We start from the raw sequence: 56,390 nt of genomic DNA, 5'->3' as shown, positions 1-56,390 counted from the left end.
GCCTGCTGCAACGGCGGGGGAGTCTGATCGGGGGCACGGCCGTCGTTGTTCATGGTTTAACCCTAGGCGACGGTGAAGCCTAAGGTTGACGCATGCGCATCGTTGTTCTCGTGTCCGGCACCGGATCCAACCTTCAAGCCGTTCTGGACGCCGTGGCGGAGGGGACGCTCGACGTCGATATTGCCGCCGTCGGCGCGGACCGTCCCGGCACCCTGGGGGTGCAGCGTGCCGCCGAAGCCGGGTATCCCACCTTTGTGGTGAACTTCCGCGACTATGCCGTGCGCTCCGAGTGGAACGCGGCCCTGACGGAAAAGGTGGCGTCCTATTCCCCGGACATCGTGCTGTCCTCCGGCTTCATGCGCATTGTGGATGAGCACTTCATCAACACTTTTGAGGGCCGCTACCTCAACACGCACCCGGCACTGCTGCCCTCGTTCCCGGGGGCGCACGGCGTGCGCGACGCGCTGGCCTACGGAGTAAAGGTCACCGGCTGCACCGTGCACATCGCCGACGCCGGAGTGGACACGGGTCCGATTCTCGCCCAGGCCGCCGTAGAAGTGCTGGAGGACGATACCGAGGAAAGCCTGCATGAGCGGATCAAGGTCCAGGAACGCCGGCTGCTGATCGAAACCCTGGACCGGATCAGCACGCGCGGGCTGCCGGCGCTTTAAGTGCTGCTGGGCCCCCTGCTGCCCCGGAGACGGGCAGCAGGCGTCCGCGCCTAATCCAGGGCGGCGCCCCGGGTTTCCGGCGCGAACCGCATCATCCACACGACTGCCAGTACCACCAGGACACCGGCCAGGCCGAAGGACAGCGGCAGGCCCAGATACGGCCAAGCGACGGAAACGAAGATCAGCGGCCCGAATCCGGCGCCAATCCGGCTCACAGTGGAGGCCCAGCCAAACCCGCTGCCGCGCAGCTCCGTGGGGTACAGCTCGGATACGTACGCGTACAGCACCGGGATGGCCACCTGCACCACAAACCCGTAAGCCAGCAGCCAGCCGGTGGCGGCGGCGGGCGCATCCAGGACCAGGGCCACCACCACCAGGATGAGCGCTGAAAGCGGACCGGTGACAGCCAGAATCCATTTCCGTCCCACCCGCTCCACCAGCAGGGCTGCGGCGATCACGCCCAGCAGCCCGACGGCGGCCATCCCCGAAGTGGTCAGGAACGCCGCGTACTCCTTGAAACCGGAGTCCACGAGGATCTTGGGCATCCAGGTCAAAGCCAGGTAGTACACGAGCAGGATGGTGAAGAACAGCGACCAGGCGGACAGGGTGATCTTCCAGCTGTACCGCCAGAGATCGCTCAGCTGGGTGCCGACGGCGCGCAGCGACAGTTTCGACGGCTCCTCGGGATCAGGAAGCCGCCAGCCGGTAACGGCGGAACCCGTACTGCGAATCAGCTCGTTGATGACGGTTTCCGCTTCCGCGGTGCGTCCTTTGCGGACCAGGAACAGCGGGGATTCCGGAACGGAGCGCCGGACCCAGAAGACCAGCAGGGCCGGCAGCACCATGATGAGCATGGTGTAGCGCCAATCGGCCAGCGTGGCCATGATCAGCGCGGACGTGGCTCCGCACAGTGCAGCTCCCACCGGCCACCAGCCGTCCATCGCCGTCAGCACCCGACCGCGCTGTTTGCGCGGCGTGAACTCACCCACCAGTGCGTAATCCACGGGAACGCAGCCGCCCAGGCCAAAGCCTGCCATGAACCGGAAGATGCAGAACCAGACAATGTCCGGGGAGAACGCGCCCAGGACGGTGAAGAGCGAAAAGACGAGCAGGGTGGCGGTGAAGGCCTTCTTGCGTCCAATGGCATCGGCGATGGAACCCCACACAAACGCACCAATGGCCATGCCCAGCAGGTTGGCAGTGCCGATCCAGGCTGCCTGGGCCGGTTCCAGATCCCAGTGGCTGGAGAGCAGGGGAATCAGGACGCCGTTCAGCGTCACATCCCAGGCGTCGAACATGAAGCCCAGGCCGCCGATAATGAAGATCCGTCCCTGGACCTTCCATTTCCACGGCAGATCCTGAACCACCTGGTCACCCGTGGGCAGGGTGTTCGTTGTTGTCATGGCGCGCGCTTTCGGCAGGACGGATTATTGGGGTCGGAGCAACTGTACTCCGCGCAATTGAGTCTGCCGCCGGCTCCACTGTTACCCGTAACCTGCGGCAGGTGATGCCCCCGGCATAAACTAATCCTCGCAGGGCACGCCCGGCGGCCGATGCGCTGCCGGGCGGAGCCGAAATGCCGAACCCCGTCACCTGGAGTGCCTTCGTGAAAACCACCCCCCTAAACCGTGTGCCCATCCGCCGGGCCCTGATCTCGGTCTATGACAAGACCGGCCTGACGGAATTGGCTCAGGGCCTTTCTGCCGCCGGTGTCAGCATCGTGTCCACCGGTTCCACCGCCAAGCAGATTGCCGCCGCCGGCGTTCCCGTCACGGAGGTCTCTGAAGTCACCGGCTTCGCCGAGTGCCTGGACGGGCGGGTCAAGACACTGCATCCCCGCGTCCACGCCGGCATCCTGGCTGACCGCCGCCGCGAGGACCACGTGGCCCAGCTGGAGGAAATGGAAATTGAGCCCTTCGACCTGGTGGTGGTGAACCTCTACCCCTTCGTGGAAACCGTGAAGTCAGGCGCAAGCCGGGACGAAGTGGTGGAACAGATCGACATCGGAGGACCGTCCATGGTCCGTGCCGCCGCGAAGAACCACCCGTCCGTGGCTGTGGTTGTGGACCCGGCCAAATACAGCGAAGTAGTCACGGCAGCTGCCGAAGGCGGCTTCGACCTGGCCCAGCGCCGCCGCCTGGCCGCGGAAGCCTTCGCTTCCACCGCCGCCTATGACACTGCCGTGGCGGCCTGGACCGCCGAACAGTTTGGTGACGGAACCGAAGAAGGCAGCGTTTGGCCTGCCTACACCGGTTTGGCCCTGGAACGGTCCGAGGTGCTGCGCTACGGCGAAAACCCCCACCAGGACGCTGCCCTCTATGCGGACAAGAGCGCCCAGCCGGGCGTAGCGCAGGCAGATCAGCTGCATGGCAAGGCCATGTCCTACAACAACTACGTCGACGCCGATGCCGCCCTGCGCGCCGCGTTCGACTTCAGCGAGCCGGCCGTCGCCGTCGTCAAGCATGCGAACCCGTGCGGTGTTGCCGTGGCCTCGCAGGACGCCGCCGACCCCATTGCCGATGCCCATGCCAAAGCGCATGCCTGCGATCCGGTGTCGGCCTTCGGCGGCGTGATCGCGGCCAACCGCACCGTCACCGCCGGCATGGCCAACACAGTCAAGGACATCTTCACCGAGGTTGTTATCGCCCCGGACTTCGATGCTGAAGCCGTGGAAATTCTCTCCGCCAAAAAGAACATCCGACTGCTGACCCTGCCGGACGGTTACGGGCGCAGCGCTGCCGAGTTCCGCCAGGTCTCCGGCGGCATGCTGATCCAGAAGTCGGACAAAATGCAGGCGGAGGGAGACAACCCGGAGAACTGGACGCTGGTTTCCGGCCCGGCCGCCGATGAGGCAACGCGCGCTGACCTGGCCTTTGCCTGGACGGCCGTGCGTGCGGCCAAGTCCAACGCCATCCTGCTGGCACACAACGGCGCCTCCGTGGGGGTGGGCATGGGCCAGGTCAACCGGGTGGATTCCTGCCGGCTCGCCGTGGAACGGGCCAACACCCTGGGCGGACCCGGGGACGAGCGGGCCCGCGGTTCCGTGGCAGCCTCCGACGCGTTCTTCCCGTTCGCCGACGGCCTGCAGATCCTGATTGACGCCGGTGTCCGTGCCGTCGTCCAGCCGGGCGGATCCATCCGCGACAACGAAGTCATCGAAGCGGCAAATGCCGCCGGCGTCACCATGTACTTCACCGGGTCGCGTCACTTCTTCCACTAACTGCGGGCGCTTTACGGCCGCACTTGGCTGCGGGGCGGTGCAGGTAATGCGCCGTCCCGCAGTTTAGGGCGCAGATAGTGCGCTGTGGCATAGTGGGACTCAAATACAAGCCAAAAAGACGGGCTCCGTCATGCCACAAGACATGTCCGGTGCCCACCAACGCACAAGGAGATCGTGTGGCTGAGAAAATCAAGGTTGTGGGTTCTGTTGTAGAACTCGACGGCGACGAGATGACCCGCATCATCTGGCAGTTCATCAAGGACCGCCTGATCAACCCGTACCTGGACGTAGACCTGAAGTACTACGACCTCTCCATCCAGAACCGCGATGCCACTGATGACCAGGTCACCGTTGACGCTGCCAATGCCATCAAGGAGCACGGTGTGGGCGTCAAGTGCGCCACCATCACCCCGGATGAGGCACGCGTTGAAGAATTCGGCCTGAAGAAGATGTGGGTTTCCCCCAACGGAACCATCCGCAACATCCTCGGCGGCGTTGTCTTCCGCGAACCGATCATCATTTCCAACATCCCGCGCCTGGTCCCGGGCTGGAACAAGCCGATCATCATCGGCCGCCACGCTCACGGCGACCAGTACAAGGCCACCAACTTCAAGGTTCCCGGTGCCGGCACCCTGACGCTGACCTACACGCCTGCCGACGGCGGCGAAGAAATCAAGCAGCAGGTTGTTACGTACAACGAAGATGGCGGCGTCGCCATGGGTATGTACAACTTCAACGATTCCATCAAGGACTTCGCCCGCGCTTCCTTCGCCTACGGCCTGCAGCGCAACTACCCGGTGTACCTTTCCACCAAGAACACCATCCTGAAGGCCTACGACGGCCAGTTCAAGGATCTGTTCCAGGAAGTCTTCGACGCCGAGTTCAAGGACCAGTTCGAAGCAGCCGGCCTCACCTACGAGCACCGCCTGATCGATGACATGGTTGCCTCCGCCATGAAGTGGGAAGGCGGCTACGTCTGGGCCTGCAAGAACTACGACGGCGACGTCCAGTCCGACACCGTTGCACAGGGCTTCGGCTCGCTGGGTCTGATGACCTCAGTGCTGATGACCCCGGACGGCAAGACGGTTGAAGCCGAAGCCGCACACGGCACGGTGACGCGTCACTACCGCCAGCACCAGCAGGGCAAGCCCACCTCCACGAACCCGATCGCTTCGATCTTCGCGTGGACCCGTGGCCTGATGCACCGCGGCAAGCTGGACAACACCCCCGAGGTCATCAATTTCGCCCAGACCCTTGAAGACGTTGTCATCAAGACGGTCGAATCCGGCAAGATGACCAAGGACCTCGCGGCCCTGGTCGGCCCGGACCAGGCATACCTGACCACCGAGGAATTCCTCGCTGAGCTCGATGCCAACCTGAAGACCCGCCTGGGCTAATTCCCGCCCGGCGCTTCAGCGCACAACGACGACGGCGCCCCGCCTTCTCAGGTGGGGCGCCGTCGTCGTTTGTCAGGACGTGCCGGCTAGATACCGGAACCCTGGTCTCCCGAGGAACCGGAGCCGCCGGAGCCCATCGAGTCCGAGCCTGAACCCATGGAGCCGGACGAGCCCAGGGAGCCTGAGCCCATGGAACCGGAGCTGCCCGAGGTTGACGAGGTCACCGACTCGGAGCTGGACTGGCCGCTGATGGTGTTGGCGTCCTTGTAGGACGATGACACCTCAATCTTGCGCGGCTTGGCCCGCTCGCTGACGGGTATGAGCACGCTGAGCACGCCGTTTTCATACTTGGCCGAGATACCGTCAATGTCGATTCCCTGCCCCAGGTTGAGCTGGCGGAGGAAAGTGCCGGACTCGCGTTCCCGGGTTAGCCATGTGACCGTATCAGAGGCCTGGATAGTGCGCTCTGCCCTGATGGTCAGCAGCTGGCCGTCCACATCCACGTCCACCGAGCCCGGGTCGATGCCCGGGAGATCGGCGTTCAGGATGTAGTGGTCGCCCTCGCGGTAGAGATCGATGGGCATCAGTCGCAGACGCTGCCGCGGATCGAGCAGGGCCCCTGCCATCCGGTCAAGCTCGCGGAATGGATCGAACTTCATGGCCATTATCATCAACTCCCTATACGCCCGCCTGTGGGCAGGCGATCATTTTCGGAACTTCAGAAGGGTCAATAACTTGAGTCACCTCGACTCAAGGATGAATTTAGATTAGCACTCGCCCTTTGCGAGTGCCAGAACTCGAAGCGAAAAAAGATCCCGCAAAGCAAAATTGGCGTTCCGCCCGTCGCGGTCCGCTAATCAACCGGCCATTCGTGGACCGGGGCATTGGAATTCATGTTCTGCCAGTATTTCCGGGTCAGCTCGGCCAGTGCGGCCGTGCGCTCCATGCCCGATTTCTCGAGACGGTGCAGGTAGGCGATCTGCCAGGAGGCTCCGTTCTGTTCGGTGCGGGCACGCTCCCGGATGACATCCAGATAACGCTCGATCAACTCCTGATCAACTCCCAGTTCCTTGAGTCCCAGAGCCGCCTGGGGAACGAGGTGCCGGACGATCAGCTCAGCGACCGGTATTTCGCCGATGCCCGGCCAGTACACGGTGGATTCCAGACCGTTGCGGGCGCAGGCCAGGAAGTTGTCTGCTGCGCTCTTGAAGGCCAGCCTGCTCCACAGGGGGCGGTCGGCTGTCCGCAGATGCTGGACCATCCCGTAGAAAAAGGCCGCATTGGCCACGACATCCAGCACCGTGGGCCCGGCCGGCAGGATCCGGTTCTCCAGGCGCAGGTTGGGGGTGTGCTCCCCGGGGTCGTAGATCGGCCGGTTCCACCGGTAGACGGTCCCGTTGTGGAGGCGGAGCTCGGGCAGCAGCGGCGCACCGGCGGCCGTGGATCCGCCGCTGCTGCGGGAGAGCTCCGGCAGCAGTGCAGGGAAATAACGAACGTTCTCCTCAAAAAGATCAAAGATTGACGTGATCCACCGTTCCCCAAACCACACGCGGGGACGGACGCCCTGGTTGCGCATTTCCGGCGGGCGGGTGTCGATGGCCTGCTTGAAGAGTTCAATGCGGGTTTCATGCCACAGGACGTGCTCCATGAAGATGGGTGAGTTCGCTGCCAGCGCCACTTGGGGAGCGGCTATTATTTGGGCTGCGTTCCAGGCGGGGGCAAAATCCTCCGGGCTCACTTCAAGGTGAAGCTGCACCGAGGTGCAGGCCGCTTCGGGGGCGATGTTTTTGGCATAGAAGGACAACGATTCCTCGCCGCGCAGGTCTATGTGGACGTCTTCGCCGCGTGCCTGCAGAACGGAGGTGTTGAGCGCCGCATAGCGCTTGCCGTCGCTTAGCCATTCCTTGTTGTCCAGCAGGCTGGGACGCAGGGTTGGCAGGATTCCGGTCATGAGGATTTCTGTGTCCACCTCTGCCGCCCGGGAATCCGCCCGGTTTAGCTGCATCCGCAGACTGTCCTCGAGATCCCTCAGCCCGGAGCCTCCTACGGACAGTGCCGGATGGTTCATCTCGATATTGAACGCACCAATCTCGGTCTGGAACACGGGATCGGCAATCTGCTCCAAGACGGCGGCATTGCGCAGCGCGGGAGAGAAATCCTGATTGGTTAGATTCAGCTCCAGCTCCAGGCCGATGCTGGAAGTGTCGGCGAACGTTGCGGTTGAAAGATATCCCGCGAACCGGTCGAGGTTTTCAAGGAGGCGCTGACGGTATCGCGTCCGCTGCTCCCTGCTGTACGTTTTGCTGTTGACTTCGGCGCCCATCGTCTGAAGATAACCATGGGTGCCGAAGGATGTATAGCTTGGGTCAAGAGATGAGACGAGTTGGTCCGGCGCGCCAAAGGGCATCTCCCCGGGATCAGGACTGCAGTAAACCCTTGAGGACATTGGAGGTGCGCTGCATTTCGCCGTGCTGTGCGCCCATCACAATGACAGCTCCCGAAAAGACCGGAATGCACCACTGGACCACTTTCAGCTGCCGCTGGGCCGACTGCAGTTCCTTGGATGTGCCGGGGTTTGGCTCGGTGGCACCGGCGGCGCCTTCTTCGGAGTACTTTTCGACCTTCCGCCCCAGCACCCCGGCGTAGAAGGTTGCCAGTGCCCCGATAACAGTCACGGCTGTCTTGCAGACGGTGAGGGTTCCCGCGCCGCCCTGCTTTGCAACGCGGCCCTTGTTCTCTCCGATGATGGCCAGACCGGCCAGGAAGTGGCCGATGATTGCGGCCGACTGCAGCGGAGCCCATTTTTTCCATCCCAGACTGGAAAGCCTGGTGCGCTGCAGGAAACTCCCGGAACGCTGAAACCGAGTGAGGACCCACGATGAGCGAAAACCCCGACGCAATACGCGCAGACATTGAAGAGACCCGCCGCAGGCTCGGAAGCAACGTGGACGCCGTTGCTGACAAAGTGACTCCGTCCCACATTGTTCAGCGCCAGACGGACAAGGTAAGGGACGCGGTGTTCGGCGTGAAGGACAAAGTGATGGGAGCAGCAGATCAGATGACTGACAAGGTCCAGTCCGGAACAGGTACGGCAGCGGACGGCATGGGACGCGCAGGCTCGGCAGCGGGCGACGCCCCGCATAAGCTTGCCGGCAAGGCACAGGGCAACCCGATGGCGGCAGGGCTCATCGCTTTCGGTGCCGGACTGCTGGCAGCGTCCCTCATTCCCGCCAGCGAGAAGGAACGCGTCGCTGCGGACAACCTGAAGACAGCGGCGGAGCCCCTGACCAATCAGGTGGCGGACGCTGCCAAGGACGTTGCCCAGGGTCTCAGGGAGCCCGCCCGGGAAGCCATGGAAAACGTGAAGACAACGGCTGCGGAAGCGGCGCAGAATGTGCAGCAGGAGAGTCAGAGCGCTGCCGGAGATGTAAAGGACAAGGCAGCGGACGCGAAAGACAACGTTCGCGGAGCCTAAACATGCCCGGGGCTATGGGCCTGATCCAGCCAAGACGGAAAAGCGGTCCAGCGAACGCTGGACCGCTTTTCCGTGTCTGGCTACCGGGTCCGTGCGGGAAGGTCGTTGGGATAGCGGACCCCCATCTGTGTCCGCGCTTCGTCAAACAAACGCATGGAGGCCAGGGAATGCTCCCAGCTCATGGTGGGGGATTCCAGCAGTCCGGACTGGATGCAGCGGGTGACTTCGCGCAGTTCATAGGTGTACCCGTTGCCCAGCTGGTGGAATCTTTCCACCCTGCGCTCTCCCAGATGGGGCTGGATGGTCAATTCGACCGGGTTGTGCAGAGGCGTCCCCGTCCGCAGCCAGCCTTTGCTCCCGGCGATTGTGCCGGTCCGGGTGCAGGCCGCCACCAGGGAAGACATCAACTGGGCCGAGGCGCCTGACCGGTAGCTCAGGAGTAGGGCGTTCTGCGTATCAATGCCGTCACCGTTCACGGCGCCCACCGCGGTAACCCCGTCGGGAAAGCCCAATGCCCCCACCGCCAGGGTCAGGGGATACACGCTCAGGTCCAGCAGGGCTCCGCCGCCCGCCGCCGGGTTCCAGAGCCGGCTGGCGGGGTCCGGCGGGGCGGGAAACCCAAGATCCGCCTGCACCCAGTGCACTTCGCCGAGTTCGCCGCCGGCCAGGATCTCCCAGATGCGGTTGATGCACGGCAGGAACCGTGTCCAGACGGCTTCCATCAGGAACAATCCGCGGGAGGAGGCCAGAGTCATGAGCTCTTCGGCTTCGCGCGCATTGATGGTGAGGGTTTTTTCGCAGAGCACATGTTTGCCGCCAAGCAGGGCGGCACGGGATATTTCATAATGCTGAGCGTGCGGAGCCCCAACATAAACGACGTCAACCTCCGGGTCATCGATCAGGCGGAGATACCCCCTGCGCCGTTCGTCGTCATAGTAGGAGCGGGTGAATCCGAAGCGGTCGGCAAACTCCTCGGCTGAATCCGCGCTGCGTGAACTCACGGCCTGCAGCGAGGCATCTTCAAGCCTGGCGATGTCTTCAGTGACTTTCGCAGAGATGTTTCCGGTGGCAACCACGCCCCATCGAAGCGGGCGGCCGGTCTTTGAAACCGGGCTGGGAGCCCCCTGGAAAACACACGGCGGCGTGGGAATGTACGGGGAATCCATGGTCCTCTTTTCCGAAGATCACCCACTGTAATCACAGACCGTGCATCAAGCTAGGGGCAACTGGAGCGCAACCGGCTCCGGACGTGAAAAGAGCGGCCGACAACAACGCCGGCCGCTCCAATACCGGCTTCGGTCAGCCGGAATGCACTGCTTCGCGGTGCGCAGCCGCTGTCTCTATATAGCGGGCCGCGTTGCTGCGGACGCCGTCGTACTCCGCATCAGTCAGCTGCCGGCGGACCTTCGCCGGGACGCCGGCCACCAGGGACCGGGGCGGGATCAGGGTTCCTTCCAGGACCACGGCGCCGGCCGCCACCAGGGACCCGGCACCCACCACGGCACCGTTCATGACCGTAGCGCTCATGCCGATCAGGCAGTCGTCCTCGATGGTGCAGCCGTGAACCACGGCACTGTGGCCAACACTGACACGCTGTCCCACGGTGGTGGGGAAGCCCGGGTCCGCGTGCAGCACCACGTTGTCCTGCAGATTGGTGCCGGCGCCAACCCGGATGGAGTTGGAGTCCCCGCGCACGCTCACGCCGTAAAAAGCGCTGGACTCCGGCTCCATGACAACGTCACCGATGAGCGATGCCGTGGGGGCGAGGAAAACTGTCGGATCTGCCTGCGGGGTCTTGCCCCGGAATGTGATTACGTGTGCCATGGGGCCAGCCTAGCCGTACCCGGGCGGCCGGCCGCGGCGGCGGTGCGCCGGAAAGTCCTCAGTTGAAGACGATCGTGCGCTTTCCGTCCAGCAGAACCCGGTGCTCGGCGTGCCACTGCACGGCCTTGGACAGGGTGCGGCCTTCGACGTCGCTGCCCAGCGCGGCCAGCTGCGCGGCGGAACGCGAGTGGTCCACGCGGATGACTTCCTGCTCGATGATGGGGCCTTCATCCAGGTCTGAGGTGACGTAGTGGGCCGTCGCGCCTATGAGCTTCACACCGCGGGCGTGGGCCTGGTGGTAGGGGCGCGCGCCCTTGAAGGAGGGCAGGAAGGAGTGGTGGATGTTGATGGCGCGCCCGGACAGGTCAGTGCACAGTTCATTACTGAGGATCTGCATATAGCGGGCCAGCACCACCAGCTCAATGTCGAGATCCTTCATCAGGGCCCGAAGCTGGTTCTCCGCGTCTTCTTTGGTGTCCGGGGTTACCGGAATGTGGTGGAAAGGGATGCCGTAGAACGCTGCCAGCCCGGCCAGGTCCCGGTGGTTGGAGACGATGGCCGGAACGTCGATATGCAGCGTGCCGGCGCGCTGCCGGAAAAGGAGATCGTTGAGGCAGTGGCCGGACTTGGACACCATGATGAGGGTGCGCACAGGTGCGCCGGCGGGGTGGAGCTGCCAGTCCATTCCGAAGGCGGCGGCCACCGGGGCGAGAGCCTCGCGGACCTGCGCATGGGTGCCGGGTGCGGTGAAATCCACCCGCATGAAGAAAGAGCCGGTTTCCGGGCTGCCGTACTGCTGGGATTCCGTAATGTTTCCGCCGGCTGCCACCAGGCCGCCGGAGACGGCATGGACGATGCCGGGCTGATCGGGGCAGGACAGAGTAAGGGTAAACGCGGATGCGCCGGGAATCGTGTCAGGGGCGGGGGCGGAGGAATCAGTCACGGAATCAAGGTTACCTGTCCGGGGAACGCTCGCTTAGGCTAAGGAAATGGAAGTAACCTTCATGCCGCTTTCGGATAAGGATGCTGAGGAGCTGGTCAAGTTCCTGACCACCAACAGCTTTCCCTATCACCGCATTACTGCACCGTCCGAGGAGCTGGTCCGGCAGCTGATCCTGGAGGGCAGGTTCGACGCCGACGGCGTGTGCACCTACTGGGTCTTTGGCGACAACCAGCGGCTTGGGCTGGTCATTCTGGAACGTCTGGACAGCCAGTGCCCCACGTTCGATCTTCGGCTGGTGGAAGAAGCCCGGGGGCAGGGCAGCGGTGTTCCCGTGCTGCAGGCCCTGACTGACCTCGTGTTTACGGCAAGGCCACGCTCACACCGGTTCGCGGGGCGGACGAGGGAAGACAACATTGCCATGCGCAAGACCTTTCTCCGGTCCGGATTCCTCAAGGAAGCGCATTACCGGGAGGACTGGCCGCTGGATGACGGGCGGTGGATAGCCTCCGTCACCTACGCGGTGCTGCGCCGTGACTGGGAAGAGGGAACCGCGACGGAGTTCGTCTGGGAGGACGTGGACCAGCCCTGAAGCGCCGCCATTGCCGCCGCCCGCCCGGCTCGGGTGGCTCCGAGCGTTGAGGCAGATTCCCCGTAACCCACCAGGAGCAGCTGCGGCAGTTTCACCACACGCGGTCCGTCCATCCGGATGCCGCCGCCCGGTTCGCGAAGGTGCAGGGACGCCAGATGTCCCAGGGACGCGCGGAACCCGGTGGCCCAGAGGATCACGTCCACAGCCGCAGTGCTGCCGTCCTCGAACACCGCTCCCTCCGGGGTGAGCTTCAGGAGGGGGCCCCGTGAGACCAGGATCCCGTCATCGATCCCCTTCCGGTACTGCTCCGTCAGCGGCAGCCCGGTTGCGGCCACCACGCTGAGCGGGGGCAACCCCGCGCGCGTGCGCTCGCTGACGGACCGCTCAACGTCGCGGCCCCACTCGGCATCGAAGGGACGGTTCGTGAATTCCGGAGGCCGCCGGGTGGACCAGGCCGTGCGGGCCCCGGCGTCATGGAGCTGCAGCAGGAACTGCAGAGCAGAGGTGCCGCCGCCCACCACCAGGACGCGCCGGCCGGCGAAGTCCGCAGCGCTGCGAAAGTCGCGGGTGTGCAGCTGTTCCCCGCGGAAGTCCTGCTGCCCCGGGTAGGCGGGCCAATATGGTTTGTCCCAGGTTCCGGTGGCGTTGATGACATAACGGGCCAGCCACACCCCGCGGTCCGTGGCTACTTTCAGCCGGTTTCCGGCGGTTCGGGAAACCTTGCGGACCCGTACCGGCCGCTGCACGCGGAGGTCAAATTCGTCTTCATACGCGCCGTAATAGCGGCTGACCACGGACGACGCCGGTTCCCGGGGATCGGGGGTGCCCAGGGGGAAGCGCGGCAGGTCATGGATGCCGTGGGCGGAACCCAGTGTGAGCGAATCCCAGCGGTGCCGCCAGGCGCCGCCGGGCCCCTCATTGGCGTCCAGCACCACGAAGCCGGATTCGGGGGCCAGGCCCCGGCGTGCAAGGTAATACGCTGCGCTGAGCCCGGCCTGCCCCGCACCGATCACCGCCACATCGACTTCGCGGTCCGCCGTCATCACACCCGCCTCCTGAAGGAAAATCCTGCTCTTGCTACCTCCAACCGCTTCCGTGCCGGTGCTTATTCCGGAGCCCGGGGCCGCCGCCGGTGAGAGGAAACATTCGGCCGCGCAGGAGCAGGGTCCGTTACGATGGTTAGGTCGCAACTGGCGTCAGGTGGGCTACCACCAGGGAGCGGCACAGCAGCACAGACCACGGATCGCACGCCTGGGCCGAAGGTCAAGCCTTCATCTGTTTGTCATGCCCGAACTGTTTTCGCGAACAAAGGCCGGGGGTGTCCGGCAGGTAGCCTGACCCATAGAACGCCTTCCCCAGGAGATCCATGTGAGACTATCCACCCAGCCCGTCACGGACGCCAAGCTGTCCGACGTCGATCCGGAAATTGCCGCCGTCCTCAACGATGAACTGGCCCGTCAGCGCAACACCCTGGAAATGATCGCCTCGGAGAACTTTGCACCGCGGTCCGTCCTTGAGGCCCAGGGTTCAGTCCTGACCAATAAATATGCCGAGGGATACCCGGGCCGCCGCTATTACGGCGGCTGCGAGCATGTGGACGTGGCGGAAAACCTGGCCATTGAGCGGGCAAAGGATCTGTTCGGCGCCGAGTTCGCCAACGTCCAGCCGCATTCCGGTGCGCAGGCCAACGCTGCGGCACTGGCTGCGCTCCTACAGCCCGGCGACAAGCTCATGGGCCTGAACCTCGCCCACGGCGGGCATCTGACCCACGGCATGAAACTGAACTTCTCCGGCAAGCTCTATGACGTGGCAGCCTACGGAGTGGATGAGCAGACCTACCGCGTGGACATGGATAAGGTCCGGGAGCAGGCCCTCGCCGAACGGCCGCAGGTCATCATCGCGGGCTGGTCCGCGTACCCGCGGCAGCTGGACTTCGAGGCCTTCCGCTCCATTGCCGACGAGGCAGGCGCCTATCTGTGGACGGACATGGCGCACTTCGCCGGCCTGGTGGCAGCTGGCCTGCACCCGAACCCGGTGCCCGCGTCCGACGTCGTAACCTCCACCGTGCACAAGACTCTCGCCGGGCCGCGCTCAGGGATGATTCTGGCCAAGGAACAGTACGGCAAGAAGCTGAACTCCAGTGTGTTCCCGGGCCAGCAGGGCGGACCGCTGATGCACGTCATTGCCGCCAAGGCCGTGGCGTTCCGAATCGCCGGGTCCGAGGAATTCCGCGAACGCCAGGAGCGCGTGCTGGAAGGCGCGCGGATCATTGCCGAACGGCTGAACGCCCCCGACGTCGCGGAGCACGGAGTTTCGGTACTCACCGGCGGCACCGATGTTCATCTGATCCTGGTGGACCTGCGCCACTCCGCGCTGGACGGCAAACAGGCCGAGGATCTGCTGCACTCGGTGGGCATCACGGTGAACCGCAACTCCGTGCCGTTCGATCCCCGTCCGCCCATGGTCACCTCCGGCCTGCGGATCGGTACGCCGGCGCTGGCCACGCGCGGCTTCGGTGCGAAGGAGTTCACTGAGGTGGGGGACATCATCGCCGCTGCGCTGAAACCCGCCCCCGACGTCGAAGCGCTGCGGGCGAGGGTCACTGCGCTTGCAGAGAATTTCCCGCTGTATCCGGGACAGGAAGAGTGGTAGAGAACATGGAGAAAGGCAACAACATGGAAGGTTCCGTTACGGAAACCCCCGAGAATGACAGCGCCAATCTTGGGTGGGAGAAGAAGGAGAAAACTCCTCTCGGCACCCCGGTGGCCGCACGGATCCTCGACGGGCGCAAAGCCGCCCGGGAGATCAAGGACGAACTGGCGCAGCGTGTGCAGGTGCTCAGGGATGAGCACGGGATCACCCCCGGGCTGGGGACGGTGCTGGTGGGCGATGACCCGGCCAGCCACTCCTATGTGGGCGGCAAGCACAAGGACTGCGCCCAGGTGGGCATCAACTCCATCCGCCGCGACCTGCCCGGCGACATCAGCCAGGCGGACCTGGAAGAGGTCATCGACGAGCTGAACGGGGATCCGGGCACCACCGGTTACATTGTTCAGCTGCCGCTGCCGGCGCACATTGACACCAACGCCATCCTGGAACGCATTGCGCCGGAAAAGGACGCCGACGGCCTGCACCCGGTCAACCTCGGCCGGCTGGTCCTGAACGTGAGCGAACCGATGACCTCGCCCCTGCCCTGCACGCCCCACGGGATTGTGCAGCTGCTGGTGCGCAACGGGATTTCCCTCACCGGCAAGAAGGTCCTCGTGGTGGGCCGCGGCGTCACCGTGGGCCGCCCGCTGGGACTGCTGCTCACCCGCCGCCCGATCAACGCCACGGTAACGCTGGCGCATACCGGAACAGTGGATCTGTTCGAGCATCTGCGCGAAGCCGACGTTGTGGTGGCCGCTGCCGGATTCCCTGAGATGATCCGCGCCGAGGATCTCAAGCCCGGCGCGATTGTCCTGGATGTGGGGGTAACCCGCGTCACGGATCCGGAAACCGGCAAGACGACCCTCACCGGCGACGTGGAGAAGTCTGCCGCCGACGTCGCTTCCTGGATTTCCCCCAACCCGGGGGGAGTGGGGCCCATGACCCGGGCCATGCTGCTGGCCAACGTGGTGGAGGCGGCCGAGCGCTCAGCAGGCATCCTGGCCTAGCTGTTCCTCAGGTTGGGGCTGGTGCACTAGGCTGTTCGAGTGCCGCAGATCACACCAGCCCCGACTGTCCCCAAGACCACCTCATCTACGGTCATTTCGGCCCGGAACCTCCGCAAGACCTACGGCGATTTCAACGCCGTGGACGGCATCAGCTTCAACGTTCCGGCAGGGGAGTCCTTCGGGCTTCTCGGCCCCAACGGTGCCGGCAAATCCACCACCATGAAAATGATCGGCGGCGTGTCATCGCGCACCTCCGGGGACCTCGCCGTCATGGGACTGGACCCGGACCGGTACGGTCCCGAGGTGCGCGCCCATCTGGGTGTGGTGCCGCAGCAGGACAACCTCGACGAAGACCTGCGTGTGCGCGAAAACCTCCTGGCCTATGGCCGGTACTTCGGCCTTCCCAAGAGTTATCTGGGTCCCAAGGCCGACGAGCTGCTGGAATTTGCCCAGCTGACGGACAAGGCCAAAGACCGGATCGAATCCCTCTCCGGGGGCATGAAGCGGCGGTTGACCATAGCCCGGTCACTGATCAACGATCCCAAAATTCTCCTGCTGGACGAACCGACCACCGGACTGGACCCGCAGGCCCGGCACATCCTCTGGGACCGGCTGTTCCGCCTCAAGGAAGCCGGGGTTACGCTGATCCTGACCACTCACTACATGGATGAGGCGGAGCAGCTGTGCGACCGCCTGGTGGTGGTGGACAAGGGAAAGATCATGGCCGAAGGCTCTCCCGCTGCCCTGATTCGTGAGCATTCGACGAGGGAAGTCCTGGAACTGCGCTTTGGTTCCGAACGCAACACCACGGTCGCCGGCGAACTGGAAGGAATAGGCAGCCGGATCGAAACCCTTCCGGACCGCGTCCTGATTTACGCCGACGACGGCGAGGCCGCCCTGGAATCGGTCAGCTCCCGCGGGCTGCACCCCATCACGTCACTGGTGCGCCGCTCATCCCTGGAGGACGTGTTCCTCCGGCTGACCGGCAGGAGCCTCATTGACTGAGCGCCAGCTTTCAGGAGCCCCGGCGGGGGACGGGGAGATAAACCGGCATCCCGTGCTGGGGCTGCGCTCGCCGCTGACACCGGAGCAGACCGCGTCCCGGACCCGGCGCTTCGGCGCCGTCTACTACGCCGAGCACTGGATCCGGCGCATGCGCGGCTACGGGTGGACCGTGCTCATGACAGCCGTGGGCACTCCGCTGGTGTACCTCTTCGGTATGGGCGTGGGGCTGGCGTCGCTGGTGGACACGGGCGACGCAGCGTTCGACGCCGGCGACGGGACCACCGTCTCCTACCTCGTCTTCGTGGCCCCGGCCCTGCTGGCCACCGCCGCCATCATGGTGTCGGCGGAGGAAAACACCTATATGGTGATGGGCGGCTTCAAATGGCACCGCACCTACTACGGTCCCAACGCCTCGCCGCTGTCCAGTAACCAGCTGGTGGACGGGCACCTGATCGGGTTCTCGGTCCGGATGCTGATCACCACCGCCCCGTACTTTGTCTTCCTGCTGCTCTTCGGCGCTGTCGAGCAGCCGGGAACAGCCTGGCTCATGATTTTTACCGCGGCTCTTGGCGGCGTGGCCTTCGGCATGCCGCTGATGGCCTACAGCGCCTCGCTGGAGGAAGACAAAGGACAGTTCGCCATGGTGCAGCGCTTCATCGTGATGCCGCTGTTCCTGTTTTCCGGCACGTTTTTCCCGCTGGAGTCCCTGCCCGGAGCCATCCGCTGGATCGGCTGGATTTCCCCGCTGTGGCACTCCACCGAACTCGGCCGCATCCTCAGCTACGGCTACGCCGAGGCACCGGCACTCACAGTGGTCCATGTGGCGTATCTGCTGCTTCTCGGTTTTGCCGGCTGGGTCCTGGCACGCCGGAACTTCACCAGAAGGCTGGGAAAATGACCATGGAAAACACGACGGTGCCGCCGAGCCTGGCACCCGCGCAGCTGGACCCGAAAGGCCGTTTGCTGGGGTCCCTCTATGCCCGGAACATCCGTTCAGTGTTCGCCCGCGGGCTGAAGGCCACGTGGGGCAGCAACTACGCCATCATGATCAGCGGGTTCGTGGAACCGGTACTGTACCTGGTGGCCATGGGCATTGGGCTGGGTTCCCTGATTGGCACCGTTGCCGGCCCGGGCGGCGAACAGATTGGCTATGCCAACTACATTGCCCCGGCGCTGCTGGCCGTGTCCGCGATGAACGGTGCGGTCTATGACTCCACCATGAACGTGTTCTTCAAACTGAACTACGCCAAGCTCTATGAAGGCATGCTCGCCACCTCGCTGGGCCCGCTCGACGTCGCCCTCGGCGAAATTCTGCTTGCCCTGCTGCGCGGCGCCATGTATGCCACCGGCTTCACGGCCGTCATGGCAGCCATGGGGCTGGTGACCTCGCCCTGGGCGCTGCTGATGATTCCGGCCGCCGTGGTGGTGGCCTTTGGGTTCGCCTCCTTCGGCATGGCAATCACCAGCTACATGAAGACCTTTCAGCAGCTGGAATGGGTGAACTTTGTCATGCTGCCCATGTTCCTGTTCTCAGCGACCTTCTATCCGCTGAGTGTCTACCCCCAGGGACTTCAATGGGTCATTCAGGCGATGCCGCTGTGGCACGGCGTGGAAATGATGAGGCAGCTCAGCGTTGGCATGCTCACCTGGGCAACCGCCGGACACCTGCTGTACTTCGCGGTCATGATCGGGTTGGGCCTGGTGCTTACGACGGGCCGTCTGCGGTCCCTGTTCCTGAAGTAGCATCCAGCTCCTGCCACGCCCTGCGGAAGAGCCGCTCCGTGGGCTGGCTGAACAAAACGAACTCCACGGACCGGACGGTCCGGGCCGGATAGTCCCGGACCGTCCGCAGTGCCACCTCGGCCACGGTTGCGGGGTCCCAGCCGTACACGCCGGCGCTGACCGCGGGGAAGGCCACAGTCTCCGCGCCGAGTTCTTCGGCGACGTCCAGGGACCGGCGGAAGCAGGAAGCCAGCAGCGCCGGATCGGTCTCCCCGGCACGGGCATTCGGCCCCACGGTATGGATGACCCAGCGGGACGGCAGGTCAAAGGCGGGCGTGGCCACCGCCTCTCCGGTGGGAAGTCCCTGCGCATAAGCTTCTGTGCGCAGTTCCCGGCACGCCGCCAGCAAACCCGGTCCCGCTGCACGGTGGATCGCGCCGTCCACGCCGCCGCCGCCCAACAGGGAAGAATTTGCTGCGTTCACGATGGCATCCGCTGAACTGGCCGTAATGTCTCCGGTGGAAATAGTGATCTGCATGCGGCCAGTCTGGCACTGCGCCGCGCCCGCCTGCCAGTTCGCGGATGAGCGGTACCCGCCCGCAGCGAAACCCTTCCGCATCGGCCGGGCGGTCAGCATCATGGAACTACACGGCGTAACGGGAGCGATGGGGTGCCGGGATCACCGCCAGCCGAACGTCCCGGCGGGCCCGGGAACAACCCAAGGAGTTCCCATGGCTGATCAGTTCGCAGGAAAAACCGCCCTTGTGACGGGGGCGGGTTCGGGAATCGGAATGGCCGCAGCCCTGGCGCTCGCGGCGGAGGGCGCCAACGTCGTCGTCAATGATCTGGACCTGGAAGCAGCGCAGGCTGTGGTGAACTCTATTCTGGCCGCCGGCGGCACTGCTGTTGGCTCCGTGGGGGACGTTGGAAACGCCGAAGAGGTGAAGGCTGCCGTGGACACCGCCGCGGCCGAATTCGGCGGACTGCACGTGGCCTTCAACAACGCAGGAATAGGCGGTCCTTTGGGGCTGCTGACCGACATCGATTTGGACGGGTACCGCAGGGTCATCGACGCGAACCTCAACTCAGTGTTCTACGGCATGTACTACGAGATCCCCGAGATGCAGAAGGCAGGGGGAGGCGCCATTGTGAACATGTCTTCCATCCTTGGGCTGGTCGGGTCCGCCACCGCCGTCCCGTATGTGACTGCCAAGCACGGTGTTACGGGCATGACCCGGGCCGCAGCCCTGGGATACGCAGGCCAGGGAATCCGGGTCAATTCCGTGCACCCGGGCTACATTGACACTCCGCTCCTGGAAAACCTGCCTGAAGAGGTTTATGCCTCGCTGGTGGGACTGCACCCGGCGGGGCGGCTCGGCACTGCCGAAGAAGTGGCGCAGGTGGTACTTTTCCTGCTTTCCGACAAGGCGGCTTTCGTCACGGGAGCCCAGTACGCGGTGGACGGCGCGTACACCGCCCAATAGCGCCTTCAACCGACGAGGAGGGAACACCATGATCGGCTCGTGGCACGCAACGGTGATTGACTGCCCGGATCCGGATACGCTGGCGTCCTTTTACGAATCCCTGCTGGGCATGATCCGCGTTGAACATGAGGCTGACGGGTCCTGGGTCACCATCGGCGACGCACCGGACCGCCCCGCGCTCGCCTTCCAGCAGGTATCCGGCTATACACCGCCGCAGTGGCCGGGACAGGACATTCCCCAGCAACAGCATCTCGATGTCAGGGTGCGCGACCTGGACCTTGCCGAAGCGCAGGTCCTGTCACTGGGAGCCACCGGCATGGACAGCGGAAGCCCGTCCTTCCGGGTGTTCCTGGACCCGGCCGGACATCCGTTCTGCCTCGTGGCCTGGTAGCGGTTTCGCCGCAGGAGGACGGTTTAACGGCTTCCGTCCCGAGTTTGAGACAATGAGTCCATGCAGTCGCTCCCCAACGGCATGAAGCCGCAGACCTCGTCCAAGCCCCGCCGCGGGGTAAGCCAGAGAATGGCAACCTACGGCATGACCCTGATGCTGTTCGTTTTCCTGGTTGCCGTACTGTTCGCGGCCAATGAGAACGACGTCGTCGGGTGGCTGGTAGCCATCATTTCGTTCGCCTGGCTGTGCCTGTTTGCCTTTGTGGTCTTCAGCGTCCGCGGAGCCGCGCGCAAGGCCGGAGCGAAGCTCGCCGAAGCGCAGGACACCCTCAACCGGGCGGCCGGCGTCACTCCGGGCGTGCAGGTCATTGATGAGGCCACCACCATCCGGGACCAGAAGCTGGACCACAGCTTCAAGATTGTCCAGGTGCAGGCCCGCGTCATCCGGGAAAACCTCGGCAAGGACGAGGACCAGGTAAGCCGCGCGCTCGAGACGATCGAAATCACCTCCCACAACGCCCGTTCCATGATCAAGAAGGACGACGGCGGCCCCGTGGAGGGCACCCTGGTGGATTAGTCCCACCCCTGCCGCCGGGACATGGAAGCCCCGGCGGCGCACCAGCCGAAGAAAGCGGACACCGGACTGTGCGGACGCGATTGCGCCCCGCCCTCCAAAGTGAACCGCACGCTACTGAGGAGTATGGTTATTCGCGTGAGTTTGGGATCAGCAGAAGAAACCACCGGCGCGGCGAAGGCGCTGCGCATTGCGACGGTAAACGTGAACGGCATCCGCGCCGCCTACAAGCGCGGCATGGCCGATTGGCTGGCGGAACGGGATGTGGACATCCTCTGCCTGCAGGAAGTGCGGGCACCCGATGCCGTGGTACGCGGTCTCCTGGGCGACGAATGGCACATCCTGCATGCCGAAGCGGAAGCCAAAGGCCGGGCCGGTGTAGCCATTGCATCCCGGATGGCCCCGGCCGCCACCCGCGAACACATCGGCGACGAGTACTTTGCGACATCAGGGCGCTGGGTGGAAGCCGACTTCAAGGTGAGCGTCGACGGTGCCGAGAAGATGCTGACCGTAGTGAGCGCCTACGTCCATTCCGGTGAAGTGGATACCCCTAAGCAGGTGGACAAATACCGCTTCCTGGATGTCATGACCGAACGACTGCCGGCGCTGAAGCAGCAGAGCGACTTTGTCCTGGTGGTGGGTGACCTCAACGTGGGCCACACGACCCTGGACATCAAGAACTGGAAGGGCAACGTCAAACGGGCAGGATTCCTCCCGGACGAGCGCGCCTACTTTGACCGCTTCTTCAGCGATGAGATCGGTTACACCGACGTGGCCCGCAAACTGGCCGGCGAGGTGCCCGGCCCGTACACCTGGTGGTCCTGGCGCGGACAGGCTTTTGACAATGACAGCGGCTGGCGGATCGATTACCACCTCGCCACCCCCGGCCTGGCCGAACGCGCCGTGACCGCCGTCGTTGACCGGGCCGCCACTTACGACAGCCGCTTCTCAGACCACGCGCCCGTTGTGGTCGACTACCAGTTCTAAGGTTGAAACCATGAGCACCCCCACTCCCTCCGGCCGCCAGCGCATCCTTTCCGGGATGCAGCCCTCGGCTGATTCCCTGCACCTGGGCAACTATCTTGGCGCCCTGGTGAACTGGGTCCGGCTGCAGGAGCAGTACGACGCGTACTTCTTTATCCCCGACCTGCACGCCATCACCGTGCCCCAGGACCCGGCTGACCTGCGCCAGCGCACCCGGGTTACCGCGGCGCAGTACATTGCCGGCGGCGTGGACGTGGACAAGGCAACACTGTTTGTCCAGTCCCAGGTTCCCGAGCATGCACAGCTGGCCTGGGTCCTGAACTGCCTGACCGGGTTCGGTGAAGCCTCGCGCATGACGCAGTTCAAGGACAAGCAGCAGCGGTTCGGTGCCGATGCCGCCTCCGTGGGACTCTTCACCTACCCGATCCTGCAGGTTGCGGACATCCTGCTCTACAACCCGCACGGCGTTCCGGTGGGGGAGGACCAGCGCCAGCATGTGGAACTCAGCCGGGATCTGGCCAAGCGGTTCAACTCACGCTACGGCGAGACGTTCGTCATTCCCGAGGTCTTTGTGCAGAAGGAAGCGGCAAAGATCTACGATCTGCAGAACCCCTCCGCCAAGATGTCCAAGTCCGCTGCCTCGCCCGCCGGACTCATCAACCTGCTGGACCCGGACAAGGTCATCGCCAAGCGCATCAAGTCCGCAGTGACTGACGACGGCACGGAAATCCGCTTCGACCGGGAAGCCAAGCCCGGCGTTTCCAACCTGCTGTCCATCTATTCCCTGATTTCCGGCCGCAGCGTCGACACGCTGGTGAAGGAGTACGAGGGCAAGATGTACGGACACCTGAAGGTGGACCTGGCCGAGGTAGTCACGGAACACATCCGTCCCATCAGGGAGAGGGCACTGTACCTGCTCGAGGATCCGGCCGAACTGGACCGGCTCCTGGCGGTCGGCGCCGCGAAGGCCCGGGAAACCGCGTCAGCTACACTGGCCGATGTGTACAGCAAAGTGGGTTTCCTGCCCTTGGGCTCATCCGCGGTCTAACGCATGAGACTCCGGAATCCGTTGATCCATGAAACCGCCGTCCATGGTGACGGCGGTGTAATGGGCGCGCCTGCATGCACGGGGGTGGGGATTGTCATCGGGGTGCCGGAACCCATGGCGACGGAACTGCGCCGGGCCCGGGCATCATTCGGGGATCCCATGGCCGCCATCATCCCGGCCCACATCACTCTGGTCACCGCAACTGAAACCGATGACTGGAAAACCATGGCAGCGCACGTGCGCGAGGTGGCCAAAGGCCACGCAGCCTTTGACGTGACGCTGCGGGGGACTGCCTCGTTCCGTCCGGTTTCCCCGGTGGTCTACGTGCAGCTGGCACAGGGGTATGAAGAGTGCACCGCCCTGCATCAGGAAATGCAGAGCGGCCCGCTGGCACGGGACCTGCCCTTCCCCTACCACCCCCATGTCACTGTGGCCCACGACGTCAGCGACGCCGGCATGGACCGGGCCATGCACTCGCTGCGGAACTATGAGGCCCGGTTCACCGTCCGCACCGTCGGTCTGTACGAGCACGATGTGAACGGGCTGTGGAAGATGCGTGAAGAGGTTGCGCTCCGGGGTTAGCTCCCGGCGTCGGCGTCCGTTCCCGAGGACAGATACACTGCGGACCAGGCGGCGATGATGTCCGCGGCCCGGCTGGTCTGGGCACGGTTCACCATCAAATGATTGCTGCCTTCCAGTGAAATGAAGTTCCGCGGATGGCGTGCCGTGGAGAAGATGTCACTGGCATTGTCGATGCCCACGGTGTTGTCTGTGGGGGAGTGCATGACGAGCAGCGGGCGGTGCAGATCCCTGATGCACCCGGTCAGGTCATGGGACTCAAGGTCACGCATTAGCTCTTTCCGTATCTCCAACTTGCCTCCGCCCAGGTCCACCTGCGCCGAACCCTCCTTCAGGATGGTGTCGCGCTCATCCTCGAACAAATGAACCACGTGGGACGGCTGGAACGGGGCGGCAATCGTGACCACGGCGTCGACGTCCGGAAGGCTCCCGGCCGCTGCCAGGACCGCTGCACCGCCGAGGGAATGGCCGATCAGCAGGGATACTTTGCGCCCCTGCCCGTTCATGAAGCCAACGGCGCTGCGGACATCCGCCACCTTGGTACTGAACGTTCCGTCCTCCCAGGCTCCGCTGGATCCGCCCAGCCCTGCCGCGTCGTAGCGCAGGACCCCTATCCCGTGTCCGGCCAGGGCTTTGGAAATGCGGGAAGCGGCGGCACTGTTCTTGCCCAGCGTGAAACCGTGGCAGAACACCGCCCATGCCCTGGCTTCGCCGTCGGGCACATCAATGATGCCGGCCAGGGTGGTGTTGTTGACGCCGGGAAAGGACACGGACTCGAAGACGGGCATGAAGACAACCTTTGCAGGAAAAAGGCCGGAGGCGGCGTTCGGCGGCCCTTCTCAGGGCTGCCGAACGCCGCCTCCGGGGACGGAACGGTGCTGCTAGACGGAGCGGCTCAGGATGGCCTGCTTGACCTCGGCAATTGCCTTGGTCACCTGAATGCCGCGGGGGCACGCTTCGGAGCAGTTGAAGGTGGTGCGGCAGCGCCACACGCCTTCCTTGTCATTGAGGATTTCCAGGCGCATGTCTCCGGCGTCGTCACGCGAGTCGAAGATGAAGCGGTGGGCGTTCACAATGGCGGCCGGGCCGAAGTACTGGCCGTCGGTCCAGAACACGGGGCAGGACGATGTGCACGCGGCGCAGAGGATGCACTTGGTGGTGTCGTCAAACCGCTCCCGGTCCTCGGGGGACTGCAGGCGTTCCTTCGTGGGCTCGTGGCCCTTGCTGACCAGGAACGGCATGACTTCGCGGAAGGACTGGAAGAACGGCTCCATGTCCACAATCAGGTCCTTCTCCACGGGGAGGCCCTTGATGGGTTCCACGAGGATGGGCTTGGACGTGTCCAGGTCCTTCAGCAGGGTCTTGCAGGCCAGCCGGTTGCGGCCGTTGATGCGCATGGCATCGGAGCCGCAGACGCCGTGGGCGCAGGAACGGCGGAAGGAGACTGAGCCGTCATGCTCCCATTTGACCTTGTGCAGGGCGTCCAGCACGCGGTCCGTGCCGTACATGGTCAGCTTCCACTCGTCCCAGTATCCTTCGTCAGACACCTCGGGGTTGTAGCGGCGGACCTTGAGCGTGATCTCGAACGAGGGGATTTCCCCGCCCACAGATTCCGGGAGTTCGATCTTGGAGGCTGGCTCCGCGATTTCCGTTGTCATTAGTACTTCCTCACCATCGGCTCGTAGCGCGTGAAGACGACCGGCTTGGTGTCCAGCCGAATGCCGGCGGTGTGCTCGTCATTGGCGGCTTCATCAACCTTGTACGCCATCGAATGCTTCATGAAATTCTCGTCGTCGCGTTCCGGGAAGTCCTCGCGGAAGTGTCCGCCGCGCGACTCTTCGCGGTGCAGGGCCGCAACGGTCATGACCTTGGCCAGTTCCAGCAGGAAGCCCAGTTCCACGGCTTCCAGCAGATCCAGGTTAAAGCGCTTGCCCTTGTCCTGGACGCTGATCTTCTTGTACCGCTCTTCGAGCGAGGCAATGTCGGTCAGCACCTGGTTCAGCGTTTCCGCGGTGCGGAACACCTGCATGTTGGCATCCATGGTGTTCTGCAGGTCCCGGCGGATTTCGGCAACCCGCTCCGTTCCCTCGGAGTTGCGGACCATGTCCAGCAGCTCGATGGTGGCGGCTTCGGGGTTCTCCGGCAGGTCGACGAAGTCAGCCTGCAGGGCGTACTCGGCAGCGTAGATGCCCGCGCGCTTCCCGAAAACGTTGATGTCCAGCAGCGAGTTGGTGCCCAGGCGGTTCGAGCCGTGGACGGAGACGCAGGCAACTTCACCGGCTGCATACAGGCCCGGGACCACGGTGTCGTTGTCCTGCAGGACCTCAGCCTTGATGTTGGTGGGGATGCCGCCCATGGCGTAATGCGCGGTCGGGAAGACCGGCACCGGCTCCGTGTACGGCTCAACACCGAGGTAGGTGCGGGCAAACTCAGTGATGTCCGGGAGCTTGGCATCAATGTGCGCCGGCTCCAGGTGCGTCAGGTCCAGCAGGACGTAGTCCTTGTTCGGGCCGCAGCCGCGGCCTTCACGGACCTCGTTGGCCATGGAGCGGGCCACGATGTCACGGGGAGCAAGGTCCTTGATAGTGGGGGCGTAGCGCTCCATGAAGCGCTCACCCTCCGAGTTGCGCAGGATTGCACCTTCACCGCGGGCTGCTTCGGAAAGCAGGATGCCCAGGCCTGCGAGGCCTGTCGGGTGGAACTGGAAGAACTCCATGTCTTCCAGGGGGATGCCCCGGCGGAACGCGATACCCATGCCGTCACCGGTCAGGGTGTGTGCGTTGGACGTGGTCTTGAAGACCTTGCCGGCGCCGCCGGAGGCGAACACCACGGACTTGGCCTGGAAGACATGCAGCTCGCCGCTGGCCAGGTCGTAGGACACGACGCCGGCAACGCGCTTCTGGCCGAAGCTGTCCTCGACCGTGAGCAGGTCCAGGACGTAGTACTCGTTGTAGAACTCCACATTGTGCTTGACGCAGTTTTGGTACAGCGTCTGGAGGATCATGTGCCCGGTGCGGTCCGCGGCGTAGCAGGCACGGCGGACCGGTGCCTTGCCGTGGTCGCGGGTGTGGCCGCCGAAGCGGCGCTGGTCAATGCGGCCTTCGGGCGTGCGGTTGAACGGCAGACCCATCTTTTCCAGGTCCAGCACGGCGTCGATGGCTTCTTTGGCCATGACCTCCGCAGCGTCCTGGTCCACCAGATAATCGCCGCCCTTGACCGTGTCAAAGGTGTGCCATTCCCAGTTGTCTTCTTCGACATTGGCGAGTGCTGCGCACATGCCGCCCTGTGCCGCACCGGTGTGCGAGCGCGTGGGGTACAGCTTGGTCAGTACCGCCGTACGTGCGCGCTGGCCGGATTCGATGGCGGCACGCATACCGGCGCCGCCGGCGCCGACAATTACGACGTCGTACTTATGGACCTGCATACCAGATGCTCTTTCTGTTGAAACGTGAAAAACAGTGGGGGTGGCCCGCAGACTGCGGACCCTGCGGCTACGCCGTGCAGAAGTCCGCGATCATGTCGGCGGGTGCACCGGCCGGGCAGGGATCGAAGGTGAAGATCACCAGGGTGCCCAGAACGATGATGACCACGGAGGCAATGTAGAGAATGCTCTTCAGGGTCATCCGGGTGGTGTTCTTGTCGGCGTAATCGTTGATGATGACGCGGACGCCGTTGGTGCCGTGCAGCATTGCCAGCCAGAGCATGACCAGGTCCCAGACCTGCCAGAGGGGGCTGGCCCACTTGCCGGCCACAAAGCCGAAGTCAACGGCATGGATGCCGTCGCCAACCATGAGGTTGACGAACAGGTGGGTGAAGATCAGAACGATCAGGATGGCACCCGAGACCCGCATGAACAGCCAGGCGAGCATCTCAAAGTTGCCTTTGCCGCCCGCGGTCCGCGCGTACTTGGGGGAGATGCGGCCGGAGCGCGGAGCCTCGACGGAGACGGCTTCGTTAGTTGATGTACTCATGGCTTAGTGACCCCCGAAAACGATGGGAAGGTGGCGAATGGAGAAACCGATCATGGTAATCACCCAAAGGCCGACGACGCTCCACAGCATCTGACGCTGGTATTTGGGGCCCTTCTTCCAGAAATCGATCAGGATCACGCGCACGCCGTTGAAGGCGTGGAACACGATGGCGCCGACGAGGCCAAGCTCGCCGAGGCCCATGACGGGGTTCTTGTACGCGCCGATCACGACGTTGTATGCCTCAGGTGAAACGCGCACCAGTGAGGTATCCAAAACGTGGACCAACAGGAAGAAGAAGATCACCACGCCGGTAATGCGGTGGGCAACCCACGACCACTGGCCTTCACGGCCGCGGTAGAGAGTGCCTGCTGGTAACTTCGACACTGAATTTTCCTCCCTGCAACGCAGCGGCGCTGGCGTGTCTTCCACGCAGTGATGACGCCGATGCGACAGCAATATAAGCTCAAGCATAATCTAGGTCCCCCGTTGGGCGCTTTCAATTTAGGTGGGCCTATCATGTGACCCTCGTTACAGTCCGTGACGCCGGTCAGACAATGCGGGACTGGCCGGTCAGGCGTTGCTTGGGACCGCTGCGGCCACCGTCGGCTAATCTTGGCTCTGATGAATACAGAACCGACTGATCCTGATCTTTCCGCAGCGGATTTTGACCGCTTTTACGGCGTCATTCCTGCGGGCGGCGTTGGCACCCGCCTTTGGCCGCTGTCCCGTGCCGCAGCGCCCAAGTTCCTTCATGACCTCACCGGATCAGGCTCCACCCTGATCCGGGCCACCTATGACCGGCTGCGGCCGCTCAGCGGTGACCGGGTCATGGTGGTTACCGGTACGCTGCACCGTCAGGCGGTGCGCAAGCAGCTGCCTGAAATCTCCAGCGAGAACCTGGTGCTGGAGCTGGAGCCCAAGGATTCTGCAGCGGCCATCGGTCTTGCGGCGGCAATCCTCTTTAAAAGGGATCCCCACATCATCATGGGTTCCTTTGCGGCGGACCAGGTCATTGCCCCGGTGGACGTCTTCCAGGATGCAGTCCGGGAAGCGATCCACACTGCGGCGCAGGGATACATCGTCACCATCGGCATCCACCCCACCCATGCCGCCACCGGGTTCGGCTACATCCGCGCGGGAGATCCGCTGGAGATTGCCGGTGCCCCGAGTGCGCACTCCGTCGTCGAATTCGTGGAGAAGCCCTCGGAAGAGGTGGCCCGCACGTACCTGAAGAACGGTCATTACAGCTGGAACGCCGGGATGTTCGTGGCGCCGGTGGACCTCATGCTCAAGCATCTGGAAGCCAACGAGCCGGAACTCTATGCCGGGCTGACGGAGATCGCCGATGCGTGGGATACGCCGCAGCGCCGCGAAGTGGTGCGCCGGGTCTGGCCCACCCTGCCCAAGACGGCAATTGACTATGCCGTGGCGGAACCGGCAGCTGCTGCCGGCGACGTCGCCATGATCCCGGGCATTTTCAACTGGGATGATGTGGGAGACTTCGCTGCCATCGGGCGGCTCAACCCCGCCGCCGAGAACAGTGATCTCACGGTGATGGGTGAGGGGGCCCGCGTGTACTCGGAAAACGCCTCCGGAATCGTGGTCTCCGACACCAAGCGCGTGATCGCCCTGATCGGCATTGAGGACGTTGTCATTGTCGACACGCTGGATGCACTGCTGGTCACCACGAAGGAACACGCCCAGGAAGTGAAGAAGGCTGTGGAGCATCTGAAGGCCAGCGGCGACACGGACGTCCTTTAAGGCGTCCTATAACAGGAATCACGGCAGCACGTAACACAGAACATCGTCACACGGTTCCCGCAACAGGAGCCTCAGTGGCTACCCTAGAAAATGTGTCTACCATCCCACTGAACAGTTCATCGGTTCCCTCCATGCGGGGGAGTGTCGCTCCGATCCTGGGTGAGCTGATCTCGTTCCGCAGGGACCTTCATCAGCACCCGGAATTGTCGACCAAGGAATTCCGCACCACGGACCGCATTGTAGAGGCGCTGGAGGGGGCGGGACTGCACCCTGTTCGGCTGGAGGGCACGGGAGCCTACGTTGACATCGGCGAGGGGCCGATGCGAATCGGGTTGCGCGCCGATATTGACGCGCTGCCCGTGCTGGAGGAAACGGGGCTGCCGTACGCTTCCGTCAACACCGGCATCACCCACGCCTGCGGTCATGACATCCACACCACGGTCATGGTGGGTGTGGCGCAGGTTCTGGCCAAGCTCAACCGTGCCGGGGCCCTGGGCGGACGGGTCCGGGTTGTCTTCCAGCCCGCTGAAGAGGTCATGCCCGGCGGGGCGCTGGGCGTGATCAAGCAGGGTGTCCTGGAGGGCATGCCGCGGATCCTTGCCCTGCACTGCGATCCGAGAATCGACGTCGGGCAGGTGGGCACCCGCATCGGAGCCATCACCTCGGCGTCCGACACCATCCGCATTGAACTGACCGGCCGCGGCGGACACACCTCCCGGCCGCACCTGACCGAGGACCTTGTCTTTGCGCTGGCTGAGATCGCCGTCAGCGTTCCGGCCGTCTTGTCCCGGCGGATCGACGTGCGCAGCGGCGTATCGGTCGTGTGGGGCCAGATGCACGCCGGTTCGGCTCCCAACGCGATTCCCGCACACGGTTTCATGGCCGGAACCATGCGCTGCCTGGATGCGGAAGCCTGGTACGCCGCCGGGGAACTGCTCGACGACGTCGTGCGCCAGATCGCCGCGCCCTTCGGCGTGGATGTGACGATGGAACATACCCGGGGAGTGCCGCCCGTTATCAACACTGACGCGGAAACGAGCCTGATCGAGGTTGCAGCGCGGGCGGAACTGGGCGAGGACTCCATTGTTCTGGCTCCCCAGTCAATGGGCGGGGAGGACTTCGCCTGGATGACGCAGGCTGTCCCCGGGGCCCTCATGCGGCTGGGAACGCGCACGCCGGGCGGCGAGACCTATGATCTGCACCGCGGTGACTATGACCCCGACGAGCTGGCGATCAGCACGGGCGTCAGTGTCATGGCTGCGGCGGCGGTACGGGCGGCACGGGGACTGCGGCACTAGCGGCAGAGGGGTTGTACAGTCTTTCCTGCAGGTCGCTGGCCGACATATGAGGTCAACTGCTTGCAAACAGATAACAAGTTGTAAATAATTTCCCCGCCGCCACGTAATCTGCATCACGGGGTGTGCTGCAGGACATAGAATAAGTTTGCTGCGATCCACCGATGCACGGAGCGCCGCACCACGCGCCGGCTGGCCTCCCCACGGGTTGGGCAGGAACAGAGCACTCCTGCGCGTGGCACCCATTTTCTTTTCTGGAGGAACATTGAAGAACTTCCCGCGCAGCTTCAAGCGCAACGCCGGCGTTTCCGCCGCTATGCTCGGCGTTTCGGCGCTCCTGCTCTCCGGCTGCGGTGCCGCCCCTGAAGAGGAAAACGATTCCTCTGACGCAGCGGGCAGCGCGAACAGCGATTTCACCGCCTGCATCGTTTCCGATGAGGGCGGCTTTGATGACCGTTCGTTCAACCAGTCCAGCTACGAGGGCCTGAAGGCTGCAGAGAAGGATCTGGGCGTCACGGTACGCGAAGCCCAGTCCCAGTCCGAAACGGACTTCCTGCCGAACCTGGACTCCATGATCAGCGAAGGCTGCAACCTGACCGTGACGGTCGGCTTCCTGCTGGCAGACGCCACGAAGTCCGTTGCAGAGGCCAATCCGGACCGCAACTTCGCCATCGTCGATGACAACAGCATCGACCTGGACAACGTCAAGCCGATCATCTACGACACGGCAGAAGCTGCCTTCCTGGCCGGCTACGTAGCGGCAGGCACCTCCGAAACCGGCAAGGTGGCCACCTACGGCGGCATCAATATCCCCACCGTGACCATCTTCATGGACGGCTTTGCCGACGGCGTGGAGTACTACAACGAGCAGAACGACGCCGATGTTGCACTGCTGGGCTGGAACAAGGCCGACCAGACCGGATCCTTCGTGGGCAACTTCACCGACACCGTGGCCGGCAAGACCACCACTCAGAGCTTCCTCAACGAAGGCGCCGACATCATCATGCCGGTTGCCGGCCCGGTGGGCGACGGCACCCTGGACGCCATTGTTGAAGCCAATGCAAACGGCGGCAACAACAAGGTCATCTGGGTCGACTCCGACGGTTTCGAGACCAACGACAAGGGCACCGAGTACATCCTGACCTCGGTCATGAAGCTCATGGGCGAAGCCGTTGAAGAGGTTATCTCCACCGACGTCGACGGCAACTTCGACGCCGCACCGTACATCGGCACCCTGGAAAACGGCGGCGTGGCCCTTGCTCCGTACCACGACCAGGAAGATGCAGTCCCCGCGGACGTCAAGTCCGCAGTGGATGAGATCAAGGCCAAGATCATCTCCGGTGAGATCACCGTGGATTCTGCTGCCAGCCCCAAGTAAAAAGGGGTAGGCGGCACCTGAACCGCCGTTCGTCCGGCTGCGCTGCAGCGGGTGGACGGCGGTTCATTCTGTTCCGGGTAATCTCCATAGGGGAAGCCCACATACTCAGACACAAACAGATTGGTTGGGGTTGTGAAACTCGAACTCAAGGGCATCACCAAGCGCTTCGGCACCCTGGTGGCCAACGACCATATAGACCTGGTGATTGAACCGGGTCAGGTCCACAGCCTTCTCGGTGAGAACGGCGCGGGCAAATCCACGCTCATGAATGTCCTCTACGGCCTCTACGAACCCACAGAAGGCCAGATCCTCATCAACGGCAAACCCGTTGTCTTCTCCGGTCCCGGCGACGCCATGGCGGCCGGAATCGGCATGGTCCATCAGCACTTCATGCTGGTACCGGTCTTCACCGTTGCCGAAAACGTGGCGCTGGGACACGAGAGCACCAAGGTTGGCGGCACGCTGAATCTTGACGCCACCCGCACACGCATCCGTCAGATCTCCGACCAGTACGGGTTCGACGTCGATCCCGATGCGGTGGTGGAAGACCTGCCGGTGGGTGTGCAGCAGCGCGTGGAAATCATCAAGGCACTGATCCGCGACGCTGAAGTCCTGATCCTCGACGAGCCCACCGCCGTCCTCACCCCGCGCGAAACCGACGAGCTCCTGGCCATCATGCGCCAGCTCTGCGACGACGGAAAATCGGTGGTCTTCATCTCGCACAAGCTGCGCGAGGTAAAGGCGGTTTCCGACGTCATTACCGTGATCCGGCGCGGCAAAGTGGTGGGCGACGCGCCCCCCAGCGCTTCGACCACCGAGCTGGCCTCGATGATGGTGGGCCGTTCGGTCAGCCTGAACCTCAACAAGGCTCCCGCGGAACCCGGCGCCAATACGTTCTCCATCCGCGACCTGGTGGTGCGCTCCGACACCGGCCAGGCCGTCGTCGACCACGTCAGCCTTGACATTGCGAAGGGCGAAATCCTCGCCGTCGCCGGTGTCCAGGGCAACGGGCAGACCGAACTGACCGAGGCCATCATGGGCCTGCAAAGCCATGTCACGGGCTCCATCATGCTGGACGGCAACGAACTCGTGGGACGCAGGGTTGAGCAGGTCATCGAAGCCGGCGTGGGCTTTGTGCCCGAGGACCGCAGTGTCGACGGCCTCGTTGGGACCTTCACCGTCGCCGAGAACCTGATCCTGAACCGCTACAAGAAGCCACCCTTTGCGCGCGGGCTGTCCATGCGGCCGGCGGTCGTAGCGGCCAACGCCGCCGAAAAGATCGGCGAGTTCGACATCCGGACCCAGTCCGCCGAGGCAGCAGCGGGAACGCTCTCGGGCGGCAACCAGCAGAAGGTGGTCATGGCGCGTGAGCTGTCACGTCCGCTGTCGCTGTTCATTGCCTCCCAGCCGACCCGCGGCGTCGACGTCGGCTCCATCGAGTTCCTGCACAAGCGGATCGTGGCGGAGCGAGACGGCGGAACCCCGGTGCTGATTGTGTCCACCGAACTCGACGAGGTCCTGGAACTGGCCGACCGCATCGCCGTGCTGTACGGCGGCAAAGTCATGGGCATTGTCCCGGGCAACACCTCACGCGACGTCCTGGGCCTCATGATGGCCGGGATGCGCGCTGACGAAGCACTTTCGCACGAACGCGAGACTAAGGGAGGGGCGCAGTGAGCCCGGAGGAAACAAACAGGCAGCCGGGCGAACCCGCCCACCGGAAAGAGGAAGCAGAGGCTGACGATACGCGGCTGCTGGCCGCTGCCGAAACTGCCGGCGGGGCACTGCCGCCGCCGGTCGTTCCGGTCCCGGCAACGGAACTGCATCCGGAAGAACGCCAGGCATCCGTCCTGCACCGCATTGTCACCGGCGACGCCCTGGTTTCAGTCCTTGCCGTCATCATGGCACTGATTGTCGGCGGTCTGCTGATCGCCCTCACCGACGAGGACGTTGCCGAGTCCGCCGGGTACTTCTTCTCGCGTCCCGGGGACCTGCTCGGCGCTGCCTGGTCCGCTGCCTCCGGCGCCTATGCTGCCCTGTTCCAGGGATCGATCTTCAATTTCCAGGCTGATACTTTCTCCCGGATGATCTACCCGCTGACCCAGACGCTGACGGTGGCGACCCCGCTGATCTGCGCCGGTCTCGGCGTGGCCCTGGCCTTCCGGGCCGGGTTGTTCAACATCGGTGCGCAGGGGCAGATCATCATCGGCGCCACGCTGGCCGCATGGGTCGGTTTCAGCTGGCACCTTCCGGTTGGCCTGCACCTGATCGTGGTTATCCTCGCCGGAGCAGTCGGCGGTGCACTGTGGGGCGGCATTGCCGGCCTGCTTAAAGCACGCACCGGCGCGCACGAGGTCATCGTGACCATCATGCTCAACTACATCGCCATCCAGCTGGTGCTCTTCCTGCTGACCACGCCGGGCTTCCAGCGCCCGGGCTCCACCAACCCGATCAGCCCGCAGCTTGACGACACCGCCATGTTCCCGCCCCTGCTGGGCAGCGGCTTCCGGCTGCACTGGGGCTTCATCATGGCCATCGCCGCCACCGTCTTCATCTGGTGGCTCCTGAACCGCTCCACCGTGGGCTTTGAACTGCGCGCGGTCGGCGCCAACCCCGCGGCCGCACGGAATGCAGGCATCAGCACCACCAAGGGCTATGTCATCGTGATGCTCATCGCCGGTGCCCTTGCAGGTCTCGCCGGCGTTGCACAGGTGTCCGGCACCGAGAAGGTGCTGACCTCCGGTGTGGCAGCGAGCTTCGGCTTCGATGCCATCACCGTGGCCCTGCTGGGCCGTTCCTCCCCGTGGGGAACATTCGCTGCGGGCCTGCTGTTCGGCGCTTTCCGCGCCGGCGGCGTCACCATGCAGACCAGCACCGGCACCAACATTGACATTGTGCTGGTGGTCCAGTCGCTGATCGTCCTGTTCATCGCCGCACCGCCGCTGGTCCGTTCCATCTTCCGTATTCCGCCGCCCGGCGCGTTCAAGACGGCCGGCAAGCGCAGCACCAAGAAAGCCAACGCAGCCGGAGGAGCAGCATGAGCACCGCAACCGCACCCGCTTCCACCGGCCGTCCGGCCGCAACCGAGGCCATCCGGAGCTGGAAGACCCCCATCATCCTGGGTATCCTCGCGGTCCTCGGCTTCATCCTCTTCGGGCTCCAGGCGCCGTCCTCCGACGTCACCTTCCGGCTGACCGAGGACAACGCGGCCATCCAGCTGCCCAACATTGTGGTTTCGGCACCGGTCCTGGGCTGGATTGCCTCGGTGGTCCTGCTGGCCTCGGCGGCTTATGCCGCCGTCCTGGTCAGCCGCTACCAGCGTATTCCCGCCTGGCTCATCGCCGTATTTGCGGTCTTCTTTATCGCCGCCTTCCTCACCTGGGCCATCGGCAGCGCCCGCAGTCCCAGCGTTGCCCTGTACGGCCTGCTGGCAGGGTCCTTCACGCTGGCCTTCCCGCTGATCTTTGGCTCGCTCTCCGGCGTGCTCTGCGAACGCTCCGGCGTGGTCAACATTGCCATTGAGGGGCAGCTGCTCTTCGGGGCGTTTGCCGCTGCCGTTGCCGGATCCCTGTCCGGCAACGCATTCGTGGGACTTTTCGCCGCAGCCATAGCCGGTGTACTGGTCTCACTGGTGCTGGCTGTCTTCAGCATCAAGTACATCGTGAACCAGGTGATTGTGGGCGTGGTCCTGAACGTGCTGGTCTCCGGCCTCACCGGCTTCCTGTTCTCCACCGTCCTGGCGACGGACGCGGCCAAGTGGAACTCCCCGCCGCGCCTGCCGTCCATCCGGATCCCGCTGCTGGCGGACATTCCCATCATCGGCCCGATCCTGTTCAACCAGTCCGTGATCGGCTACCTGATGTATATCGCCGTGGCAGCCATCTATTTTGGCCTGTTCCACACCAAGTGGGGCCTGCGCACCCGCGCAGTGGGCGAGCACCCGAAAGCAGCTGACACCCTGGGCGTGAACGTGAACCGGACCCGGTTCCTGAACGTCCTGCTCGCAGGCTCCGTAGCCGGCGTCGGCGGTGCGTTCTTCACCTTGGTGGCGGTGTCCTCCTTCAACCGGGATATGACCTCCGGACAGGGGTACATCGCCCTGGCGGCGCTCATCCTGGGACGGTGGAATCCGATCGGCGCGCTGTTTGCAGCGCTGCTGTTCGGCTTCGCCTCCAACCTGCAGTCGGTCCTGAGCCTGCTCGGCACCCCGGTGCCGAACCAGTTCCTGGCTATGCTGCCGTACGTGGTGACCATTTTCGCCGTCGCCGGCGTGGTGGGGAAATCGCGCGGCCCTGCCGCAAGCGGCATACCGTACATCAAGGGTTAGCGTCGCCAAGGCGCCCTTTCCGGCATTTGCTGCCGGAAAGGGCGCCTTCCGCATCTGAGCGTTTCGTCCGGTCCGAGGGGACAGGACGACGACGCCCGCCCGCCAAAGACTGCCGGCCTCACCCGGCGCAACTGCTTACAGCGAGGGAACAATGACTGACAACACTGAAACTGCCGCACCGGTGGACTGGGCCGCCCTCACGGACACAGCCCGTGCCGCCCTGGCACACGCCTATGTTCCGTATTCGAAGTACCCGGTGGGTGCAGCTGCCCTCACTGACGACGGCCGGGTCATCTCCGGCTGCAACGTGGAAAACGCCTCCTACGGCCTGACCCTCTGCGCCGAATGTGCGCTCGTCAGCTCCCTGCACATGACCGGCGGAGGACGCCTGGCGGCGTTCGTCTGCGTGGACGGCGCCGGAGAAATCCTGATGCCCTGCGGCCGGTGCCGGCAGCTGCTGTATGAATTCCGGGCACCCGGCATGCAGCTGCTGACCGTCAGCGGAATCAGGACTATGGACCAGGTCCTGCCTGACGCCTTCGGCCCCGAACATCTGGAAGGATAACCACCATGAGTGCTGAGAAGTTTGACGCCGTAGACATTATTGGAATCAAGCGGGACCGGGGTGTTCTGTCACCGGAACAGATTGACTGGACCATCGATGCCTACACCCGCGGGGCCATCGCCGATGAGCAGATGGCCGCGCTGAACATGGCCATCCTGCTCAACGGCATGACGCGCTCCGAAATCTCCCGGTGGACCGCAGCCATGATTGCCTCCGGAGAGCGGATGGACTTTTCCTCCCTGGGGAAGCCGACCACGGACAAGCATTCCACCGGCGGTGTGGGGGACAAGATCACCCTGCCGCTGGCACCCCTGGTTGCCGTCTTCGGCGTCGCCGTTCCGCAGCTCTCCGGGCGCGGGCTGGGCCACACCGGCGGGACCCTGGACAAGCTCGAAGCCATTCCCGGCTGGCGTGCGGCACTGAGCAACGACGAAATGATGGCCCAGCTCGCCGACGTCGGAGCCGTCATCTGCGCTGCGGGCGCAGGCCTGGCCCCGGCGGACAAAAAGCTCTACTCCCTGCGAGACGTCACCGGCACGGTGGAGGCCATCCCGCTGATTGCTTCTTCGATCATGAGCAAGAAGATCGCTGAAGGCACCGGCTCGCTCATCCTGGACGTGAAGGTGGGCTCCGGAGCGTTCATGAAGGACGAAGCGAACGCCCGCGAGCTGGCCGAAACCATGGTGGCGCTCGGAAAGGACGCAGGCGTCAATACGGTGGCACTGCTGACCAACATGGCCACGCCGCTGGGCCTCACCGCCGGAAACGCCATTGAGGTGCAGGAATCCGTTGACGTCCTGGCCGGCGGCGGCCCGGAGGACGTGGTGGAACTGACTGTCCGGCTGGCGGAGGAAATGCTGGCTGCCGCCGGACTGCCCGACGCCGACCCGGCAGCGGCGCTGCGGGACGGCCGTGCGATGGATGTGTGGCGGCGGATGATCTCCGCCCAGGGCGGCGATCCCGACGCGGAACTGCCGCAGGCACACGAATCCGAGACCATCTATGCGCCCGCTGACGGTGTGCTGCTGGAACTGGATGCCCTGTCCGTCGGGGTGGCCGCATGGCGGCTCGGAGCAGGACGGGCGCGGAAGGAAGACGCCGTCCAGGCCGGCGCCGGTGTCCGCATGCACGCCAAGCCCGGCGCCCTGGTCCGTGCCGGCCAGCCGCTCATGACCCTGCTGACGGATACACCGGAGAAATTCGAGCGCGCAAAGGAAGCCCTGGCTGACGCCGTCGTCATTGGCGCTGAAGGATCCAGCCCGGCGCAGAAGCTGATCATCGACCGCATCAGCTGACCCCGGTGTTCGCCGCCGCCCCGCCCTGTCCGGCAGGCTCCGGGGTTGGCGGGGACGAATGCAGTGATGGCATCGTTGTAGGTACCAGAGACCGATTCCGAGGAGAGCAGCCTGCCCGTGCTGAGCGCCGCAATGGACAGTATTAACAATTTCATCCTGACCTCTGCCGACGCCTGGTGGGTCTATCTGGTGCTGTTTTCCTTCTGCCTGATAGACGGGTTCTTTCCGCCCGTGCCGAGCGAATCCATTGTGGTGGGACTGGCCGCGCTGGTGGCCACCGGCGCCGGCCCCAATCCCTGGCTGCTGATGGCCGCGGCCGCGGGCGGCGCCTTCCTGGGCGACAACCTGGCGTACCTGATGGGGAGGGGGATCGGCATTGACCGGTTCCTCTGGATGCGGGGTCCGCGGATGCAGCGCGGATTCGTCTGGGCCCGCAAGGAGCTGGACAAGCGTGCCGTCTCCCTGATCCTGGTGGCGCGTTTCATTCCCATCGGCCGTGTGGTGGTAAACCTGACCGCCGGAGCAACAGGTTTCCCGCGGCGGGTCTTTGTGGGCCTGACCGCCATGTCCGCGGTGCTGTGGGCGGCCTACAGCGTTGCGGTGGGGGCAGTGGCCGGGACCTGGTTCAAGGACAACCATTTGCTGGGGGTCGTGGTGGCCATTGCTGTGGCCATGGTCCTGGGCCTGATCATCGACCGGATTATCACCAAACTCCGCGGACCCACCCCGTTGCAGACCAACCGGGATGCGGCCCGTTTGCGCGTCGAAGCGGCGAAGGCAGCCCAGGCAGGAACACCCAGGCCTGTCCGTGACACCAAACAGGACCGTGACACCAAACAGGACCTTGAAAACCGCACCGAAACACCCTGAGCCCGGCCCGCCCCGAACCGTGCTGCAGCTCACGTAGAGTTGGAACCGTGACTGAGCCTATTCTTCTTGCCGCCGCTGACCCTGCCCTCGACATCCGCAGCCTGCCCAAGGTTTCGCTGCATGACCATCTTGACGGCGGACTGCGTCCCGCCACGATCATCGAGCTGGCCGGCCAGGCCGGACACGAGCTGCCCTCCACCGATCCGGTGGCACTGGGGGAGTGGTTCCGCGAGTCTGCGGACTCCGGCTCCCTGGTCCGGTACCTGGAAACCTTTGACCACACGATTGCCGTGATGCAGACCCGTGAGGGCCTGGCGCGGGTGGCCCGCGAATTCGTGGAGGACCTCGCCGACGACGGCGTGATCTACGCTGAAATCCGCTGGGCACCGGAGCAGCACCTCAAGGGCGGGCTGAGCCTTGACGAAGCCGTCGAAGCCGTCCAGGACGGTCTGGACGCGGGAGTGGACGCGGTGGAAGAGCAGGGGCGCCTGATTCAGGTTGGCCAGCTCATCACCGCCATGCGCCACGGCGACCGCGGCATGGAAATCGCCGAACTGGCCGTGCGGCACCGCCACAACGGAGCCGTGGGCTTTGACATTGCCGGGGCGGAGGACGGCTTCCCGGCCTCCCGCTTCGCTGACGCTTTCACTTACCTGGCGGAACAGCAGTTCCCGGTCACTGTGCATGCCGGCGAAGCCGCAGGCGTGGACAGCATCAGGGACGCCCTCGTGCACGGGCGCGCGCTGCGCCTGGGACACGGTGTGCGGATCGCCGAGGACATCGAAGTGGACTTCGACGAAGAGGCCGACGACGCCGGGAGCGCCGCGGACAGCCTCGGGGATGACACCGCTGTGGGCATGGTGACCATTGGTCAGGTGGCCGGCTGGGTTCGGGACCGCGGCATCCCGCTGGAGATCTGCCCCTCTTCCAACCTGCAGACCGGTGCCATTGCCTCCTTTGGCGGGGACATCGAATCCCACCCGGTCGACCTGCTGTACCAGACGGGTTTCCAGGTGACGGTGAACACCGACAACCGCCTGATGAGCGGTGTCACGCTGACCGGCGAGTTCGAGCTGCTGGCCGAAGCCTTTGCCTATGACCTGGACGACATCCTGGAACTCACCATGAACGCCGTGGACGCCGCCTTCCTTCCGCTGGAGGAACGTGACGCGCTGGCCGCCTATGTGACGGAAGGCTTCAACCGGGCCCGTGGCTGATTCAGCACCAAACAGCGACGGCGGTGACCTGGGCCGGCGGTTCACCCGCCTGGCCGGGATCATCGCCGTCCTGCGTGAACGCTGTCCCTGGACGGCAGCACTGACGCACGAATCCCTGCTGGAATACCTTGTCGAAGAAGCCTACGAGGTTGTCGAGGCGGTGGAAGCAGGGCACACCGGACCGCAGGATGCCGGGGAGCTCGCCGGCGAGCTGGGCGACGTACTGTTCCAGGTTCTGCTGCATGCCCGCCTGCAGGAAGAATCCGGTCACTTCGGCATCGGTGACGTGGTGGATTCTCTGACTGCGAAAATGATCCGCCGCAATCCGCACGTTTTTGCCTCCGACGGCTCCGTCCGAACGGAAACCACCGACGACCCCGCAGACATTGAGCGTGCCTGGGACGAGGCCAAAAAACGCGAGAAACCCGGCCGCAGCTCCCCGTTTGACGGCATTCCGGCGGGATTGCCGGCACTCCTGCTGGCGGCCAAAACCCTGGACCGTGCCCGCCGTGCCGGGCGGGAGGTTTGGCCCGTGGCTCCGGCCGCAGCACCGGAGCGCGTGTGGCAGGACTCCGACGAGCTGGGCGAGCACCTGTTCGATGTCGTGCGCCAGGCACAGGCGCAGGGGCTGGACGCGGAAGCAGCGCTGCGGGCCGCAGTCCGCCGCTTCACCGGCTGACCGGCCGCTCCACGGGTCAGCAGGGGGCTCACGATCGGAAACACCGGTCCGTGTGCGACCGGATATAAGTCGGTTTGGCGGCCCGGGGCCTTACTACCGCGCCCATTTCAACTAGGCTGGAAGCAGACAGCGTGGCCCTTTTCATAGGCCGGGCTCAAGTTACCCCTAGCGTTCCAACGAACAGGAGCATTCCCATGGCAATCATTGATGCCATTCACGCCCGCGAAATCCTGGATTCCCGCGGAAACCCCACCGTTGAGGTAGAGGTTCTGCTGGATGATGACACGTTTGGCCGCGCAGCGGTTCCCTCCGGCGCATCCACCGGAGCTTTCGAAGCCAATGAGCGCCGTGACGGCGAAAAGACCCGCTACCAGGGCAAGGGAGTCCTGCAGGCCGTTGAAGCGGTCATCGAGCAGATCCAGCCGGCACTGCTGGGCTTCGACGCCGCCGACCAGCGCGCCATCGACCAGGCCATGATCGACCTGGACGGCACCGAGAACAAGTCCGGCCTGGGCGCCAACGCCATTCTCGGCGTTTCCCTGGCCGTGGCCCGCGCCGCAGCCGAATCCGCAGCCCTGCCGCTGTACCGCTACCTCGGCGGACCCAACGCGCACATCCTGCCCGTGCCGCTGATGAACATCCTCAACGGCGGCTCGCACGCGGATTCCGACGTCGACATCCAGGAATTCATGATTGTTCCCCTGGGCGCACAGACCTACTCCGAGGGCCTGCGCTGGGGTGTTGAGGTCTACCACAACCTCAAGTCCGTACTGAAGGAGAAGAACCTCTCCACCGGCCTTGGCGACGAAGGCGGCTTCGCTCCGAACCTGCCGTCCAACCGTGCAGCCCTGGACCTGATCCTCGAGGCCATCACCCGCGCCGGCTACACCCCGGGAACGGACATCGCCCTGGCGCTGGACGTTGCCTCCTCCGAGTTCTTCAAGGACGGCGCCTACGTCTTCGAAGGCCAGAACCGCAGCGCCGAGGAAATGTCCGCGTACTACGAGGAACTGGTCCGCGACTACCCGCTGGTTTCCATTGAGGACCCGCTGGACGAAAATGACTGGGACGGCTGGACAGCTCTGACTGCACGCCTTGGCGACAAGGTCCAGCTCGTGGGAGATGACCTGTTCGTCACCAATCCCACCCGCCTGGAGACCGGCATCAAGCAGAACGCCGCCAACTCCCTGCTGGTCAAGGTCAACCAGATCGGTACACTCTCCGAAACCCTGGACGCCATCACCATGGCACAGCGTGCCGGGTACACCACCATCACCTCGCACCGGTCCGGCGAAACCGAGGACACCACCATCGCTGACATCTGCGTGGCCACCAACGCAGGCCAGATCAAGACCGGTGCCCCCGCCCGTTCCGAGCGCGTAGCCAAGTACAACCAGCTGCTGCGCATCGAAGAGGAGCTCGACGACGCCGCCCGTTACGCAGGACGCAGCGCGTTCCCGCGTTTCACGGCCGAGTAAGCCGGCTGCTGGTGGGTACCCTCGTTAACGAGGGTGCCCGCCAGTTGTGTTTAAGCCCCCGTCACTGAATGCTGCGCCTCGGGCCAGTCCGTTTTATCAAGGAGTTCCATGCCCACCCGACGTCCAAAAGTCCCCAAGGCATCCGGCGGGGACGGCTCCAGCACCGAGGGGCGCACCGGCCGAAGTGCGCAAAAGCCGGCCCGGAAGCGAAACGAGGCGGCGGAGCCGGACACCATCAGCGCCACAAAACCGGTGGAGGGAACGTCTGATCCGGCACGGGAAGATCCGGCGGCAAAAAAGACAGCACCCCCCAAAACCAGGTCCCGGGCCAAGGCCGCCAAGCCTTCCGGCCCGGACAGCGCAGGATCCCCCGAGGACGCAGGAGCGCCGGGCAAGGCCGCTGCCGCTGCCGGCCGGCTGCGGCGGCGTTCCCGGATTCTGTCCGAAGACACCGGCGCAGCAGCATCGCCTGCGGAGTCATCGGATGAGCTGCGTCCCGTTCCGGCGAAGGCCTTCTCCGGCCGGCTGCTGGTCCTGGCCATGGTCACCCTGGTGGTCATGGTCCTGCTGGCGCCTTCGGTGAACACCTACCTGCACCAGCGCTCGGACATCGCAGCCCTGGAAGCGGAGATTGCCCAGCAGAAGGAAACCTCCGGCGCCCTGGAAACAGAGCTCCAGCGCTGGGAGGACCCCAACTACATCAAGCAGCAGGCCCGGGAACGGATTTTCCTGGTCATGCCGGGGGAGACCCGGTACCTGGTCAAGGGTGAGGACGGGGTGGAGGAGGCGGAGCAGGAAGCCCAGGAAGAGGAAGAGGACCTGCAGTGGGTTGATGCGCTGTGGGACTCCGTCAAGAGGGCCGCCAACGCCGCCTAAACGTGCAGCCCCTGCGGCGGCCCCGGACGCCGCGGCTTCCTGCGCACAGTAATCTTAGAAGCAGCGCAGTTATCAATAACCCGGGCCGTCCCAGGCCCCCAGGAAGGAACCTCCGGCATGACCCAGGAGCAGCTCACCCCCACCTCCGAAGACTTGGAGACACTGAGCCGGCAGCTCGGCAGGCCGGCACGCGACGTCGTCGAGATCGGTGCCCGCTGTGTCTGCGGGAATCCCCTTGTTGCCACCACGGCTCCGCGCCTGAGCAACGGCATTCCTTTCCCGACCACCTACTACTTGACGCATCCGGTGATCACCGCGGCCGTTTCCCGGCTTGAAGCCGCCGGTCTCATGACCGAAATGACCGAGCGGCTGGAGCAGGATACGGAGCTTGCCGCCCGCTACCGGGAAGCGCATGAGGCGTATCTCCAGGTCCGCAATGAGATTGGTGCCCGCACCGGTGTGGGTCCTGTTCCCGAGATCGACGGCGTCTCCGCCGGCGGGATGCCCACCCGGGTGAAGTGCCTGCATGTGCTGGTGGGCCACTCGCTGGCCGCCGGTCCCGGGGTGAACCCGCTGGGCGACGAAGCCCTGGAGCGCATCTCCGAATGGTGGACTGCGGACCGCTGCTACTGTGAGGGCGCATGGGACACCACGGGTGCGGCGCCCAGCCGTGACCTGAGCCGGCACACCAAAACCCAGGGCCTGTCTCCGGAGGAACTGGATGCCAAGCGTGCCGCGCGCCGCCAGGCCACCAGGGTTGCCGCTGTTGACTGCGGAACCAATTCCATCCGCCTGCTGATCGCCGACGTGACCCGGGACGGCGGCGCAACAAAGCTGACCGACGTCGTCCGCCTGATGCGGGTGAACCGGCTGGGACAGGGCGTGGACGCCACCGGCCGGCTGGCGCCTGAGGCACTGCAGCGCACCTTCGAGGCAGCGGACGAATACGCTGCCCTCATCCGCGAGCACGGAGCTGAACACATCCGGTTCGTGGCCACCTCCGCGAGCCGCGACGCGGAGAACCGCGCGGAATTCACAGCGGGGATCCGTGAGCGCCTGGGTGTGGAGCCCGAGGTCATCAGCGGAGACGAGGAGGCGGCCCTGTCCTTCGCCGGAGCCACCAGCGTCCTGGGCTCGGACAACGGCGCCAAAACACTGGTGGTGGACCTCGGCGGCGGCAGCACCGAGTTCGTCCTCGGCACTTCGGACACCGTACTGGCGGCCAAGAGCACCGATATGGGCTGCGTGCGGTTCACCGAACGCCATCTCACCTCCAATCCGCCCACCGAAGCCCAGATTGCCCTGGCGCGCGGAGATGTCCTGGACATGATTGCCAGGGTGCTCTCCACGGTTCCGCTGGCCGAGGCCGACCGGCTGGTGGGAGTTGCCGGCACCATCACCACGGTGACGGCGCACGCCCTGAGCCTGCCGGAGTACTCCGCCGAGGCCATCCACGGGACGGAACTGGACATTTCCCGCATCGACCAGGCCGCCGCCGAGCTGCTGCACATGGACCGCGATGAGCGGGCGGCGCTGCCGTACATGCATCCGGGCCGGGTGGACGTCATCGGTGCCGGCGCACTGATCTGGCAGACCATCGTGGACCGCGTGTCGGAACTGACGGACGGCAGGGTCTCCTCGGCGATCACCAGTGAGCACGACATCCTGGACGGCATAGCACTGAGCGCCGCACGGTGACCCCGGCGTCGGCGGTTTCCGCACGGCGGCAGCGAAGGGGGCGGGGCGGAATCCTGGCAGCAGTGCTGCTGGTGCTCACCCTCCTTCCGGCTGCCCCGGCCGCTGCCGACGATTGGCGGGACAAGCAGTACTGGCTGTCGGACTACGGCTTCGACAAAGCCTGGGCCGTGAGCCAGGGCGAGGGCGTGAAGGTGGCGGTCATCGACACCGGAATTGATCCCGCCCACCCGGACCTCGTGGGCGCAGTCACCGGGGGAACCGACGTCTCCGGTGCCGGCAGCCCGGACGGAAGCAGCGGGCTCGGCGCCAATCCCTCGCACGGGACCCTGGTGGCAACGCTGCTCGCCGGACGGGGCCATGAGCCGGCAGTGCCTTCTCCAACCCCCTCGCCCACGAAGGGCGGGAATAAGGATGAGGAGAAGGAACCGGCGCCCGCCAAGGAAAAGAAGAACTCCGAGGGCATCATCGGCGTAGCACCCAAGGCGGAACTGCTCGCCGTGTCGGCCTGGATCGGGCCGGACAACCCGGCCGGCATTCCCATTGAGGACCAGATCCCGGCGGCCATCCGGTGGTCCGTGGACAACGGCGCCAAAGTCATCAACATGTCCCTGGGCAGCAGCTCCCCCTCCTGGCCGGAAAGCTGGGACGACGCCTTCCTCTACGCCGAGCAGCAGGACGTGGTGGTGGTGGTGGCCGCCGGTAACCGCGGCATAGGGATAGTCCAGGTGGGAGCTCCCGCCACCATCCCCGGGGTGCTGACGGTGGCCGGTTTGGACCGCAACGGCCAGGCAAGCCTGGACTCATCCTCCGAGGGAATCAGCATTGGCGTTGCGGCCCCGGCGGAGAACCTGGTGGGCGGCCTGCCCGGCGGGCCGGCCCGGTATGCGGACTGGAACGGAACCTCCGGTGCAGCGCCGCTGGTGGCCGGTACCGCTGCCCTGATCCGTTCCGCCTATCCCAACCTGAGCGCAGCGGAGGTCATCAACCGCATCATCAGCACAGCACGCGACGCCGGTGCTCCGGGACAGGACACCCTGTACGGCTACGGAATCCTGGACGCGGAAGCGGCGCTGACCTCCGATGTTCCGCCGGTAACCGCCAACCCGCTGGGCAACATTGCCGACTGGATCCGCATCCATCGCCGGGACACTTCCACGGCTCCGGCAACGGACGCTCCTGTGGCCGTGGAACCGACGGCACCGAACCTGCCCGAGCCCACCGTCCCGGCGGCCCTGCCGCCCGGAACGGAGCCCGATTTGCTGCCCGGAGCGCTTGTCCTGGGCTTCTCCGGACTGACGCTGGCCGTGGCAGCGGCAGGCACTGCGGCCGTTGTCCGGGCACGCCGGCGGGAAGCGGAATGGCCAGCTCCGGAGGACGGGGACACCGGCGATTTTGAGCCCCCGAAACTCTCGTGAAGGTTTTCACAAACAAGGGGTAGCATGGGGGTATGGCATCTAAAACCCAGTTTTCAGACCGTCCCCGCGTCTTGGTGGTTGGCGGTGGCTACGTAGGGCTCTACGTGGCGAAGAACCTCCAGAACAAGGTCAAGGCTGAGGGCGGCATCGTCACCGTCGTGGACCCGCTGCCCTACATGACTTACCAGCCGTTCCTTCCCGAGGTTGCCGCAGGCACGATCGAAGCGCGTGACGCCGTCGTATCCCACCGCATGCACCTGAAGAACACTGAGCTGATCACCGGCAAGGTTGTGTCCATCAACCACGCCGCCCGCACGGCTACGGTTGAACCGTCAGACGGCGGAGAGCCCTTCGAGCTTCCCTACGAGGACGTTGTCCTGGCCGCAGGCTCGATCACCCGCACCTTCCCGATCCCGGGCCTTGCCGAGGCCGGCATTGGCATGAAGAGCATTGAAGAAGCCGTGGCCACCCGCAACCACGTGCTGGAGCGCATCGAAACCGCTTCGCTGATGCCCGCCGGTCCGGAGCGCGAGCGCGCCCTGACCTTCGTCGTCGTCGGCGGCGGCTTTGCCGGCATCGAAACCCTCACCGAAATTGAGGACATGGCGCGCGACGCCGCACGCCTCAATGACCGGCTGAAGCGTGAAGACCTCCGCTTCGTCCTCATCGAAGCCATGGGCCGGGTTATGCCCGAGGTCAAGCCCGACCAGGCCGAGTGGGTTGTCTCCAGCATGCGCGAGCGCGGCATCGAGGTGCTGCTGAACACCTCGCTGGCATCGGCTGAGGGCGGCGTCCTGAAGCTCATCAACATGGCGGACAAGTCCCCGGCCGGCGAGTTCGGCACGGACACCCTGATCTGGACCGCCGGCGTGCAGGCCAACCCCATGGTCCGCGCCACGGACTTCCCGATTGACGAGCGCGGCCGCGTCCGTGCCAACGCTGAACTGCGTATCACCGGCGACGACGGCCCCCTTGAGGGTGCCTGGGCCGCCGGCGACGTCTCCGCCGTTCCGGACCTCTCCGGCGGCGGCGTGGGCGGCTTCTGCGTTCCGAACGCCCAGCACGCAGTGCGCCAGGCCAAGCTGCTGGCCAAGAACATCGTAGCCGCACGCTACGGCGAGGGCAGCGTTGAAGAGTACAACCACAAGAGCCTCGGCGCGGTTGCCGGCCTGGGCCAGTTCAAGGGCGTTGCCAACATCATGGGCTTCGGCATGAAGGGCTTCCCGGCCTGGCTGGCACACCGCGGCTACCACGGCATGGCCATGCCCATGTTCGAGCGCAAGGCCCGCGTCATCTCGGGCTGGATCCTGAACGTCGCGTTCCGCCGCGACCTGACGGATCTGCGGAACCTGAAGAACCCGCGTGCAACCTTCAAGGCGGCTGCCACGCCGCCCAAGAAGAAGGAAACGGCCGCTAAGTAGGCCTTCCAGTCATGCGAACGGCGGCGGTTCCTCCTGCAGGAGGGGCCGCCGCCTTTGTTTCCGGGGTTCAGCGTCCATCCAGTAGGCTTGAGCAGAAGCTCTTTGCTTCAGCCCCAGTAGCCCAATGGCAGAGGCAACAGACTTAAAATCTGCGTGTTGTCGGTTCGAGTCCGACCTGGGGTACCGAAGTGTCTAGGCAGGTTCCTGGGTGCGGCCCCGGGGATTGACCACGCCCGTCTCATCGGGATGTGACACCCGCAGATGTGCCGTGATCATGCGCACCGCCTCTTCCTCCGTACCGGCATCGTGTTCCCAGCTGCAGGAGCAGCATCTGGCGTGCGGACTGCCGTCTGCCGCCACGGACACGCCCCAGGCGTCTTCCGGGAGCAGATAGAATCCGCCGTAGGTGCCGGACCACTCCCGGAGCGGGGGTTCACTCTGACTGCTGCCGTACTGCTCGATCATGTGGGATATTCGGCACCGGACGTCTCCGGGATGGGTGCCGCAGGCTAACGGGCAGCTTGCCCCTGGCCCGCGCGTCAGGCACCCCGGGGGTTCCGGGGCGGGTCTGTCCGTCAGTAGCATGGTCCGACAGGCATACCTGTCCCTGCGGTGACCCGCGCTAACCTCCGCGGCTGTGCGGCCCGTCCTCCACCCACCATTGGGAGCCGTCATGAGCAACGCCCTGAGACTCGAAAACCCGGCCGAAGACACTTACCTGCTGCGCAACGTCAGCGGACACACCCTGGAGAACGTGGTGGTGGACGGTTCGCGGGTGGGCGTCAGCACCAAGAACCTCCCGGCCGGCATGAACCTCGCCGAGAACGAAGCGGTGGAGTTCCACATGTACCACCGCGGGGGAGTGCCGTTGCCCAAGGATCTCTATGTGCGCTGGGACGGCGCCCCGGATTGGGACGTCATTCCGGTCTGACCTGCCCTTTTACCGCCCTTTTGCCGCCCTTATACCGGTTGCCGCGGCGCGGGCCCGCCGTCCGCGAAGCTGCCCGGTGAGGCTCTGCGGGGGCGTAACTGAGCCCGCTGACAATCAGTACCCTCCCTAATCGTGTTTGACACCACACCGGGGTCTGCCTCATAGTTGGAATCGATTCCATGGAATCGATTCCACAACGGTGTAGGGAGCAGTGTGCGGTCAACGACGATCAAGGACGTGGCAGAGAAGGCCGGCGTCTCCGCGGCAACTGCTTCCCGCGTCCTCTCGGGTCACTCTGCGACCTCCGAGGAAGCCCGCCAGGCCGTCCGCACGGCAGCCGAAGAACTGGGCTTCCGCCCGAACGCCCAGGCGCGGTCCCTGCGCAAAACCAGCACCCAGACCATCGGCCTGCTGCTGCCCGATGTCCGCAACCCCTTCTTTGCCGATCTGGCCCACGCCGTCGAGCAGCGCGCCCGCGAGTTTGGCTACCTCACCCTTTTCGGCAACGCCAACGAAAGCCAGGAGCAGCAGGACAGCTACGTGGACGTGATGCTCTCGCAGCGCGTGGACGGCCTGATCGCGGCTCCGCAGGGTGAAGCCCGGGACCTGTCCGGCCTCCTCGCCGGTGAGGTGCCCACAGTGTTTGTGGACCGCGTCATCGAAGGCGCCGGGGTCCCCACCGTTACCGCGGACAATGCCGGCGGAATCACCGATGCCGTCCGCCACCTGGCCGGACTCGGCCACACCCGGATCGGTTACATCGCGGGCCCCCAGGCAACTTCCACCGGCCGCGAGCGGCTGGAAGCCTTCCGCGCCGCCGTCGTCGAAACCGGAAGCGACCAGGACGCCGATCTGGTGTACTTCGGTGATTTCCAGGCCGCCAGCGGCGCAGCCGGAGCGCGCTTCCTCCTGGACCTGGAGAATCCGCCTGCCGCCCTGCTGGCAGCGGACAGCCTGATGAGCATTGGAGCCGTGGGAGTCTGCAACGAACGCGCGCTCTCCATCGGCAGTGACCTTGCCTTTGTGGCCTACGACGACATTGAAGCCTTCACGCTGGTCAACCCGGCGCTGACGGTCATAGCCCACGACGTCCACGCCATGGGGCGTCTGGCCGTTGACCTGCTGATCGCGGAAATCGCCGGGGAATCACCCCAGTCCGTGGTGCTCCCCAGCAGGCTCATCATCCGCGGCTCGACTCCGAGCCTTTCAGAAGGAAGCCCAGAATGAGCGAGAATTCCATCCTGACGCTGGAGGGCGTCAGCAAGTCCTTTGGGCCGGTGACGGTGATCGACGGCGTCACGGTCCATGTGCGTCCGGGCAAGGTCCAGGTGCTCCTGGGTGAAAACGGTGCCGGCAAATCCACCCTGATCAAAATGATGTCCGGTGTCTACCAGCCCGACGGCGGACGGATCCTCGTTGACGGCAAACCGGTGACGCTGCCGGACACCAACGCCGCTGAAGCCCTCGGCATTGCCACCATTCACCAGGAACTCAACCTTGTGGGCTCCATGTCCGTGGCGGAGAACATCTGCCTGGGACGGATGCCGCGCAAATTCGGGCTCGTGGACCGCCGCGCCATGAAGTCCCGGGCACGCGCCGCGCTGAACCTGATCGGCCTGGACGTAGACCTCGACCAGCCGGTGGGGGAGCTGGGCATCGCCCGCCAGCAGCTGGTGGAAATTGCCAAGGCACTGAGCCTGAACGCCCGGATGCTCATTTTGGACGAGCCGACGGCGGCACTGACCAACCGTGAAATTGCCTCGCTTTTCGAGGTGGTCGAAGACCTGCGCCGCAAGGGAGTGGGCATGGTTTTCATCTCCCACCACCTGGACGAAATCGCCGCCATCGGGGACTCCGTTTCGGTGCTGCGCGACGGTAAGTTCATTGCCGAAGTGCCTGCCGACACCCCTGAAGACGAGCTGGTGCGCCTCATGGTGGGCCGCGAGATCAGCCAGCAGTTCCCGCGCCGCCGCGATTACGGCGGCCCGCAGCAGACCCTGCTCGAGGTGGAGGGCCTTTCCACCAGGGGACTGATCAATGACGTCTCCTTCTCGGTCCGTGCCGGCGAGGTTGTCTCGCTGGCCGGCCTGATGGGAGCGGGACGCACCGAGGTGGTGCGTGCCATTGCCGGAGCTGACTCCTACGCCTCCGGCACCGTAAAGGTCCGCGGCTCCGTGCTGCCCAAGGGTGACATTGGCGCCGCAATCCGCGCCGGCATCGGACACGTGCCCGAGGACCGCAAAGTCCAGGGCCTGGTGCTCGGCGCAGCAGTCAATGACAACATCGGCTACGCCACCCTGGCTTCCACCGCCAAAGCGGGAGTGGTGGACTTCGCCGGCCAGCGCCGTCGTGCACAGGACGTTGCGGATCGGCTGCAGATCCGCATGCACAACCTGGATCAGCCGGTGGGCTCACTCTCGGGCGGCAACCAGCAGAAAGCGGTGTTTGGCCGCTGGATCGTCGCCGAGTCCACCGTGCTGCTGCTGGATGAGCCCACCCGCGGCGTGGATGTGGGCGCCAAAGTTGAAATCTACGAGCTGATCAATGCCATCACCGCAGCAGGCGGCGCCGTTGTCATGGTGTCCAGCGAACTCCCTGAGGTCCTGGGCATGAGCGACCGGATCCTGGTGATGAGCGGCGGGCACATTGCCGGCGAACTCGACGCGGACGGGGCCACCCAGGACGCCGTGATGTCGCTGGCGGTGCGGGATGTACAGCGTGACCTGGAAGACGAACTGATGAAGGACGGATCATGAACAAGGCAGCGGTGCAGACACCGGAAACGGGTGTGCGGAAGCAGGCACCGACCAAAGGTGCACGGGTCAGGAAGTTTCTTGCGGACAACGGGGCCCTGGTGGGACTCGTTGTCCTGGGGCTGGCGCTCTTCATCGCCACCCCGGACTTCCTGACAGGCCCGAACCTCCTGAACATCGGCATCCAGGCCTCCGTGATCGCGGTGCTGGCCTTCGGCATGACGTTCGTGATCGTGGCTGCCGGAATCGACCTTTCCGTCGGCTCGGTGGCCGCACTGTCCGCCATGGGATCGGCCTGGATGTTCACGCAGGGCAACCTGCCGGGCTGGGTGGCGCTGGTGGGCGGCCTGCTGATCGGCGCCCTGAGCGGCGCGGTAAGCGGCTTTGCCGTGGCCTACGGCCGGCTGCCCTCGTTCATCGCCACCCTGGCCATGCTGAGCATCGCCCGCGGGCTGACGCTGGTCCTCTCCGACGGCCGGCCGATTCCCACCGCGGACGAGGTTTCCTTCCTGGGCGGCAACGTGGGACCAATCCCCATGCCCATCGTGGTCCTGATCCTTGCCGGCATAGCAGCCGCCCTGATCCTGAACTACACCGTGATTGGCCGCTACATGTACGCCGTCGGCGGCAACACCGAAGCGGCACGCCTCTCCGGTATCCCAGTGCGCCGCGTCCTGGTGACCGTCTTCGCACTGTCCGGGCTCTTTGCCGCACTGGCCGGCCTCCTGCTCTCCGGGCGCCTCGATTCGGCCCAGCCCCAGGCCGCCTCGGGCTATGAGCTGGACGCCATTGCCGCCGTCGTCATCGGCGGTGCCTCCCTTGCCGGCGGCATCGGACGGATCAGCGGAACCCTCATCGGCGCGCTTGTCCTGGTGGTCATCCGCAACGGGCTGAACCTGCTGAACGTCTCCTCCTTCTGGCAGCAGGTGGTCATTGGCCTCGTGATTGCCCTGGCCGTCGGCGCGGACGCACTGCGGCGCAAAAACTCCACCCACTGACCCCTCTGTTCCACCTCCCCGCGGTCCGGTGCTGAACCTGCTCCGGATCCATGTCCCCTCCCATCCAAAGGAAACAACAATGAAGTTCTCCTCCGCCCGCAAGACCGCGGCACTGACCGTATCCCTGGGCCTGCTGCTGACCGCCACCGCCTGCAACCGCGGCGACGACGCCTCCGCCGGGGGCGGCAACATCACCCTGGCCGTCTCCACGCTGAACAACCCGTTCTTCGTGGAGCTCCGCGACGGTGCGCAGTCCGCGGCTGAAGCCGCCGGCCTTGAGCTTGACGTCCTGGATGCCCAGAATGACTCGGCGACCCAGACCAACCAGCTGGCTACGGCTGCCACGTCCGGTACCGACGGCGTGATCATCAACCCGGTGGACTCCGATGCGGCAGCGGCGTCCATCAGCCCGCTGCTGGCCAACGAAACCCCGATTGTTGCTGCGGACCGCACGGTGAACGGTGCCGAAGTGCAGTCCCTGGTCTCCAGCGACAACGTGGCCGGCGGACGCCAGGCAGCGGAAGAGCTGGCCAAGGCCATGGGCGGTGAAGGCGAGATCATCATCCTGCAGGGCGTAGCGGGAACCTCGGCCAGCCGCGACCGCGGAGCCGGCTTCGCTGAAGGACTGAAGGCCTACCCGGGCATCAAGGTGGCAGCGCAGCAGACGGCCAACTTTGACCGCGCCGAAGCCCTGAACGTTGCGACCAACCTGCTGCAGGCAAACCCCGGCGTGACCGGCGTCTTCGCTGAAAACGACGAAATGGCGCTGGGTGCCATCCAGGCCCTGGGTGACCGTGCAGGCACCGAGGTTTCCGTGGTGGGCTTCGACGGCACCGAGGGCGGCTTCGCGGCCATCCAGGACGGGACCCTCACCGCCACCATCGCCCAGCAGCCGGCTGAGCTGGGCAAGCGCTCAGTCGAGGTGCTGGCCCAGCTCCTTGACGGCGAAACCGTGGAAGCCACCATCCCCGTTCCGGTCACCACCGTGAACACCGAGAACGTGGCTGATTTCGCCTCATGAAAAAAACCGGCATCCTCAACGCACCCCTGAACGCCGCCATCGCTGGCCTCGGCCACGGACACCTGGTGGTGGTGGCGGACTGCGGCCTGCCCATCCCGGCCGGTGTGCCCGCCGTCGACCTGGCCCTGGTCAAAGGCATCCCGTCCTTTGAACAGGTGCTGGCTGCATTGCTCGAGGACATCGAGGTAGAAGGGGCGCTCATGGCGGAGGAAGCCGGAGGCACCGGCGTGGAGCAGCAGCTCGTGTCGGCAGGGCTGAAGCCCGAAACAGTCAGCCATGAAGAGTTCAAGGCCCTCCTCCCGTCCGCACGGCTCATTGTGCGGACGGGGGAGGCCACCCCCTTCGCCAATGTCATGCTGCGCAGCGGGGTCACGTTCTAACCCGGGAGACCTGCGAGAAGCAAGTGGTTGGGGCTCACCCTGTGACGAGTGTTACAAGGACGTAACCCTAAACTCTTATCTTTGACTCATTATTCAACTAGCTTTTCTCCTAGATCAGGAACACCTGACAACGGCATCAAAGGCCTCCGCCTTTCGATCTGGGAGATTATCTATGACTGCACTACGCACCACGGGCCGCCCCGGCCTGGAAGGTTACAGCCGGGCGGCCAAGATCGCGGCGCTGGGGCTCGGTTTTGCGCTGTTTGCTTCCGGCTGCAGCGGGGGAGACTCGGGGACCGAATCGAATGAATCGGCAGCGCCGTCGTCCTCCTCCGCTGACGCCGCCGGCGCCGTTTCCTGCCCGGAAAACGAAGGCGGCAAGGGGACGGATCCGGGGGAGAAGGGTGATCCATCAGCCGTTCCCGCCAGCACCGTCACTACCGACGCTCCACTGAAAATCGGCACCCTTCTGCCTACCACCGGTGAGCTCGCGTTCCTTGGCCCGCCGGAAATTGCGGGCACCAACCTCGCCGTCGAGGAAATCAACGCGGCAGGCGGCGTCCTCGGCCAGCCGGTGGAAATCATCCACCGCGACTCCGGCGATACCCAGACCGACATTGCCACCCAGTCCGTGACGAACCTGCTCAGCCAGGACGTGAGCGCGATCATCGGTGCGGCGTCCTCCGGGGTTTCCAAGACCGTCATCGGACAGATCACCGGGGCCGGCGTCATTCAGTTCTCCCCGGCCAACACGTCCCCTGACTTCACGACCTGGGATGACAACGGACTGTACTGGCGGACCGCACCCTCGGACGTCCTGCAGGGACGCACCCTCGGCAACTACATCATTAACTGCGGCGCGCAGACCGTGGGCATGATTGTCCTCAACGATGCCTACGGCACCGGGCTGGCCACCAATATCCGCAGCTCGGTGGAGTCCGCCGGCGGCCAGATCATCGCAGAAGAGATGTTCAACGAAGGTGACTCCCAGTTCAGCAGCCAGGTTGACGCCGTCGCTGCCACTGATCCGGACGCCATTGTGGTCATCAGCTTCCAGCAGGCTACGAGCATTGTTCCCCTCCTGACTGCCAAGGGCATTGACCCCGCGCAGCTGTTTTTCGTGGACGGCAACACCTCGGACTACAGCGGGGATCTTGACCCGGGAACCCTCGAAGGCGCCCAGGGAACCATCCCGGGCCCGTTCGCCTCGGACAACTTCAAGGAATCCCTGCTGGAGATTGATCCGGCCCTGAAGGACTGGTCCTATGCCGGTGAGAGCTACGACGCCGTCACCATGACGGCACTGGCCGCTGAGGCCGCAGGCAGCACCGAGGGCACCGCCATTGCAGCCGAGCTGCAGGGCGTCTCCGCCGACGGCGAGAAGTGCTTCGACTATGCAGGCTGCGTCACCATCCTGCGGGAGGGCGGTGACATCGACTACGACGGTTACTCAGGACCGGTGACCTTCGATGAGAACGGTGACCCGACCGAAGCGTTCATCGGTATCTACCAGTTCGACGCCGACAACAAGCCGGTGCCGAGCCGTTCCGAAGAGGGCAAGCTCTAACCCCCTTCTTCAGCACCGCATAAGGCAACCCCCGCCGGTCGGACCGGCGGGGGTTGCTTTTGGTTTGGGGGATTGCCTTTGGCGGCTGCAGCGCTGACGTCAGGCTCGGGCGGTGTCAGGCTCAGGCTGTGTCGGCGAGGGTTCCGAGGTAGAGCTGGATGACCTTGGGATCCTTCATGAGCTCCCGGCCGGTGCCCGTATAGGCGTCCTTGCCCTGGTCCAGGACGTAGGCGCGGTCGCAGATCTGCAGGCACCGGCGTGCGTTCTGTTCCACCATGATCACCGAAACGCCGGCGCGGTTGATCTCATGAACCCGCAAAAACGCTTCGTCCTGCTTCACGGGGGACAACCCGGCGGACGGCTCATCCAGCAGCAGCACTGCCGGTTCCATCATCAGTGCCCGGCCCATGGCCACCATCTGGCGTTCACCGCCGGAGAGGGAGCCTGCGCGCTGGGCCCGCCGCTGACGAAGTTCCGGGAACAGCGTCGAGACGAAATCAAACCGTTCGGCGAAGCGTTTTGGTGCCTGGAACAGGCCCATCTGCAGGTTCTCTTCAATGGTCAGGGACGGAAACACGTTGTTGTTCTGCGGCACGAACCCAACGCCGCGGCTGACCAGTTTGTTGGCCTTCAGCCCGGTGATGTCCTGGCCGCGGACCACAACATTTCCCGAATGCACCTTGACCAGCCCGAACATGGCCTTGAGCAGGGTCGATTTGCCGGCGCCGTTGGGACCGATAATCCCGATCAGCTCGCCGCGGCGGGCCTCTATGCTGCATCCGTTGAGGATGTTCACGCCCGGGATGTAACCGGCCACCAGATCGGTCACCTTGACGACGGAATCGCCCTCGAACTCATCGGCGCTCATGCCTGTCCCTTCCGTTCGTCAATACGCCTGCCGACAACACCGTCAGGCTCGGTTCCCACCGAAGA

General features: G+C 64.7%; 56 protein-coding genes, 1 tRNA gene and 2 pseudogenes (2 of these 59 cut by a window edge). 41 read left to right on the top strand and 18 right to left on the bottom strand.

Annotation, left to right across the window (positions count from 1 at the left end; all coding sequences use genetic code 11):
- On the bottom strand, positions 1-53 hold the beginning of the coding sequence (locus QMA10_RS02785; RefSeq protein ID WP_290165941.1) for a hypothetical protein. The gene continues 385 nt to the left of window position 1, outside the view; 53 of the gene's 438 nt are visible here — the first part of the coding sequence; its start codon is at positions 51-53; its stop codon lies beyond the left edge, outside the window.
- 39 nt (positions 54-92) lie between these two features.
- Here QMA10_RS02785 and purN point away from each other — a divergent pair, with 39 nt between their 5' ends.
- The gene (gene purN, locus QMA10_RS02780; protein ID WP_290165940.1) at positions 93-671 is read left to right on the top strand and encodes a phosphoribosylglycinamide formyltransferase; all 579 of its coding nucleotides are present in this window, start codon (positions 93-95) and stop codon (positions 669-671) included.
- Positions 672-721: 50 nt separating this feature from the next.
- Here the strand turns inward: purN and QMA10_RS02775 are convergent, their stop codons facing one another.
- Positions 722-2,074 (bottom strand): MFS transporter, encoded by a 1,353-nt coding sequence (locus QMA10_RS02775; protein WP_290165939.1) that lies wholly within the window; start codon positions 2,072-2,074, stop codon positions 722-724.
- A 203-nt stretch (positions 2,075-2,277) separates the two neighbouring features.
- On the opposite strand from QMA10_RS02775, the gene purH reads away from it, so the two are divergent.
- Complete coding sequence (gene purH / locus QMA10_RS02770; RefSeq protein ID WP_290165937.1) at positions 2,278-3,891, top strand: bifunctional phosphoribosylaminoimidazolecarboxamide formyltransferase/IMP cyclohydrolase; 1,614 nt, start codon at positions 2,278-2,280, stop codon at positions 3,889-3,891.
- A gap of 176 nt (positions 3,892-4,067) precedes the next feature.
- On the top strand, positions 4,068-5,288 hold the full coding sequence (locus QMA10_RS02765) for an NADP-dependent isocitrate dehydrogenase (RefSeq protein ID WP_290165935.1): 1,221 nt from the start codon (positions 4,068-4,070) through the stop codon (positions 5,286-5,288).
- A gap of 272 nt (positions 5,289-5,560) precedes the next feature.
- Here the strand turns inward: QMA10_RS02765 and QMA10_RS02760 are convergent.
- From QMA10_RS02760 to QMA10_RS02750, 3 genes and pseudogenes are all read right to left on the bottom strand, one after another.
- A pseudogene (locus QMA10_RS02760) lies at positions 5,561-5,953 on the bottom strand (Hsp20/alpha crystallin family protein); the annotation flags it as partial.
- 188 nt (positions 5,954-6,141) lie between these two features.
- On the bottom strand, positions 6,142-7,611 hold the full coding sequence (locus QMA10_RS02755; protein ID WP_290165933.1) for a glutamate--cysteine ligase: 1,470 nt from the start codon (positions 7,609-7,611) through the stop codon (positions 6,142-6,144).
- Positions 7,612-7,705: 94 nt separating this feature from the next.
- The gene (locus tag QMA10_RS02750; RefSeq protein WP_356833470.1) at positions 7,706-8,188 is read right to left on the bottom strand and encodes a hypothetical protein; all 483 of its coding nucleotides are present in this window, start codon (positions 8,186-8,188) and stop codon (positions 7,706-7,708) included.
- On the opposite strand from QMA10_RS02750, the gene QMA10_RS02745 reads away from it, so the two are divergent.
- The gene (locus QMA10_RS02745) at positions 8,167-8,763 is read left to right on the top strand and encodes a DUF3618 domain-containing protein (RefSeq protein WP_290165931.1); all 597 of its coding nucleotides are present in this window, start codon (positions 8,167-8,169) and stop codon (positions 8,761-8,763) included. The two genes, QMA10_RS02750 and QMA10_RS02745, sit on opposite strands and share 22 nt — an antisense overlap.
- A gap of 80 nt (positions 8,764-8,843) precedes the next feature.
- Here the strand turns inward: QMA10_RS02745 and QMA10_RS02740 are convergent, their stop codons facing one another.
- The 3 genes from QMA10_RS02740 to purU form a co-directional block, all read right to left on the bottom strand.
- Complete coding sequence (locus tag QMA10_RS02740) at positions 8,844-9,929, bottom strand: Gfo/Idh/MocA family oxidoreductase (protein WP_290165929.1); 1,086 nt, start codon at positions 9,927-9,929, stop codon at positions 8,844-8,846.
- A 133-nt stretch (positions 9,930-10,062) separates the two neighbouring features.
- A complete protein-coding gene (locus QMA10_RS02735; protein WP_290165927.1) occupies positions 10,063-10,587 on the bottom strand; it encodes a gamma carbonic anhydrase family protein in 525 nt (174 codons plus the stop codon).
- 58 nt (positions 10,588-10,645) lie between these two features.
- Positions 10,646-11,497, bottom strand: a complete 852-nt coding sequence (purU, locus tag QMA10_RS02730) for a formyltetrahydrofolate deformylase (RefSeq protein ID WP_290166117.1) — start codon at positions 11,495-11,497, stop codon at positions 10,646-10,648.
- A 79-nt stretch (positions 11,498-11,576) separates the two neighbouring features.
- On the opposite strand from purU, the gene QMA10_RS02725 reads away from it, so the two are divergent.
- Positions 11,577-12,119: a GNAT family protein gene (locus QMA10_RS02725; protein ID WP_290165925.1), complete on the top strand. Its 543-nt coding sequence runs from the start codon at positions 11,577-11,579 to the stop codon at positions 12,117-12,119.
- On the opposite strand, the gene QMA10_RS02720 is transcribed toward QMA10_RS02725, so the two are convergent.
- Positions 12,044-13,162, bottom strand: coding sequence for an FAD-dependent oxidoreductase (locus QMA10_RS02720; RefSeq protein WP_290165922.1), 1,119 nt, complete (start codon positions 13,160-13,162; stop codon positions 12,044-12,046). The genes QMA10_RS02725 and QMA10_RS02720 overlap by 76 nt on opposite strands.
- 319 nt (positions 13,163-13,481) lie before the next feature.
- Here QMA10_RS02720 and glyA point away from each other — a divergent pair, with 319 nt between their 5' ends.
- The 5 genes from glyA to QMA10_RS02695 all read left to right on the top strand — a co-directional run bounded on the left by glyA (position 13,482) and on the right by QMA10_RS02695 (position 18,523).
- Positions 13,482-14,771 carry a serine hydroxymethyltransferase gene (gene glyA, locus QMA10_RS02715; protein WP_290166114.1) on the top strand — a complete coding sequence of 430 codons (1,290 nt, stop codon included), beginning with the start codon at positions 13,482-13,484 and terminating at the stop codon, positions 14,769-14,771.
- A 110-nt stretch (positions 14,772-14,881) separates the two neighbouring features.
- Positions 14,882-15,775 carry a bifunctional methylenetetrahydrofolate dehydrogenase/methenyltetrahydrofolate cyclohydrolase gene (locus QMA10_RS02710; RefSeq protein WP_290166112.1) on the top strand — a complete coding sequence of 298 codons (894 nt, stop codon included), beginning with the start codon at positions 14,882-14,884 and terminating at the stop codon, positions 15,773-15,775.
- Between the two features lie 39 nt (positions 15,776-15,814).
- A complete protein-coding gene (locus tag QMA10_RS02705) occupies positions 15,815-16,780 on the top strand; it encodes an ABC transporter ATP-binding protein (RefSeq protein ID WP_290165920.1) in 966 nt (321 codons plus the stop codon).
- The gene (locus QMA10_RS02700) at positions 16,773-17,678 is read left to right on the top strand and encodes an ABC transporter permease (RefSeq protein WP_290165916.1); all 906 of its coding nucleotides are present in this window, start codon (positions 16,773-16,775) and stop codon (positions 17,676-17,678) included. Before QMA10_RS02705 ends, QMA10_RS02700 begins: the two co-directional genes overlap by 8 nt.
- On the top strand, positions 17,675-18,523 hold the full coding sequence (locus tag QMA10_RS02695; protein WP_290165914.1) for an ABC transporter permease: 849 nt from the start codon (positions 17,675-17,677) through the stop codon (positions 18,521-18,523). Before QMA10_RS02700 ends, QMA10_RS02695 begins: the two co-directional genes overlap by 4 nt.
- Here QMA10_RS02695 and QMA10_RS02690 read toward each other — a convergent pair.
- Positions 18,486-19,040 carry an O-acetyl-ADP-ribose deacetylase gene (locus QMA10_RS02690; RefSeq protein ID WP_290165912.1) on the bottom strand — a complete coding sequence of 185 codons (555 nt, stop codon included), beginning with the start codon at positions 19,038-19,040 and terminating at the stop codon, positions 18,486-18,488. The two genes, QMA10_RS02695 and QMA10_RS02690, sit on opposite strands and share 38 nt — an antisense overlap.
- 193 nt (positions 19,041-19,233) lie before the next feature.
- Between QMA10_RS02690 and QMA10_RS02685 the strand changes: the two genes are divergently transcribed.
- The 6 genes from QMA10_RS02685 (at position 19,234) to QMA10_RS02660 (ending at position 23,564) form a co-directional block, all read left to right on the top strand.
- Positions 19,234-19,986 carry an SDR family NAD(P)-dependent oxidoreductase gene (locus tag QMA10_RS02685; protein ID WP_290165909.1) on the top strand — a complete coding sequence of 251 codons (753 nt, stop codon included), beginning with the start codon at positions 19,234-19,236 and terminating at the stop codon, positions 19,984-19,986.
- A gap of 28 nt (positions 19,987-20,014) precedes the next feature.
- Entirely contained in the window at positions 20,015-20,377 is a 363-nt protein-coding gene (locus QMA10_RS02680; protein ID WP_290165907.1) for a VOC family protein, read from the top strand.
- A gap of 60 nt (positions 20,378-20,437) precedes the next feature.
- Positions 20,438-20,953 (top strand): hypothetical protein, encoded by a 516-nt coding sequence (locus QMA10_RS02675; protein ID WP_290165905.1) that lies wholly within the window; start codon positions 20,438-20,440, stop codon positions 20,951-20,953.
- Between the two features lie 135 nt (positions 20,954-21,088).
- Positions 21,089-21,937, top strand: coding sequence for an exodeoxyribonuclease III (locus QMA10_RS02670; protein WP_290165903.1), 849 nt, complete (start codon positions 21,089-21,091; stop codon positions 21,935-21,937).
- A 10-nt stretch (positions 21,938-21,947) separates the two neighbouring features.
- Entirely contained in the window at positions 21,948-22,982 is a 1,035-nt protein-coding gene (trpS, locus tag QMA10_RS02665) for a tryptophan--tRNA ligase (RefSeq protein WP_290165901.1), read from the top strand.
- Positions 22,983-23,042: 60 nt separating this feature from the next.
- Positions 23,043-23,564: a 2'-5' RNA ligase family protein gene (locus QMA10_RS02660; RefSeq protein ID WP_290165899.1), complete on the top strand. Its 522-nt coding sequence runs from the start codon at positions 23,043-23,045 to the stop codon at positions 23,562-23,564.
- Here QMA10_RS02660 and QMA10_RS02655 read toward each other — a convergent pair.
- The 5 genes from QMA10_RS02655 to sdhC form a co-directional block, all read right to left on the bottom strand.
- The gene (locus tag QMA10_RS02655) at positions 23,561-24,349 is read right to left on the bottom strand and encodes an alpha/beta fold hydrolase (RefSeq protein WP_290165897.1); all 789 of its coding nucleotides are present in this window, start codon (positions 24,347-24,349) and stop codon (positions 23,561-23,563) included. The two genes, QMA10_RS02660 and QMA10_RS02655, sit on opposite strands and share 4 nt — an antisense overlap.
- Positions 24,350-24,442: 93 nt before the next feature.
- Positions 24,443-25,219: a succinate dehydrogenase iron-sulfur subunit gene (locus tag QMA10_RS02650; protein WP_290165895.1), complete on the bottom strand. Its 777-nt coding sequence runs from the start codon at positions 25,217-25,219 to the stop codon at positions 24,443-24,445.
- Complete coding sequence (gene sdhA, locus QMA10_RS02645) at positions 25,219-26,985, bottom strand: succinate dehydrogenase flavoprotein subunit (RefSeq protein ID WP_290165893.1); 1,767 nt, start codon at positions 26,983-26,985, stop codon at positions 25,219-25,221. Before sdhA ends, QMA10_RS02650 begins: the two co-directional genes overlap by 1 nt.
- 67 nt (positions 26,986-27,052) lie before the next feature.
- On the bottom strand, positions 27,053-27,532 hold the full coding sequence (locus QMA10_RS02640; RefSeq protein WP_290165892.1) for a succinate dehydrogenase hydrophobic membrane anchor subunit: 480 nt from the start codon (positions 27,530-27,532) through the stop codon (positions 27,053-27,055).
- A 3-nt stretch (positions 27,533-27,535) separates the two neighbouring features.
- Positions 27,536-27,916, bottom strand: coding sequence for a succinate dehydrogenase, cytochrome b556 subunit (sdhC, locus tag QMA10_RS02635; protein WP_104055153.1), 381 nt, complete (start codon positions 27,914-27,916; stop codon positions 27,536-27,538).
- Positions 27,917-28,153: 237 nt separating this feature from the next.
- On the opposite strand from sdhC, the gene QMA10_RS02630 reads away from it, so the two are divergent.
- From QMA10_RS02630 to QMA10_RS02550, 18 genes and pseudogenes are all read left to right on the top strand, one after another.
- On the top strand, positions 28,154-29,293 hold the full coding sequence (locus tag QMA10_RS02630; protein WP_290165887.1) for a mannose-1-phosphate guanylyltransferase: 1,140 nt from the start codon (positions 28,154-28,156) through the stop codon (positions 29,291-29,293).
- Between the two features lie 131 nt (positions 29,294-29,424).
- Positions 29,425-30,591, top strand: a complete 1,167-nt coding sequence (locus tag QMA10_RS02625) for an amidohydrolase (protein ID WP_290166110.1) — start codon at positions 29,425-29,427, stop codon at positions 30,589-30,591.
- 313 nt (positions 30,592-30,904) lie between these two features.
- Positions 30,905-31,966, top strand: coding sequence for a BMP family ABC transporter substrate-binding protein (locus tag QMA10_RS02620; protein ID WP_290166108.1), 1,062 nt, complete (start codon positions 30,905-30,907; stop codon positions 31,964-31,966).
- Between the two features lie 132 nt (positions 31,967-32,098).
- Positions 32,099-33,643: an ABC transporter ATP-binding protein gene (locus QMA10_RS02615; RefSeq protein ID WP_290165885.1), complete on the top strand. Its 1,545-nt coding sequence runs from the start codon at positions 32,099-32,101 to the stop codon at positions 33,641-33,643.
- 107 nt (positions 33,644-33,750) lie between these two features.
- Complete coding sequence (locus QMA10_RS02610) at positions 33,751-35,007, top strand: ABC transporter permease (protein WP_290166106.1); 1,257 nt, start codon at positions 33,751-33,753, stop codon at positions 35,005-35,007.
- Positions 35,004-36,293 carry an ABC transporter permease gene (locus tag QMA10_RS02605; protein WP_290165883.1) on the top strand — a complete coding sequence of 430 codons (1,290 nt, stop codon included), beginning with the start codon at positions 35,004-35,006 and terminating at the stop codon, positions 36,291-36,293. The genes QMA10_RS02610 and QMA10_RS02605 overlap by 4 nt, the downstream gene beginning before the upstream one ends.
- Before the next feature lie 151 nt (positions 36,294-36,444).
- The gene (locus QMA10_RS02600; protein ID WP_290165880.1) at positions 36,445-36,858 is read left to right on the top strand and encodes a cytidine deaminase; all 414 of its coding nucleotides are present in this window, start codon (positions 36,445-36,447) and stop codon (positions 36,856-36,858) included.
- Between the two features lie 5 nt (positions 36,859-36,863).
- On the top strand, positions 36,864-38,153 hold the full coding sequence (locus QMA10_RS02595) for a thymidine phosphorylase (RefSeq protein ID WP_290165878.1): 1,290 nt from the start codon (positions 36,864-36,866) through the stop codon (positions 38,151-38,153).
- A 117-nt stretch (positions 38,154-38,270) separates the two neighbouring features.
- A complete protein-coding gene (locus tag QMA10_RS02590; RefSeq protein WP_356833448.1) occupies positions 38,271-39,023 on the top strand; it encodes a DedA family protein in 753 nt (250 codons plus the stop codon).
- A gap of 47 nt (positions 39,024-39,070) precedes the next feature.
- Positions 39,071-40,240, top strand: a complete 1,170-nt coding sequence (locus QMA10_RS02585; RefSeq protein WP_290165876.1) for an adenosine deaminase — start codon at positions 39,071-39,073, stop codon at positions 40,238-40,240.
- Positions 40,233-40,919: a MazG nucleotide pyrophosphohydrolase domain-containing protein gene (locus QMA10_RS02580; protein WP_290165874.1), complete on the top strand. Its 687-nt coding sequence runs from the start codon at positions 40,233-40,235 to the stop codon at positions 40,917-40,919. Before QMA10_RS02585 ends, QMA10_RS02580 begins: the two co-directional genes overlap by 8 nt.
- Before the next feature lie 194 nt (positions 40,920-41,113).
- The gene (gene eno / locus QMA10_RS02575) at positions 41,114-42,397 is read left to right on the top strand and encodes a phosphopyruvate hydratase (RefSeq protein WP_290165872.1); all 1,284 of its coding nucleotides are present in this window, start codon (positions 41,114-41,116) and stop codon (positions 42,395-42,397) included.
- Positions 42,398-42,505: 108 nt separating this feature from the next.
- On the top strand, positions 42,506-43,273 hold the full coding sequence (locus QMA10_RS02570) for a septum formation initiator family protein (RefSeq protein ID WP_290165870.1): 768 nt from the start codon (positions 42,506-42,508) through the stop codon (positions 43,271-43,273).
- A 117-nt stretch (positions 43,274-43,390) separates the two neighbouring features.
- A pseudogene (locus QMA10_RS17650) lies at positions 43,391-43,978 on the top strand (DUF501 domain-containing protein); the annotation flags it as partial.
- Positions 43,979-44,080: 102 nt separating this feature from the next.
- Positions 44,081-44,971 carry a Ppx/GppA phosphatase family protein gene (locus tag QMA10_RS17645; protein WP_356833541.1) on the top strand — a complete coding sequence of 297 codons (891 nt, stop codon included), beginning with the start codon at positions 44,081-44,083 and terminating at the stop codon, positions 44,969-44,971.
- A gap of 50 nt (positions 44,972-45,021) precedes the next feature.
- Positions 45,022-46,386 (top strand): S8 family serine peptidase, encoded by a 1,365-nt coding sequence (locus tag QMA10_RS02560; protein WP_290166103.1) that lies wholly within the window; start codon positions 45,022-45,024, stop codon positions 46,384-46,386.
- Positions 46,387-46,418: 32 nt separating this feature from the next.
- A complete protein-coding gene (locus QMA10_RS02555) occupies positions 46,419-47,807 on the top strand; it encodes an FAD-dependent oxidoreductase (protein WP_290165866.1) in 1,389 nt (462 codons plus the stop codon).
- A 110-nt stretch (positions 47,808-47,917) separates the two neighbouring features.
- Positions 47,918-47,990 (top strand) — tRNA-Leu (locus QMA10_RS02550).
- A 9-nt stretch (positions 47,991-47,999) separates the two neighbouring features.
- Here the strand turns inward: QMA10_RS02550 and QMA10_RS02545 are convergent.
- Positions 48,000-48,272: a hypothetical protein gene (locus QMA10_RS02545; RefSeq protein ID WP_290165863.1), complete on the bottom strand. Its 273-nt coding sequence runs from the start codon at positions 48,270-48,272 to the stop codon at positions 48,000-48,002.
- Positions 48,273-48,480: 208 nt separating this feature from the next.
- On the opposite strand from QMA10_RS02545, the gene QMA10_RS02540 reads away from it, so the two are divergent.
- From QMA10_RS02540 to QMA10_RS02510, 7 genes are all read left to right on the top strand, one after another.
- Positions 48,481-48,738, top strand: a complete 258-nt coding sequence (locus QMA10_RS02540) for a hypothetical protein (protein WP_290165861.1) — start codon at positions 48,481-48,483, stop codon at positions 48,736-48,738.
- Positions 48,739-48,951: 213 nt separating this feature from the next.
- Complete coding sequence (locus tag QMA10_RS02535; protein ID WP_290165859.1) at positions 48,952-49,965, top strand: LacI family DNA-binding transcriptional regulator; 1,014 nt, start codon at positions 48,952-48,954, stop codon at positions 49,963-49,965.
- Positions 49,962-51,494, top strand: a complete 1,533-nt coding sequence (locus QMA10_RS02530; RefSeq protein ID WP_290165857.1) for a sugar ABC transporter ATP-binding protein — start codon at positions 49,962-49,964, stop codon at positions 51,492-51,494. The genes QMA10_RS02535 and QMA10_RS02530 overlap by 4 nt, the downstream gene beginning before the upstream one ends.
- Positions 51,491-52,489 carry an ABC transporter permease gene (locus tag QMA10_RS02525; protein ID WP_290165856.1) on the top strand — a complete coding sequence of 333 codons (999 nt, stop codon included), beginning with the start codon at positions 51,491-51,493 and terminating at the stop codon, positions 52,487-52,489. Before QMA10_RS02530 ends, QMA10_RS02525 begins: the two co-directional genes overlap by 4 nt.
- Positions 52,490-52,568: 79 nt before the next feature.
- Complete coding sequence (locus QMA10_RS02520; RefSeq protein WP_290165854.1) at positions 52,569-53,510, top strand: substrate-binding domain-containing protein; 942 nt, start codon at positions 52,569-52,571, stop codon at positions 53,508-53,510.
- A complete protein-coding gene (gene rbsD / locus QMA10_RS02515) occupies positions 53,507-53,890 on the top strand; it encodes a D-ribose pyranase (protein ID WP_290165852.1) in 384 nt (127 codons plus the stop codon). Before QMA10_RS02520 ends, rbsD begins: the two co-directional genes overlap by 4 nt.
- 172 nt (positions 53,891-54,062) lie before the next feature.
- Positions 54,063-55,457: an ABC transporter substrate-binding protein gene (locus tag QMA10_RS02510; RefSeq protein WP_290165850.1), complete on the top strand. Its 1,395-nt coding sequence runs from the start codon at positions 54,063-54,065 to the stop codon at positions 55,455-55,457.
- A 121-nt stretch (positions 55,458-55,578) separates the two neighbouring features.
- Here the strand turns inward: QMA10_RS02510 and QMA10_RS02505 are convergent, their stop codons facing one another.
- Together QMA10_RS02505 and QMA10_RS02500 are read right to left on the bottom strand one after the other, a co-directional pair.
- Positions 55,579-56,325, bottom strand: a complete 747-nt coding sequence (locus QMA10_RS02505) for an ABC transporter ATP-binding protein (protein WP_290165848.1) — start codon at positions 56,323-56,325, stop codon at positions 55,579-55,581.
- On the bottom strand, positions 56,322-56,390 hold the 3' end of the coding sequence (locus QMA10_RS02500; protein ID WP_290166101.1) for an ABC transporter ATP-binding protein. Its footprint extends 879 nt past the window's final position; 69 of the gene's 948 nt are visible here — the last part of the coding sequence; the start codon falls outside the window, past its right edge; it ends in the stop codon at positions 56,322-56,324. Before QMA10_RS02500 ends, QMA10_RS02505 begins: the two co-directional genes overlap by 4 nt.

Source organism: Arthrobacter sp. APC 3897, assembly GCF_030407495.1.
In the GTDB taxonomy this organism is placed as follows: Bacteria; Actinomycetota; Actinomycetes; order Actinomycetales; family Micrococcaceae; genus Arthrobacter_B.
This window is presented reverse-complemented; position numbering and strand designations above follow the sequence as displayed.

Excerpts from the sequence above, each read along its gene's own strand:
- QMA10_RS02755 (WP_290165933.1), bottom strand. The coding sequence starts at position 7,611 with ATGGGCGCCGAAGTCAACAGCAAAACGTACAGCAGGGAGCAGCGGACG.
- QMA10_RS02505 (WP_290165848.1), bottom strand. The coding sequence starts at position 56,325 with ATGAGCGCCGATGAGTTCGAGGGCGATTCCGTCGTCAAGGTGACCGAT.
- QMA10_RS02570 (WP_290165870.1), top strand. The coding sequence starts at position 42,506 with ATGCCCACCCGACGTCCAAAAGTCCCCAAGGCATCCGGCGGGGACGGC.
- QMA10_RS02530 (WP_290165857.1), top strand. The coding sequence starts at position 49,962 with ATGAGCGAGAATTCCATCCTGACGCTGGAGGGCGTCAGCAAGTCCTTT.
- QMA10_RS02650 (WP_290165895.1), bottom strand. The coding sequence starts at position 25,219 with ATGACAACGGAAATCGCGGAGCCAGCCTCCAAGATCGAACTCCCGGAA.
- trpS (WP_290165901.1), top strand. The coding sequence starts at position 21,948 with ATGAGCACCCCCACTCCCTCCGGCCGCCAGCGCATCCTTTCCGGGATG.
- QMA10_RS02675 (WP_290165905.1), top strand. The coding sequence starts at position 20,438 with ATGCAGTCGCTCCCCAACGGCATGAAGCCGCAGACCTCGTCCAAGCCC.
- QMA10_RS02655 (WP_290165897.1), bottom strand. The coding sequence starts at position 24,349 with ATGCCCGTCTTCGAGTCCGTGTCCTTTCCCGGCGTCAACAACACCACC.
- QMA10_RS02545 (WP_290165863.1), bottom strand. The coding sequence starts at position 48,272 with ATGATCGAGCAGTACGGCAGCAGTCAGAGTGAACCCCCGCTCCGGGAG.
- QMA10_RS02605 (WP_290165883.1), top strand. The coding sequence starts at position 35,004 with ATGAGCACCGCAACCGCACCCGCTTCCACCGGCCGTCCGGCCGCAACC.
- QMA10_RS02625 (WP_290166110.1), top strand. The coding sequence starts at position 29,425 with ATGCGGGGGAGTGTCGCTCCGATCCTGGGTGAGCTGATCTCGTTCCGC.
- QMA10_RS02735 (WP_290165927.1), bottom strand. The coding sequence starts at position 10,587 with ATGGCACACGTAATCACATTCCGGGGCAAGACCCCGCAGGCAGATCCG.
- sdhA (WP_290165893.1), bottom strand. The coding sequence starts at position 26,985 with ATGCAGGTCCATAAGTACGACGTCGTAATTGTCGGCGCCGGCGGCGCC.
- purN (WP_290165940.1), top strand. The coding sequence starts at position 93 with ATGCGCATCGTTGTTCTCGTGTCCGGCACCGGATCCAACCTTCAAGCC.
- QMA10_RS02525 (WP_290165856.1), top strand. The coding sequence starts at position 51,491 with ATGAACAAGGCAGCGGTGCAGACACCGGAAACGGGTGTGCGGAAGCAG.
- QMA10_RS02680 (WP_290165907.1), top strand. The coding sequence starts at position 20,015 with ATGATCGGCTCGTGGCACGCAACGGTGATTGACTGCCCGGATCCGGAT.
- QMA10_RS02595 (WP_290165878.1), top strand. The coding sequence starts at position 36,864 with ATGAGTGCTGAGAAGTTTGACGCCGTAGACATTATTGGAATCAAGCGG.
- QMA10_RS02520 (WP_290165854.1), top strand. The coding sequence starts at position 52,569 with ATGAAGTTCTCCTCCGCCCGCAAGACCGCGGCACTGACCGTATCCCTG.
- QMA10_RS02690 (WP_290165912.1), bottom strand. The coding sequence starts at position 19,040 with ATGCAGATCACTATTTCCACCGGAGACATTACGGCCAGTTCAGCGGAT.
- QMA10_RS02540 (WP_290165861.1), top strand. The coding sequence starts at position 48,481 with ATGAGCAACGCCCTGAGACTCGAAAACCCGGCCGAAGACACTTACCTG.
- QMA10_RS02640 (WP_290165892.1), bottom strand. The coding sequence starts at position 27,532 with ATGAGTACATCAACTAACGAAGCCGTCTCCGTCGAGGCTCCGCGCTCC.
- QMA10_RS02660 (WP_290165899.1), top strand. The coding sequence starts at position 23,043 with ATGGGCGCGCCTGCATGCACGGGGGTGGGGATTGTCATCGGGGTGCCG.
- QMA10_RS02555 (WP_290165866.1), top strand. The coding sequence starts at position 46,419 with ATGGCATCTAAAACCCAGTTTTCAGACCGTCCCCGCGTCTTGGTGGTT.
- QMA10_RS02720 (WP_290165922.1), bottom strand. The coding sequence starts at position 13,162 with ATGACGGCGGACCGCGAAGTCGATGTGGCGGTGATCGGTGCGGGGCAG.
- QMA10_RS02600 (WP_290165880.1), top strand. The coding sequence starts at position 36,445 with ATGACTGACAACACTGAAACTGCCGCACCGGTGGACTGGGCCGCCCTC.
- QMA10_RS02695 (WP_290165914.1), top strand. The coding sequence starts at position 17,675 with ATGACCATGGAAAACACGACGGTGCCGCCGAGCCTGGCACCCGCGCAG.
- QMA10_RS02740 (WP_290165929.1), bottom strand. The coding sequence starts at position 9,929 with ATGGATTCCCCGTACATTCCCACGCCGCCGTGTGTTTTCCAGGGGGCT.
- QMA10_RS02630 (WP_290165887.1), top strand. The coding sequence starts at position 28,154 with ATGAATACAGAACCGACTGATCCTGATCTTTCCGCAGCGGATTTTGAC.
- QMA10_RS02775 (WP_290165939.1), bottom strand. The coding sequence starts at position 2,074 with ATGACAACAACGAACACCCTGCCCACGGGTGACCAGGTGGTTCAGGAT.
- QMA10_RS02510 (WP_290165850.1), top strand. The coding sequence starts at position 54,063 with ATGACTGCACTACGCACCACGGGCCGCCCCGGCCTGGAAGGTTACAGC.
- QMA10_RS02725 (WP_290165925.1), top strand. The coding sequence starts at position 11,577 with ATGGAAGTAACCTTCATGCCGCTTTCGGATAAGGATGCTGAGGAGCTG.
- QMA10_RS02685 (WP_290165909.1), top strand. The coding sequence starts at position 19,234 with ATGGCTGATCAGTTCGCAGGAAAAACCGCCCTTGTGACGGGGGCGGGT.
- rbsD (WP_290165852.1), top strand. The coding sequence starts at position 53,507 with ATGAAAAAAACCGGCATCCTCAACGCACCCCTGAACGCCGCCATCGCT.
- QMA10_RS02745 (WP_290165931.1), top strand. The coding sequence starts at position 8,167 with ATGAGCGAAAACCCCGACGCAATACGCGCAGACATTGAAGAGACCCGC.
- eno (WP_290165872.1), top strand. The coding sequence starts at position 41,114 with ATGGCAATCATTGATGCCATTCACGCCCGCGAAATCCTGGATTCCCGC.
- QMA10_RS02620 (WP_290166108.1), top strand. The coding sequence starts at position 30,905 with ATGCTCGGCGTTTCGGCGCTCCTGCTCTCCGGCTGCGGTGCCGCCCCT.